Genomic DNA, 57,207 nt, shown 5'->3' with positions numbered 1-57,207 from the left:
TTCTACAAAATCCTGATTTTGTAGAAAAAGGAACAAAACTGAAACGTTAACAAAAAGGTGGCTATGTCACCTTTTTGTGTTAGTGTAGGTATTTGTGACGCGGTGGTGGAGCATCAATGGAACTTCTTGAAGGTAAAGTTCTTCCAGGACTTGCAGTCTTGACAGAAAAATAAGATTTTATAAATGAATCAAAGAAGAGAGGGATGAAATTTCCTCTTTTCTTTTTCTCAAAATAAAAACGTTTCCTCTTGGAAATCACTCATGAAATCACACTTTTTATGATAAAATAGAAGTAGAAAGTTGAGATTATGAGTTATTTTAAAAAATATAAATTTGATAAATCCCAGTTTAAACTTGGTATGCGTACTTTTAAAACGGGCATTGCTGTTTTTCTGGTTCTCTTAATTTTTGGTTTTTTTGGCTGGAAAGGTCTTCAAATCGGTGCTTTGACAGCCGTTTTTAGTCTGAGAGAGAATTTTGATAAAAGTGTTCATTTTGGAACATCACGTATTCTAGGTAATAGTATTGGTGGTTTTTATGCCCTTGTATTTTTTCTTTTGAATTCTTTGTTTCATGAAGCTTTTTGGGTGACCTTGATTGTTGTTCCAATTTGTACCATGTTAACCATTATGACAAATGTTTCTATGAACAACAAGGCTGGGGTTATTGGTGGAGTAGCAGCAATGTTAATCATTACCCTATCGATACCCAGCGGAGAAACAATTTTGTACGTGTTTGCGCGTGTATCTGAAACCTTTATGGGAGTTTTTGTAGCAATTCTTGTAAATTACGATATTGAACGATTGCGTCTTTATTTTACAGGGAAGAAAAAATAATGTTACATTTTATAACATTATCAATTGACGGATAGAATTTTTTAGACTATAATAGACAGAAAGAAGGGAATAGTAAATGAAGGAAAAAGAATTTCGCCGCAATATGGCAGTTTTTCCTATCGGCAGTGTTATGAAATTGACCGATCTCTCGGCGCGTCAGATTCGCTATTATGAAGATCAGGAATTGATAAAGCCTGATCGAAACGAAGGAAACCGTCGCATGTATTCTTTGAATGACATGGATCGTCTGCTTGAAATCAAGGATTATATCTCTGAAGGTTGTAATATCGCTGCGATTAAGAAAAAATATGCTGAACGTGAGGCGAAGTCCAAGAAGGCGGTTAGTCAGACTGAAGTACGTCGTGCACTTCACAATGAACTCCTCCAACAGGGGCGCTTTGCTTCAGTACGGTCACCTTTTGGTCGCGGTTAGGCAACCGCAAGTAGTCAATATAAAGGAGAAAACTCATGCCAACCACAGCTGCAGATATTCGTCGTGAAGTCAAGGAAAAAAATGTTACATTTATCCGTCTCATGTTTTCAGATATTTTGGGAACGATGAAAAACGTCGAAATTCCTGCTACAGATGAACAGTTAGATAAAGTTTTGTCAAACAAGGCTATGTTTGATGGATCTTCTATTGAAGGTTTTGTACGTATCAATGAGTCAGATATGTACTTGTACCCTGACTTGGATACATGGACAGTCTTCCCTTGGGGAGATGAAAACGGAAGTGTTGCCGGTTTGATCTGTGATGTTTATACAACGGAAGGTGTACCATTTGCAGGTGACCCTCGTGGCAATTTGAAACGTGCTCTTCGCCACATGGAAGAAGTTGGTTTCAAATCCTTCAACCTTGGTCCAGAACCAGAATTCTTCCTATTTAAACTCGATGAAAACGGAGATCCAACCCTTGAAGTGAATGACAAGGGTGGCTACTTTGACTTGGCACCTACCGACCTTGCGGACAATACCCGTCGTGAGATTGTGAATGTATTGACTAAAATGGGATTTGAAGTAGAAGCGAGTCACCATGAGGTTGCTGTTGGGCAACACGAGATTGACTTTAAGTACGATGAAGTTCTTCGTGCTTGTGATAAGATTCAAATCTTTAAACTGGTTGTTAAGACCATTGCTCGAAAACATGGGCTTTACGCAACCTTTATGGCCAAACCAAAATTTGGTATTGCTGGATCAGGTATGCACTGTAATATGTCCTTGTTTGATGCAGAAGGAAACAATGCCTTCTTTGATCCAAATGATCCAAAAGGAATGCAGTTGTCAGAAACGGCCTACCATTTCCTTGGTGGTTTGATCAAACATGCTTACAACTATACTGCTATCATGAATCCAACGGTTAACTCATACAAACGTTTGGTTCCAGGTTATGAAGCCCCTGTTTACATTGCTTGGGCTGGTCGTAACCGTTCGCCACTTGTGCGCGTACCTGCTTCACGCGGTATGGGAACTCGTCTTGAGTTGCGTTCAGTGGATCCAATGGCGAACCCTTACATTGCTATGGCTGTTCTATTGGAAGTTGGTTTGCATGGTATCGAAAATAAAATTGAAGCACCAGCTCCTATTGAAGAAAATATCTACATCATGACAGCGGAAGAGCGTAAGGAAGCTGGAATTACAGACCTTCCATCAACTCTTCACAACGCTTTGAAAGCTTTGACAGAAGATGAGGTTGTCAGAGCAGCTCTTGGAGATCACATCTACACTAGTTTCCTTGAAGCTAAACGAATCGAATGGGCAAGTTATGCAACCTTCGTTTCACAATGGGAAATTGATAATTATTTAGATCTTTACTAATATAGAAGAAAGATTGCCTGTGGGTGATCTTTTTTCTTGTATTTCATATCGAGGTGTGATATATTTTATATAACGAAGTGCGATATATCGAACTTGATAGGAGGTGAATGAAAATGGAATTAACGGATAAGATTCGTCGAGTTTATCTTCCGATGACGGAAACGGGTTTTTATATCTTGTTCTGCCTGCAAAAGGAAGGTCATGGTTATAGTATTACGCAAAAGGTCAAGGAGATAACGGATTCGCAAGTTTCGATTAGTCCTGGAACTATGTATGGAACCTTGTCAAAGATGGAAAAGGATGGTTTGATTTCCTTTGTCCGTGAAGAGGAGAAGCGTAAAATATATCAGATGACAGACTTGGGACGCAAAGTCTTAGATATTGAATTGAAACGTATTGAACGGCTCTATAGAAACAGTCTGGAGGGAAGATGATGGAAAAGAAGGTTGTTTATAGGATTGCTACCATTGCGGATTATGATAGAGAGGCTTTGTACCTTGCGGAAATGCATACTGAGGGCTGGAAGCTCAAGGAAGTAACCTACTCTAACTTAGTAGTTGCGGTTAAGTATACTTTTGAAAAGTGCCAACCGGAGCAGGTGTCTTATCAGTTGGACTTTTATCCCATGAAAAAATCAGAGAGAGCCTCCTATTTACAACTATTTAAAGATTGTGGTTGGGAGCATATTACAGACTTTAATGGTTTTTCCTACTTTAGAAAAGCACATTCTGAAATTGAGTCGGATGCGGAGTTTGAAATTTATAATGATGTGGCTGGCAAGTTAGATATGGTTAAACGTATTTTAATAATGCGGATGCTTCCTATTTTGCTTCTCTTTTCAGCGCTACTACCGGTTTTCTTACAGTCTGTCAGTGGAGGTAGTTCCTTCAGTTGGGAAAAGTTTTTAATTGTCATAATACATAGTGTTTTATTGATAGTTTATGCGATTCAGATTTCTTATATTTTTTGGAGATTGAGTCAAAAGTGGAAAGAATTATCTGATAAATAACACCAGGCATGTTTTCTAATTTTGGGGTAAGACAATGAATAGCAGAGTAGAATTTCGGATTTTCACCATTGTTGATTTGGACAAGGAAGAAGAATATTTACATGAGATGCATTTGAAAGGTTGGAGGTATAGAACGAGTCGTTTTGGTTTTTTCTATTTTGAAGAGTGTCAACCGGGCGATGTACTTTACCGTGTATTTGATAAAAAGTTGGGTAAAAAGTATCATCATCAACTAGGAAATCTGAAAGACGGTGATTGGGAACTTGTAGAAACTGGCTCGTCTCTGGTGTTTCGTAAAGCAGTTTCTGATTTACTTCCTGATGATGAGGTTTTCTGCAAGGATCTTAAGTTTAGATGGGTGATGGTGAACCTTAGGCTTCGTGCTAGTATAGCAGCTCTTTTAGGAGGATTCCTTGCTTGTTTGGTTCTATATCGAGAAAGTCTTTCTCAATCCTTCTTTGTAATCTTTATGCTATATGTGCTTATGTTTTCTTATTTAATCTATGGTTATTTCAGATTAAAAAGGAAATACCGAGTAGATGAACGGTAAGGTTCTAGGTCTTTAGACTGATTTTTAGCACTCTTAATAAAAGAGTGCTAAAATTTTGAGTTTTTGTCTTGACATTCTCTTTTAAGGGTGTATAATAGAATCATAAGTTAGCACTTGAGTGTATCGAGTGCTAATCGATCAGACAGAGAGGAGTGATGAGATGGTTACAGAGCGTCAGCAGGATATTTTAAATCTGATTATTGACATCTTTACCAAAACGCACGAACCTGTCGGATCCAAAGCCTTGCAAGAGTCTATTAACTCTAGCAGTGCTACCATTCGTAATGACATGGCGGCTCTAGAAAAGCAAGGATTGCTTGAGAAGGCTCACACTTCAAGTGGTCGGATGCCAAGTGTTGCTGGTTTTCAGTACTATGTAAAACACTCACTGGATTTTGACAGACTGGCTGAAAATGAGGTATATGAGATTGTCAAAGCCTTTGATCAGGAATTCTTCAAATTGGAGGATATTCTGCAAGAGGCTGCTAATCTACTGACAGACTTGAGTGGCTGTACGGTAGTAGCACTGGATGTTGAGCCGAGCAGGCAACGTTTGACAGCCTTTGATATCGTTGTTTTGGGGCAACATACAGCCTTGGCGGTATTTACCCTAGACGAGTCTCGAACGGTTACTAGTCAGTTTCTGATTCCAAGGAACTTCTTGCAGGAGGATTTGCTGAAACTGAAGAGCATCATTCAGGAACGTTTCCTCGGTCACACTGTTCTAGATATTCACTACAAGATTCGGACGGAGATTCCGCAGATTATCCAGCGTTACTTTACAACGACGGATAATGTTATCGATCTCTTTGAACATATTTTTAAAGAAATGTTCAACGAAAACATTGTGGTGGCGGGTAAGGTCAATCTCTTGAATTTTGCCAATCTAGCAGCTTATCAGTTCTTTGACCAGCCGCAAAAGGTGGCTCTGGAGATTCGTGAGGGGTTGCGTGAAGATCAGATGCAAAACGTCCGTGTTGCAGACAGTCAAGAGTCCTGTCTAGCTGACCTAGCGGTGATTAGTAGCAAGTTCCTCATTCCTTATCGGGGAGTTGGAATTCTAGCGATTATCGGTCCAGTCAATCTGGATTACCAACAGCTAATCAACCAAGTCAATGTGGTCAACCGTGTTTTGACCATGAAGTTGACAGATTTTTACCGCTACCTCAGCAGTAATCATTACGAAGTACATTAAGATTGAAATCATTAAAGGAGGCGAAAATGGCCCAAGATATAAAAAATGAAGAAGTAGAAGAAGTTCAAGAAGAGGAAGTTGTGGAAACGGTAGAAGAAACGACTCCTGAGAAGTCTGAGTTGGACTTGGCAAATGAACGTGCAGATGAGTTCGAAAACAAATACCTTCGCGCTCATGCAGAAATGCAAAATATCCAACGACGTGCCAATGAAGAGCGTCAAAACTTGCAACGTTATCGTAGCCAGGATTTAGCCAAATCGATTCTCCCTTCTTTGGACAACCTTGAGCGTGCACTCGCGGTTGAAGGTTTGACAGATGATGTGAAGAAGGGCTTGGAAATGGTGCAAGAAAGCTTGATTCACGCTTTGAAAGAAGAAGGAATCGAAGAAATTACAGCTGACGGTGAATTTGACCATAACTACCATATGGCCATCCAAACTCTCCCAGCAGACGATGAACACCCAGCAGATACCATCGCCCAAGTGTTCCAAAAAGGATACAAACTCCATGACCGCATCCTACGCCCAGCAATGGTAGTAGTGTACAACTAGTTTAGAAAACTTGACAAAATTTGTCCGAAACGACACTAAACTATGAAGAAAGTTAAAATATGTTTGGCTTTGCAATAGTGAGCGAAGCGAATCAAAGACGATACTCTTCGCCGTGGCGCTATTTGCGCAAACTTTGAGACCTTAGGCTCAAAGTTTAGTCAAAGAGATTGACGAAGTCAAGCTCTGACGGCGCCGTCACCTAAGAAGAGTATCAAAAAGAAAAATAGAAAATTAACAAACAAGGAGAAAAACACATGTCTAAAATTATCGGTATTGACTTAGGTACAACAAACTCAGCAGTTGCAGTTCTTGAAGGAACTGAAAGCAAAATCATCGCAAACCCAGAAGGTAACCGCACAACTCCATCTGTAGTATCATTCAAAAACGGAGAAATCATTGTTGGTGATGCTGCAAAACGTCAAGCAGTTACAAACCCAGATACAGTCATCTCTATCAAATCTAAAATGGGAACTTCTGAAAAAGTTTCTGCTAACGGCAAAGAATACACTCCACAAGAAATCTCAGCTATGATTCTTCAATACTTGAAAGGTTATGCTGAAGACTACCTTGGCGAAAAAGTAACTAAAGCAGTTATCACAGTTCCAGCTTACTTCAACGATGCTCAACGTCAAGCAACAAAAGACGCTGGTAAAATCGCTGGTCTTGAAGTAGAACGTATTGTCAACGAACCAACTGCAGCAGCCCTTGCTTACGGTTTGGACAAGACTGATAAAGAAGAAAAAATCTTGGTATTTGACCTTGGTGGTGGTACATTCGACGTCTCTATCCTTGAATTGGGTGACGGTGTCTTCGATGTATTGTCAACTGCAGGTGACAACAAACTTGGTGGTGACGACTTTGACCAAAAAATTATCGACCACTTGGTAGCAGAATTCAAGAAAGAAAACGGTATTGACTTGTCTACTGACAAGATGGCAATGCAACGTTTGAAAGATGCAGCTGAAAAAGCGAAGAAAGACCTTTCTGGTGTAACTTCAACTCAAATCAGCTTGCCATTTATTACTGCTGGTGAGGCTGGACCTCTTCACTTGGAAATGACTTTGACTCGTGCGAAATTTGATGACTTGACTCGTGACCTTGTAGAACGTACAAAAGTTCCAGTTCGCCAAGCCCTTTCAGATGCAGGTTTGAGCTTGTCAGAAATCGATGAAGTTATCCTTGTTGGTGGTTCAACTCGTATCCCAGCCGTTGTAGAAGCTGTTAAGGCTGAAACTGGTAAAGAACCAAACAAATCAGTAAACCCTGATGAAGTAGTTGCTATGGGTGCTGCCATTCAAGGTGGTGTCATTACTGGTGATGTCAAAGACGTTGTCCTTCTTGACGTAACACCATTGTCACTTGGTATCGAAACAATGGGTGGTGTCTTCACAAAACTCATCGATCGTAACACAACTATTCCAACATCTAAATCACAAGTCTTCTCAACAGCAGCAGACAACCAACCAGCCGTTGATATTCACGTTCTTCAAGGGGAACGCCCAATGGCAGCAGATAACAAGACTCTTGGACGTTTCCAATTGACAGATATCCCAGCTGCACCTCGTGGAATTCCTCAAATCGAAGTAACATTTGACATCGACAAGAACGGTATCGTTTCTGTTAAGGCTAAAGACCTTGGAACTCAAAAAGAACAAACTATCGTGATCCAATCTAACTCAGGTTTGACTGACGAAGAAATCGACCGCATGATGAAAGATGCAGAAGCAAACGCTGAAGCAGATAAGAAACGTAAAGAAGAAGTTGACCTTCGTAATGAAGTAGACCAAGCAATCTTTGCGACTGAAAAGACAATCAAGGAAACTGAAGGAAAAGGTTTCGACGCAGAACGTGACGCTGCCCAAGCTGCCCTTGATGACCTTAAGAAAGCTCAAGAAGACAACAACTTGGACGACATGAAAGCAAAACTTGAAGCATTGAACGAAAAAGCTCAAGGACTTGCTGTTAAACTCTATGAACAAGCCGCAGCAGCCCAACAAGCTCAAGCAGGAGCAGAAGGCGCACAAGCAACAGGAAACGCAGGCGATGACGTCGTAGACGGAGAGTTTACTGAAAAGTAAGATGCAAAGCCCGTTAAAACCTCACAGTGAAAATAGGAAATCTGACGCAGAAACTTTAGTTTCTAGGAAGATTTGTCTTTTTCACCAAGAGGTTAGGGCGTGCTCAATTCAGCTTAACAACTAAATGATAGGAAGAAATCCAGAGGTTGCAACCCAGCCTCTGTTTTTCGATAAAATAGAGGATGTTGCGTATGAAAAAAGTACTTTGTATCATTTATCCTAATTTTTCTCTTTATGAGATAACCGCTTTAACAAGTACTTTAGCTCTATCTTTTTACATCACGATTGATTATGTCGCCTCTGAGAATTCGATGGTGGTCTCTGAGGATGGTTTGTCCTGTCAACCGACGAAAACATTGGATCAGATCCGTATAGAAGATTATTCTTGTGTGATTTTGCCAGGAATGGTAAATATAGGTCCTGCTCTACAAGATGAGAAATTGATTTCGTTTTTGAGAAGTCTTAATGAGCAAGATATCCTAATTGCAGCCATTTCTTCAGCGCCCCTTTTATTGGCGAAATCAGGCTTGTTGAACAACACGAAATTTACAGGTGGAATTTGGCAAAACTTCTTTGACTATTTTGAATTTCTTCCACGTGAGAATTTCCAACCGAAAGTTCTTGTCCAAGATAAACAAATCATTACGGCTATCGGTTTTGCACATCAAGAGTTTGCAAGAAAAGTGATTTTCGGTTTAGGGTTGGCAGAGAATACGGACAACTATTTTAAAGAACAGAACAATTATGCTGAAGAGGATTTGATATTTACTCTATCAGATGAAGATTTTAATCAAGTGAAGCAGAGCATAGAAAACAGCTTCTAAAGATTTACATAAAAATTATAGAAAGGAACAAGGGTGTTCGTAACTGAACACGGGTTCCAGAATTTCTTACTAAATATAAAAGAAAGGAATTGAACCCGACCTAAATTCTCGGAAAAAAGAGAAATCTGCCTAGGAGCATCGCTCCAGCGTCAGATTTCCTATTTTTCAGTCGAATTTTACGGTCTTGGTATCTTGTATGAACAATACTGAATTTTATGATCGTCTGGGGGTGTCAAAAAACGCTTCGGCAGACGAGATCAAAAAGGCTTATCGTAAGCTTTCGAAAAAATACCACCCAGATATCAACAAGGAGCCTGGTGCTGAGGACAAGTACAAGGAAGTTCAAGAAGCCTATGAGACTTTGAGTGACGACCAAAAACGTGCAGCCTACGACCAATATGGTGCGGCTGGAGCCAACGGTGGCTTTGGTGGTTTCGGTGGTGGAGCTGGCGGTTTCAACGGGGCAGGAGGCTTCGGTGGTTTTGAAGACATTTTCTCAAGTTTCTTCGGCGGAGGTGGCGCTTCCCGCAATCCAAACGCTCCTCGTCAAGGGGATGACCTCCAGTATCGTGTTAACTTGACCTTTGAAGAAGCTATTTTTGGAGCTGAAAAAGAAGTTAAATACAACCGTGAAGCAAGCTGTCGTACATGTAATGGCTCTGGTGCTAAGCCAGGAACAAGTCCAGTCACTTGTGGACGCTGTCATGGCTCTGGTGTCATTAACGTTGATACGCAGACTCCGCTTGGTATGATGCGTCGCCAAGTAACCTGTGATGTCTGTCATGGACGCGGAAAAGAAATCAAAGATCCATGTACCACTTGTCACGGAACAGGTCATGAAAAACAAGCCCATAGCGTACATGTGAAAATCCCTGCTGGTGTGGAAACTGGTCAACAAATTCGCCTAGCGGGTCAAGGTGAAGCAGGATTTAACGGTGGACCTTATGGTGACTTGTATGTAGTGGTTTCTGTGGAAGCCAGCGATAAGTTTGAACGTGAAGGAACCACTATTTTCTATAATCTGAACCTCAACTTTGTCCAAGCAGCTCTTGGTGATACAGTAGATATTCCAACTGTTCACGGTGATGTTGAATTGGTTATTCCAGAGGGTACTCAGACTGGTAAGAAATTCCGTCTACGTGGCAAGGGAGCACCGAGCCTTCGTGGCGGTGCAGTTGGTGACCAATACGTTACCGTCAATGTTGTAACACCGACAGGCTTGAATGACCGCCAAAAAGCAGCCTTGAAAGAATTCGCAGCTGCAGGTGATTTAAAAGTCAATCCAAAGAAAAAGGGCTTCTTTGACCATATTAAAGATGCCTTTGAAGGAGAATAAACAAAAAGAGCCGATGGGCTCTTTTTACTTTATTCTTTGTAATGTTAGCATTGGAACAATCACTCATCGGCTGATTTTCTATCAGACCTTTGCTTGAGCAAGCCAGCTGCATCCATAGCTTGGATGAGTTGCTTGAATTCTGCTTCCTTACCAGGCTTAATGGTAACGGTATCAATATGGTTGATTGCAGAGTTATCCTGAATATCCACTAAAGTCAAGGCTTTTTCATAGAAAGTAATTCCCTTTTTTAGACTTTCCTGATCCTTCCAATATAGAACTGAGTAATCAGGATTTGGTTTCTTTCCGATTTCTTGTAAATAATTCCTACTTTCCTTCTCTAAAGATTGCAATAAACCATGATTGAACAAGTTATCCCCTACTTTATAGTATGAAATATCTCCAGTCTGTAGGACATAGACTTCGAGCTGGTTTTTGGTGAGATTTGGACTTTCTTTTAAGACGGGATGGCTATTGATGACCTCATCTGAGAAAGTAACATAAAAAGTTAAGCCCCCACCCTCGTATTTATATCTTCCATTTGATTTTACTTTCTTAGGAGGCATGTCAAGGGAGGTAAAGATTTGTTTTAAGTCTTCGTTCCCTTTTCGGATGTCGCTCGGTGAGGCCCTGAAAGTAAAGAATAGTAGTAGAAATGTTAGGGCGGCAAGAAGGGTAAGGCAACCACAAGGGATCAGGATGATCTTAGCCAGATCTTTTAAGAAGTTTTTCATGATTATTCCCTTTCTATTCTGTTAGGATTTAGTAATCCCAAATGGAGCTAAGGGGATTTCAGTAAAGTTGGAGACTTTCATTTCCTTGCTTTTTCTTCTTGGAGAAGCGCCATTCGAGTCTGGATATCTTTTTCCAAGACTTTGAACTTGTAAGTAAGATCTGTTTGGTATTCCTTAATCAGTTCTTTTTGTTGGTTAATAACCTGTAGGCTGTTTTGGATAATATCCACATCGTCCTTGATAGCTTGAACACGGCCAGTCGTATCTAAGACTTCATCTGTGATGGTTTGACGATTTTTTGTGACCAGATAACTTCCGGCTGCAGCTCCTGCAAATAGCAATAGGTTGGATAATTTCATGGCAACTCCTTAGGCATTTTTGATAGTTTCAGCAACTTGAGCAAGTTTGTCAAAGTCTGGTTCGTGGGCGATAAAATCAATCTTGAGGTCATCGTCAGCACTGTAGCGAGGTACGAGGTGAACGTGGGTATGAAAGACTGTTTGGCCTGCGATTTCTTCACAGTTGGAAATGATATTCATACCAGCAGCCTTAGTGGCTTTCATGACTTTTTGAGCTACCTGTGGGACTTGGGCAAAAAGTTGGCTAGCACTTGTCGCATCCATTTCTAAAAGATTGCGATAGTGTTTTTTGGGTACTACCAAGGTGTGTCCTGGCGTCACTTGAGAAATATCCATAAAGGCAAGAACCTGCTCATCTTCGTATATTTTTGAAGCAGGGATTTCTCCTGCGATGATTTTACAAAAAATGCAATCTAACATAAAATCTACCTCTACTGTCTTGAATTTTGATATAATATAGCTACATTATACCAGATTTGGAGAAAATATGTTAGAAATTAAAAATCTGACAGGTGGCTATGTCCATGTCCCTGTCTTGAAAGATGTATCCTTTACCGTTGAAAGTGGGCAGTTGGTCGGTTTGATTGGACTAAACGGTGCTGGAAAATCAACGACGATCAATGAGATTATCGGTTTGTTGACACCTTATAGCGGCTCTATCAATATCAATGGCCTGACCCTGCAAGGAGATGCGACCAACTATCGTAAGCAGATTGGCTACATTCCAGAAACACCTAGTCTATATGAGGAATTGACCCTTAGAGAGCATATTGAAACAGTGGCTATGGCTTATGGAATAGAGCAGAAAATGGCTTTTGAGCGAGTAGAACCTTTGTTGAAAATGTTCCGTCTGGACCAGAAATTAGACTGGTTCCCTGTTCATTTTTCCAAAGGGATGAAGCAGAAGGTCATAATTATTTGTGCTTTTGTGGTGGATCCGAGTCTCTTTATCGTGGATGAACCTTTCCTTGGTCTTGATCCGTTGGCTATTGCGGACTTGATTCAGCTTTTGGAAGTGGAAAAGCAAAAAGGTAAGTCCATTCTCATGAGTACCCACGTGCTGGATTCGGCTGAGAAGATGTGTGATGCCTTTGTCATTCTCCACAAAGGAGAGGTGCGTGCCAAGGGGAATTTAGCGCAACTGCGCGAAGCCTTTGATATGCCTGAGGCTAGTTTGAATGATATTTACTTGGCTCTGACCAAAGAGGAGGAGCTATGAAAGACTTGTTTTTAAAGAGAAAGCAGGCTTTTCGTAAGGAGTGTCTTGGTTATCTGCGCTATGTTCTCAATGATCACTTTGTCTTGTTCCTGCTTGTCCTGTTGGGCTTTCTAGCCTACCAGTACAGTCAACTCTTACAACATTTTCCTGAAAATCATTGGCCTATTCTTTTGTTTGTAGGGATTACCTCTATTTTACTTTTGCTTTGGGGTGGAATTGCCACCTATATGGAGGCTCCAGATAAGCTCTTTCTCTTGGTCGGAGAAGAGGAAATCAAGCTCCATCTCAAGCATCAAACTGGCATTTCCCTAGTCTTTTGGCTCTTTGTACAGACCCTTTTCTTGCTTTTGTTTGCGCCCCTATTTTTAGCCATGGGTTATGGCTTGCCAGTTTTTCTGGTCTATGTGCTTTTATTAGGGGTAGGGAAATATTTCCTCTTTCGTCAAAAGGCCAGCAAGTTTTTTACTGAAACTGGACTAGACTGGGATTATGTCATTTCCCAAGAAAGCAAGCGTAAGCAAGTCTTGCTTCGTTTCTTTGCCCTCTTTACGCAGGTCAAGGGAATTTCAAACAGCGTCAAGCGTCGTGCCTATCTGGACTTTATCCTAAAGGCTGTTCAGAAGGCGCCTGGGAAGATTTGGCAAAATCTCTATCTGCGTTCTTATTTGCGAAATGGAGACCTCTTTGCCCTCAGTCTCCGTCTGCTCTTGCTTTCTTTGCTGGCGCAGGTCTTTATCGAGCAAGCTTGGATTGCGACAGCAGTGGTGGTTCTCTTTAACTACCTCTTGCTCTTCCAGTTGCTGGCTCTCTATCATGCCTTTGACTACCAGTATTTGACCCAACTTTTTCCACTAGATAAGGGGCAAAAGGAAAAAGGTTTACAGGCGGTAGTCCGAGGATTGACCAGTTTTGTTTTACTTGTGGAATTAGTTGTTGGATTGATTACCTTCCAAGAAAAACTAGCCCTTCTAGCCTTGCTGGGAGCCGGTTTGGTTTTACTAGTCTTGTATTTGCCTTATCAGGTCAAACGTCAGATGCAGGACTAACATTGCTTATATGACATTAAAAAAGAAGTTGAGTTCAGTTTATCTCAACTTCTTTTATTTTCTACAAGATAATGGTTGGTCCGTAGAGACTCAACTTGGTCTTGACTTGGTCAAAGTGGAAGCGGTCATAGGCCCGCCAAGCGGCGCGAGTAGGAGCATCTGGATTGAGAGCACTGAGTCCCATGAGAAGACTGGAAGTCTGGTAAAATTTTTCCAGTTCAATCAAGACTCGATTATCCACTGTCTCAGCTTTGGCTAGAAAGCCAAGAATAGAGTTTAATTGCTCCTGAAAGCGGATGTCGTCAGCGGTTGCCTTTTTGCATGCTTGATAGGCTTTGTTTAAGTCAGTAATCAAAGTCTGAGCTCTTTTGATAGGGTCTGTATCTGTCATGAGAATTCCTCCCTTAATCTGGGTGCCAGTCTTGTTTCTAGCAACTGTGTTTTGATACTGTCAGTCTATCACTTTTATCTCCTTTTTCGCCTTCAAATCTTTAATTGTCCTTGAAATTTCCTGAATGGTACTGTTAAGATTTTATGATAAAATAGTGGTAATATTATCATTCTTATTTGAGGGACAGGCTACCCTTCAGGAGCGTTGAAGGCCTGTTTAGGATTTGGTGGGCTTGTATCATGGTATTTTTGCTATTCTCTTTTTAGGAAGAAATCGAAACAAGGAGAGTAAAAAGATGAGAATATTTGTTTTAGAAGATGATTTTTCCCAACAGACTAGGATTGAAACGACGATTGAGAAACTCTTGAAGGAACATCATATCACTCCGAGTTCTTTTAAAGTTTTTGGTAAGCCAGACCAACTGTTGGCTGAAGTACATGAGAAGGGAGCCCATCAGCTATTCTTTTTGGATATTGAGATTCGAAATGAGGAGATGAAGGGTCTGGAAGTGGCTAGAAAAATTCGGGATCGAGATCCTTATGCTCTCATCGTCTTTGTGACGACTCACTCGGAGTTTATGCCCCTGTCCTTTCGCTACCAAGTGTCTGCTTTGGACTATGTTGATAAGGCCTTGTCAGCAGAGGAGTTTGAATCTCGGATCGAGACAGCCCTCCTCTATGCCAATAGTCAAGATAGTAAAAGTCTGGCGGAAGATTGCTTTTACTTCAAATCAAAATTTGCCCAATTCCAGTATCCTTTTAAAGAGGTTTACTATCTTGAAACGTCGCCCAGAGCCCATCGTGTTATTCTCTATACCAAGACAGACAGGCTGGAATTTACATCGAGTTTAGAGGAGGTTTTCAAGCAGGAGCCCCGTCTCTTGCAGTGCCACCGCTCTTTTCTCATCAATCCTGCCAATGTAGTTCGTTTGGATAAGAAAGAAAAACTTCTTTACTTTCCCAATGGTGGAAGCTGTATGATAGCGCGTTATAAGGTCAGGGAAGTGTCTGAGGTTATCAATAACTTGCACTGAGCTAGGAGAGTTTATGAATATTGCTTGGATATTATTGTATACACTTGTTATTAATGGACTAGAAATTGTCGTCTTCTTTAAGGTAGATGAAATTGGTATCACTTTCGAGAGGGTTTTTAAGTCCTTTCTTCTGAAATTTCTCCTAGGAGCTATTTTTGCGACTTTTCAATTTTTAGCTGTGAGTGAATACTTATCATATTTTTTGGAACCTTTGTTCGGCATAGGTTTGTCTTTCTTATTGTTAAGAGGGCTTCCTAAAAAACTCCTTTTCTTTTATGGTCTCTTTCCAATAATATTGGTGAATCTCTTTTACAGAGGAATTTCCTATTTTGTACTTCCATTTTTGGGGCAAGGGATTGTAGATGGAGATGGCAATCCTCTCTTTTTGTTGATTATGATATTCGTTTGCTTCATGGTTTTAGTCTTTTTGAAGTGGTTAGACTATGATTTCACTAGATTGAGAAGGGAGATTCTAGATAAAGATTTTCAAAAGTACCTGACTACGATTAACTGGATAATGGGGGCTTACTTTCTAGTCATGGAAAGTCTGTCTTACTTTGAATATGCATACGATATCCAATCAAAGACTGCTCGCCATCTCATCCTAGTGTTTTACTTGCTCTTTTTTATGGGGATTATCAAGAAATTGGATACCTATTTGAAGGACAAACTCCATGAGAGATTGGACCAAGAGCAGGCCTTGCGCTACAGAGATATGGAACGATATAGTCGGCATATAGAGGAACTTTACAAGGAAGTCCGGAGCTTTCGTCATGATTATAGCAACCTCTTGACTAGCTTACGTCTGGGCATTGAAGAGGAGGATATAGAGCAGATAAAAGAGGTCTACGACTCGGTCTTAAAGGATTCTAGTGAAAAATTGCAGGACAACAAATATGACCTGGGCAGATTGGTAAATATTCGTGACCGTGCCCTCAAAAGTCTTCTAGCTGGGAAATTTCTAAAAGCCAGAGATAAGAACATAGTCTTTAATGTCGAAGTTCCTGAGGAGATTCAGGTTGAGGGGATGAGCCTACTTGATTTTCTAACCATTGTGTCTATCCTTTGTGACAATGCTATTGAAGCTAGTGTAGAGGCCAGTCAACCTCACGTTTCAATCGCCTTTTTAAAAAATGGGGCACAGGAGACTTTTATCATTGAAAACTCCATCAAAGAAGAGGGCATCGATATTTCTGAAATCTTCTCCTTTGGAGCCAGTTCTAAAGGGGAGGAGAGAGGAGTTGGTCTCTATACCGTCATGAAAATTGTGGAAAGCCATCCCAATACCAGTCTCAATACCACCTGCCAAAATCAAGTCTTTCGTCAGGTTTTAACAGTTCACTCGATGTCAGTTGATGATTAGAAGACTTGTGGAAAGAAGTACTGCCTGCAGTCATCAATTAAAATGCCATAGTATATGAGGTACCCTATATGAATAAGAAATCATTTTTTATCATCTGTTCTACGTTGATCATAGCATCGAATCTTCTCATGATTTCCGTGGTGAACAAGGGAGAAGAAACAGGGAGCAATCTGTTTGTGATTGCTATAGCTTGTGTTTTGCTACCAGCCTTTTTATATGCAGTTGAAAACAGACTTACTTCAATGGTAAGAGTAGAATCAATACTCCTGATTCAGTTGACAGTTATATCCTTACTCCGTCTTATCAACAGAATAGGGAGTACGCCTGAAATCCTCAATATTATCATTACCCTTATCGCTTTGGCAAGTGGGACAGCTGCTATTCTTGTTGCAATCATGAGAATATATGAGAACAGACGGAAGTAAGGCTGAATAGCTTTCGATGAATTTTCACATTGTTAAATTCCCCTAGGGCAAGTATGTTTTTCACGCTTGCTTTTTAAATTTTTTAACAATTCAAGATGTTTTGATGACCATTTATGATTTGGATGGAAAATTTTAAAAAATAGTAGTATACTAACCTTGTTAAGGTTGCAATAAGACGAAAGTAAAAAAAGGTATTCCTCGTGAATGCAAAAACAATGTTACAATTGGTTATTATGGTTGCTTAAAGACTTGAGTTTGTGTACTTGGAGGTAATTATGGATTTCAAAAGTTTTCTTATTGTTTTTGTTGTTAGTATGCTTATTTCTTTTATTACTTATTTAATTAGGGAAAAATTTTTAAAATCTCCAAAGAAGAATAAAGATAGATCTAATTAGATAAAAAGATTTTTTATCGCTAGTTTAATCTACAGTGGAGTTTCTTTAATATTGTTTCGCCTGTCAAAATGATATGTGATAGCAGGATAAAAAATCTACAAATTAAGTTGGTATCAATACGGTGTAAAGGGCAAGTATGTTTTTCATGCTTGCTTTTTGAATTTTTTACAATTCAAGATGTTTTGATGACCATTTGTGATTTGGGTGTTCCAAGGTCAAAATGAGTGCTATACTAGCAGTGTAAAGATTGTAGCTCAACAAACATTCAGGAGGAAATCTTATGAAGAAAAAAATACTTGTCATTTTCATCTTGTATCTGATCATGTCCATCTTTCTATATCCGCTTAGGGAGAGTACTTGGTATCATCTATTCTATACAATAGCCTATGTGATTGCAGTTATGATTTATTTTGCTATCATAAAAAAGAAAGGAGCAAAGAAATGAAAACTTTTCTTGCTAAAAAACGGAACATCTTCCTTGCGAGATTGTTCTTAGGTCAGTTGCCTTTACTTGTCTCTACTTATCTGTTTCTATCTCGTCAGTTTTTAAATTTTTCCTTGATTTTCCAATTTCTTTTAGTGGTTATTAACTTGGCTTCTATTTTGGTCACTGTTTACCTCACTAGGGAAATGAGGATAAGAGAGTTTGAAGATGATGATTTGGTTAGTCCTAGAACCAATCAACTTATGTATATCGGCTTGACAGGTTTTATGTCTATTATATGTTTGTATAGGGGTATCACAGCAGGAGAATTCTACCAACAATTAATTGCCTATATTGGCGCTATTCTCTGCTTGCTTATCATGCTTCTACTCATTTGGGGCTTAAAGTATTATAAAAAGTAGGGAAGTTTGTTGAGGAGGATAGTTTTATGGCCATTTTCAATAAGTGTCATGCCTTATTTTTGGGATTTTTAGTATTTGCAATCGTTGGTGCAGCGGGATATTCCATCAATCAAGGAGATTATTTTCAACACCAGTACACATTCATTGTTGTAAAGAGTCTCTTGCTTTTCCTTAGTATTGGCTATGCGAGATGGTTTGATATGATTTCTTTTGGGGTTTTAAGTAAGAAGCAACTCTTGCTCTTCATTGAAATCTTTCTTCTCACGGTGCTGGTAAATATAGGCTATCATGCCTTTTTCTCAGTTGTTTCTGGTGCTTCGGCTCAACATCTTGAGGAAACGAGTAAAGGACTTTCGCTTTCCTTTATTGTTAGTGCTATAGTTTTGGCACCTATCCAGGAGGAACTCCTGTTTAGAGGACTTCTTCAGGGTGCGGTTTTTGACAATTCTTGGTTAGGGCTTGTACTGATTTCCTCTCTCTTTTCTTTCATGCATGAACCTTATGATATCCCTTCGTTTTTCTATTATCTACTTGGTGGTTTGTTGCTGGGCTTTGCTTATAAAAAGTGCCAAAACCTATGGGTTTCTACTTTAGTTCATATGTTTTATAACAGTTTGCCACTTTTAAATTATTTATAAAAATCATGAAAAGGTAAGTAGAAGAAGTCACTTGCCTTTTTCAAGTTATACGATAGCCCAAGCCAATCCAGAGGCTTTTCTTTGAGAATCAGGTGTGGAGCGGTTGACGAATAGACCAAAAACTAGTAGAATAGTAAGGAAACTTTATACGGAGGAAAGAAATGGATTTGGGTGATAATGAGCTAACACTGACTCCCATACCTGGGAAAAGTGGCAAAGCTTATATGGGTAGCTATCCTGATGGAAAGCGTATCTTTGTAAAAATGAACACCTCTCCAATCCTACCTGGTCTAGCTAGAGAACAAATTGCACCACAACTATTATGGAGTCGCCGTTTGGCAGATGGGCGTGATATGTGTGCTCAAGAATGGTTGACTGGCAAAATATTGACCCCTTATGATATGAATAGTAAACAAATTGTCAATATTTTAACCCGTCTTCATCGTTCACGTCCTTTGATGACACAGCTGAGTCGCTTGGGATATGCCATGGAAACACCTGTAGATTTACTACAGTCTTGGCAAGGAGCTGCTCCAGATGCCTTGCGTAAAAATCAGTATCTTAATCAAGTAGTGTCTGATTTGCGCCAGACTGTTCCAGGATTTAAAGAGGATCATGCGACGATTGTCCATGGAGATGTACGTCATAGTAATTGGGTTGAGACAGATAGCGGCTTGATTTATTTGGTAGATTGGGATTCGGTTCGTTTGACGGATCGCATGTTTGATGTGGCCCATATACTCTGCCATTACATTCCAGAACATCAGTGGAAGGAATGGCTGACTTACTATGGTTACAAGTACAATCAAACAGTGCTAACTAAATTGTATTGGTATGGCCAATTTTCTTATTTGAGCCAGATTTCCAAGTATTATATGAGTCAAGATTTAGAAAATGTCAATCGGGAGATCCATGGTTTGCGCCACTTCCGAGATAAGTATGGAAAGAGAAAATGAGAGTTAGAAATCGTAAAGGGGCAACAGAATTACTAGAGGCAAATCCCCAATATGTGGTCCTCAATCCCTTGGAAGCCAAGGGAAAGTGGCGATCTTTGTTTGGGAATGACAATCCTATCCATGTGGAAGTAGGAAGTGGTAAGGGCGCCTTTGTTTCAGGTATGGCCAAACAAAACCCTGATATCAACTATATCGGGATTGATATTCAAAAGTCTGTTTTGAGTTACGCTTTGGACAAGGTCTTGGAGGTTGGAGTTCCAAACATCAAGCTATTGTGGGTAGATGGTTCTGACTTGACTGACTACTTTGAAGATGGTGAGATTGATCGCTTGTATCTGAATTTTTCAGATCCTTGGCCAAAAAAACGCCATGAAAAGCGTCGCTTGACTTACAAGAGTTTCTTAGATACCTTCAAGCGTATCTTGCCTGAAAATGGAGAAATTCATTTCAAGACGGACAACCGTGGTTTGTTTGAGTATAGCCTAGTGAGCTTTTCTCAGTATGGCATGAAGCTCAACGGTGTCTGGCTAGACTTACACGCTAGTGGTTTTGAAGGCAATGTCATGACAGAATACGAGCAAAAATTTTCCAATAAGGGACAAGTTATCTACCGAGTTGAGGCAGAATTTTAAGAAATAGCCTGAAATCAGGCAGCATGAGTGCTTTTGCTTTACATAAGTTGGCAAACGTGCTATAATTAAGAATAAGAATATGAGAAAGTGAGGCGGGGAAATATCTTCGCCTCTTGCTTATGAGGAGGTGGACGCAATCGCAACAATCGTAGAATTAGTCAGAGAAGTTGTAGAACCAGTTATTGAAGCACCATTCGAACTCGTGGATATCGAGTATGGAAAGATTGGCAGTGACATGATTCTCAGTATTTTTGTAGATAAACCTGAAGGAATTACCTTGAACGACACGGCAGACTTGACAGAAATTATCAGTCCTGTCCTAGACACCATCAAGCCAGATCCCTTCCCAGAACAATATTTCCTAGAAATCACCAGTCCAGGCTTGGAACGTCCTTTGAAAACCAAGGATGCAGTTGCTGGAGCGGTTGGGAAATACATCCATGTCGGGCTCTACCAAGCCATCGATAAGCAAAAGGTCTTTGAAGGAACCTTGATAGCCTTTGAAGAGGATCAATTGACCATGGAATATATGGACAAGACTCGTAAGAAAACAGTCCAAATTCCATACAGTTTAGTATCAAAAGCACGTTTAGCAGTTAAATTATAGAAAAAGAAAGGATAGCTTTTGAGGATTCAAAAGTGAAGAAAACATGAGTAAAGAAATGCTAGAGGCCTTCCGCATTTTGGAAGAAGACAAGGGAATCAAAAAAGAAGACATCATCGACGCAGTCGTAGAATCACTTCGTTCAGCCTACCGTAGACGCTATGGACAGTCTGATAGTGTAGCTATTGATTTCAATGAAAAAACAGGTGATTTCACAGTCTATACTGTTCGTGAAGTTGTGGATGAAGTCTTTGATAGCCGTTTGGAAATCAGCTTGAAAGATGCTCTTGCTATTAATTCAGCCTATGAGCTTGGCGATAAGATCAAGTTTGAAGAAGCACCAGTTGAGTTTGGTCGTGTAGCAGCCCAATCTGCCAAACAAACCATCATGGAAAAAATGCGCAAGCAAACACGTGCCATTACCTATAACACATACAAAGAGCATGAACAAGAAATTATGTCTGGTACTGTAGAACGCTTTGACAACCGCTTCATCTATGTCAACCTTGGTAGCATTGAAGCCCAATTGTCAAAACAAGACCAAATCCCTGGGGAAGTTTTTGCTTCTCATGATCGTATCGAAGTTTATGTCTACAAGGTTGAAGATAACCCACGCGGTGTGAATGTCTTTGTTAGCCGTAGCCATCCAGAGATGATTAAACGTTTGATGGAGCAAGAAATTCCTGAAGTTTATGACGGAACTGTTGAAATTATGAGCGTGGCTCGTGAAGCTGGTGACCGTACTAAGGTTGCCGTTCGTAGTCACAATCCAAACGTTGACGCTATTGGTACAATCGTTGGACGTGGTGGTGCTAATATCAAGAAGATTACCAGCAAATTCCACCCAGCTCGTTATGATGCCAAGAGTGACCGTATGGTGCCAATCGAAGAAAATATCGACGTTATCGAGTGGGTAGCAGATCCGGCTGAATTTATCTACAATGCCATCGCTCCTGCGGAGGTTGACCAAGTTATCTTTGATGAAAACGACAGCAAACGTGCCTTGGTAGTTGTTCCTGATAACAAGCTTTCTCTTGCCATTGGTCGTCGTGGACAAAACGTTCGCTTGGCAGCTCACTTGACTGGTTACCGTATCGATATCAAGTCTGCTAGCGAATTTGAAGCCATGGAAGAAGCTGGTTCGATAGATTTGGAAGCAGAAAACGATACTGTAGAAGAATAAAAGCTGCTAGAGGAGGGAAAGATGAAAACGAGAAAAATCCCTTTGCGCAAGTCTGTTGTGTCTAACGAAGTGATTGATAAGCGTGATCTGCTCCGTATTGTCAAAAACAAGGAAGGACAGGTCTTTATCGATCCGACAGGCAAGGCCAATGGTCGCGGCGCTTATATCAAACTAGACAATGCAGAAGCCTTAGAGGCTAAAAAGAAGAAAGTCTTTAACCGTAGCTTTGACATGGAAGTGGAAGAAAGCTTTTATGATGAGTTGATCGCTTATGTGGATCACAAAGTGAAAAGAAGAGAGTTAGGACTTGAATAAGCAAAAGATAAGCAATCTCTTGGGACTCGCTCAACGAGCAGGGCGGATTATATCGGGTGAAGAATTGGTGGTCAAGGCCATTCAAGATGGCAAGGCCAAGTTGGTCTTTCTAGCCCATGATGCTGGACCTAATCTGACCAAGAAGATTCAAGATAAAAGTCATTATTATCAAGTAGAAATTGTAACCGTGTTTTCAACACTGGAATTAAGCATAGCAGTCGGAAAATCGAGAAAGGTTTTGGCTGTAACAGATGCTGGATTTACAAAGAAAATGAGGTCTCTTATGGAATAGAAGAGGAGGACATGATTTGTCTAAGAAAAGATTGTACGAAATCGCAAAAGAACTTGGAAAAGAAAGTAAAGAAGTTGTAGCGCGTGCAAAAGAGTTGGGCTTGGATGTGAAAAGCCACTCATCAAGTGTGGAAGAAGCTGTCGCTGCAAAAATCGCTGCCAGCTTTAAGTCTGCTGCTCCAAAAGCAGAAGCAAAACCTGTAGCACCAAAAGAAAGTACAGAAAAGAAAGCCGAGAAATCTGAGTCAGCTAAACCAGCTGTAGCCAAGGAAGAGGCAAAAACGGCTGAACCAGTTGCTCCGAAAACAGAAAAAGTAGCAGCTAAACCGCAAAGCCGTAATTTTAAGGCTGAGCGTGAAGCCCGTGCCAAAGAGCAGGCAGAACGACGCAAGCAAAATAAGGGCAATAACCGTGACCAACAACAAAACGGAAACCGTCAGAAAAACGATGGCCGAAATAGTGGAAAACAAGGTCAAGGAAACCGCGACAATCGCCGTTTTAACGATCAAGCTAAGAAACAGCAAGGTCAACAAAATCGTGGCAACGAGCGCCGTCAACAAGAGGACAAACGTCCACATCAAGCGGCTCCACGTGTTGACTTTAAAGCCCGTGCAGCAGCCCTGAAAGCAGAGCAAAATGCAGAATATGCCCGTTCAAGTGAGGAACGTTTCAAGCAGACTCAGGCTGCCAAAGAAGCCTTGGCCCAAGCTAACAAACGCAAGGAGCCAGAGGAAATCTTTGAAGAAGTGGCTAAGTTAGCTGAACAAGCGCAACAAGAACAGCAAGTTCAAGCAGTGGTTGAAGTCGTCCCTGAGAAAAAAGAAGCTGCAGTGGATACACGTCGTAAAAAACAAGCTCGACCAGACAAAAATCGTGACGATTATGATCACGAAGAAGATGGTCCTAGAAAACAACAAAAGAATCGAAGTAGTCAGAATCAAGTGAGAAATCAAAAGAATAGTAACTGGAATAACAACAAAAAGAACAAAAAAGGCAATAACAAGAACAACCGTAATCAGGCTCCAAAACCTGTTACAGAGCGCAAGTTCCATGAATTGCCAACAGAATTTGAATATACAGATGGTATGACCGTTGCGGAAATCGCAAAACGTATCAAACGTGAACCAGCTGAAATTGTTAAGAAACTTTTCATGATGGGTGTCATGGCCACACAAAACCAATCCTTGGATGGGGAAACAATTGAACTCCTCATGGTGGATTATGGTATCGAAGCCAAACAAAAAGTTGAAGTGGATAATGCCGACATCGAACGTTTCTTTGTCGAAGATGGTTATCTCAATGAAGATGAATTGGTTGAGCGTCCACCAGTTGTAACTATCATGGGACACGTTGACCATGGTAAAACAACACTTTTGGATACTCTTCGTAACTCACGTGTTGCGACAGGTGAAGCAGGTGGTATTACTCAGCATATCGGTGCCTATCAAATTGTAGAAAATGGCAAGAAGATTACCTTCCTTGATACACCAGGACACGCGGCCTTTACATCAATGCGTGCGCGAGGTGCATCTGTTACCGATATTACTATCTTGGTTGTAGCGGCAGATGACGGGGTTATGCCTCAAACTATCGAAGCCATTAACCACTCAAAAGCAGCCAACGTTCCAATCATCGTAGCCATTAACAAGATTGACAAACCAGGTGCCAACCCAGAACGCGTTATCGGTGAATTGGCAGAGCATGGTGTTATGTCAACTGCTTGGGGTGGAGATTCTGAATTTGTTGAAATCTCAGCTAAATTCAACCAAAACATCGAAGAATTGTTGGAAACAGTCCTTCTTGTGGCTGAAATCCAAGAACTTAAGGCAGACCCAACAGTGCGTGCTATCGGTACAGTTATCGAAGCGCGCTTGGATAAAGGAAAAGGTGCGGTTGCAACCCTTCTTGTTCAACAAGGTACCTTGAATGTCCAAGACCCAATCGTTGTCGGAAACACCTTTGGTCGTGTTCGTGCTATGACCAACGACCTTGGTCGTCGTGTTAAGGTTGCAGGGCCATCAACACCAGTTTCAATCACAGGTTTGAACGAAGCACCGATGGCGGGTGACCACTTTGCTGTATACGAAGATGAAAAATCTGCGCGTGCAGCAGGTGAAGAACGTGCGAAACGTGCCCTCATGAAACAACGTCAAGCTACCCAACGTGTTAGCCTTGAAAACCTCTTTGATACGCTTAAAGCTGGTGAACTCAAATCAGTTAACGTTATTATCAAGGCCGATGTACAAGGTTCTGTTGAAGCCCTTTCTGCCTCACTTCAAAAGATCGACGTAGAAGGTGTCAAAGTTACTATCGTCCACTCTGCGGTTGGTGCTATCAATGAATCTGACGTGACCCTTGCTGAGGCTTCAAATGCCTTTATCGTTGGTTTCAACGTACGCCCTACACCACAAGCTCGTCAACAAGCAGAAGCTGACGATGTTGAAATCCGTCTCCACAGTATTATCTACAAGGTTATTGAAGAGATGGAAGAAGCCATGAAAGGGATGCTTGATCCAGAATTTGAAGAAAAAGTTATCGGTGAAGCAGTTATTCGTGAAACCTTCAAGGTGTCTAAAGTGGGAACTATCGGTGGATTCATGGTTATCAACGGTAAGGTTACCCGTGACTCTAAAGTCCGTGTTATCCGTGACGGTGTTGTTATCTATGATGGTGAACTCGCAAGCTTGAAACACTACAAAGACGACGTTAAGGAAGTTACAAACGGTCGTGAAGGTGGATTGATGATCGACGGCTACAATGATATCAAGATGGATGATGTGATTGAGGCTTATGTCATGGAAGAAATCAAGAGATAATAGAGAAACGATAGCTCATTTGACTCGTCGTCAACAGCGCCTTGATGAACTTCAGTTCTATCTAAGGCTTGTTTCCTAGATTCAAATGGCTCTAGTTCCTCTATCTAATAGAAATAGCTAGGTCTGCTGGCCTAGCTTTTGGTTCAAAGTAGAGAAAGGAATATCATGGCAAATCATTTCCGTACGGATCGTGTAGGCATGGAAATCAAGCGTGAAGTCAATGAGATTTTGCAAAAGAAAGTCCGTGATCCGCGTGTCCAAGGTGTGACCATCACAGATGTTCAGATGCTAGGTGATTTGTCTGTAGCCAAGGTTTACTACACCATTTTGAGTAACCTTGCTTCAGATAATCAAAAAGCCCAAATCGGGCTTGAAAAAGCAACTGGTACCATCAAACGTGAACTTGGTCGCAATTTGAAATTGTACAAAATCCCAGATTTGACCTTTGTCAAAGACGAATCCATCGAGTATGGAAACAAGATTGATGAAATGCTACGCAATCTGGATAAGAACTAAGAAGGAGGGGCAACCCTCTTTTTTGGTGTTTGAACTCTTCTAGCTATTAATAGCTGTATTTGCAAAAAAACAGTTTAAAAAATTTGTAAATACCTCATAGTATGATATGATAAAGTTTAATACGAATGATAAATGGAGATAGAGATGGGCAAACAAGAGTTAGCGATGCAAGTGCTGCAACAAGTGGTGAAATTACCCATGGTCAAAGTTGAACGAGAAAAATTTTTAGTTGAAAAATTTTCTAAAGAGTTAGATCGAAAGGATATTGCAACCTTATTGGAAAAAGGTCCAACCTCTTTGTTAACAAAGGAAAGCTTGGATCGAGTTGCTAAGACCTGTATTAAGGACAATGTTCTACGAGCAAGCGGGACTTCGATTTTGGCAGGTTTACCTGGTGGTATTGCCATGGCAATCACTATTCCAACAGATGTGATTCAGTTTTATGCTTTTTCATTAAAGTTGGCCCAAGAACTAGGCTATATTTATGGATTTGATGATCTTTGGGGATCTCGTGATGAATTGAGCGAGGATGCTCAAAATACACTCTTGCTTTATCTCGGTGTCATGCTAGGGGTAAATGGAGCAGGGGCTTTGCTTCGCTCTGGAGGTGTAACAGTTGCTAAGCATGTGATGAAGACGATTCCGCAGAAAGCTTTGACAAAGACACTTTGGTATCCTATTCTGGAGAAAGTTTTGAAAATTTTTGGAGTCAGCTTGACAAAGGGAGGCTTGGCTAAGGGAATGGGAAAAGTGATTCCTATTTTAGGGGGTGTCCTTTCTGGTGGCTTAACCTTTGCGACTATGAAGCCGATGGGGGAAAGACTGCAAAAGGAATTATCCAAATTAGTTAACTATAATGAAGGGCAGTATCAAATAGATATTGATACTATACGAAAAGAAGCTGAAATCATCGAAGGTGAGTAAAATGGGACTCATAAAAACTCTAGCTAAAACTTACGGGAATTACTTTTTGACCATGCAAGGTGTAAAAGTCATGAAAACGATAAAGAAAGATGACCATGCCGTTGTTGGTTTTGGGAAACTCTTTATTGCAGACAAGTTAATGGATACGGCTCGGTGGCTTATCAAGCCAGAGGATAAAAAATGAAATTTTTCTGGGGACTTCTTGCCATTATTTTTATCAAACCGATTATTGGAATTATGAAATTCCTGTGGATGATCATCTCATTTGCAATCCAATTACTGTTTTACAAGATAGTATTTAAGATATTGGATTGGCTCTTTAAGCTTATTTAGATACTAATCCAAGTCGCAGAGAACTGGCAGGAACTCCACTGCTAGTTTTTTAATCTCTCTCCATATGGTATAATATAAGCAGTAAAATCATTTTATACTCTTCGAAAATCAAATTCAAACCACGTCAGCTTCACCTTGCCGTAGGTATGGTTACTGACTTCGTCAGTTCTATCCACAACCTCAAAACACTGTTTTGAGCAGCCTGCGGCCAGCTTCCTAGTTTGCTCTTTGATTTTCATTGAGTATTAGAACATACAATGGAGGTCGTCATGGACAATATCATCGATGTGTCAATTCCTGTTGCAGAAGTAGTGGACAAGCATCCAGAAGTCTTGGAAATTCTAGTGGAGCTAGGTTTTAAACCACTTGCTAATCCCTTGATGCGCAATACTATTGGGCGCAAAGTATCGCTCAAACAGGGCTCTAAGCTTGAAGGAACTCCTATGGAGAAGATTGTCCGTACACTGGAAGCAAATGGTTATGAAGTGATTGGATTAGACGAATGACAGATGAACGGATTCATATCCTACGGGATATTTTGTTAGAATTGCATAATGGCGCCTCTCCTGAGTCGGTTCAAGAGCGCTTTGATGCGACCTTCGCAGGTGTCTCAGCCATAGAGATTTCCCTCATGGAACACGAGCTGATGAACTCAGACTCAGGTGTCACCTTTGAAGATGTCATGGAACTCTGTGATGTCCATGCCAATCTTTTTAAAAATGCTATTAAAGGTGTCGAAGTAGAAGATACCGAGCATCCAGGTCATCCAGTTCGGGTCTTTAAGGAAGAAAATCTGGCTCTCCGTGCGGCCTTGATTCGCATTCGTAGATTGTTAGATACTTATGAGTCTATGGAAGACGAGGAAATGCTGGCGGAGATGCGCAAGGGTTTGGTCCGTCAGATGGGACTTTTGGGGCAATTTGACATCCACTACCAGCGTAAGGAAGAGCTCTTTTTCCCCATCATGGAGCGTTATGGTCACGATTCGCCTCCAAAAGTTATGTGGGGAGTGGATGATCAGATCAGGGAACTCTTTCAAACAGCTTTAGCGACAGCCAAGTCACTACCAGAAGTGTCGATTTCCACTGTAAAAGAAGATTTTGAAGCCTTTGCGACAGAGTTTGAAAGTATGATTTTCAAGGAAGAGTCCATCCTTCTCATGATTCTCCTTGAGTCATTTACTCAGGATGACTGGCTTCAGATTGCAGAGGAGAGCGACGCTTATGGTTATGCCATCATCCGTCCATCTGAGAAATGGGTGCCAGAACGCCAGAGTTTTGTTGAGGAAAAGAGTGAAGAGGAGCCTGTACAGCTAGATACGGCAGAGGGGCAAGTTCAGCAGGTTATTGATACGCCAGAAGGACAGTTTACCATTACCTTTACCCCTAAGGAAAAGGAAGCAGTGCTGGACCGCCATAGTCAACAGGCTTTTGGCAATGGCTATCTCTCGGTCGAGCAGGCCAATCTCATCCTCAATCACCTCCCTATGGAGATTACCTTTGTCAATAAAGACGATATTTTCCAGTATTACAATGATAATACGCCAGCTGATGAGATGATTTTCAAACGGACGCCGTCCCAAGTTGGGCGCAATGTCGAACTCTGCCATCCACCTAAGTACTTGGACAAGGTCAAGACCATCATGAAGGGGCTTCGTGAGGGAACCAAGGACAAGTATGAAATGTGGTTTAAGTCTGAGTCGCGAGGTAAGTTTGTTCATATCACCTATGCTGCAGTCCATGATGAGAATGGAGAATTCCAAGGAGTGCTGGAGTATGTTCAGGATATTCAGCCCTACCGTGAGATTGACACGGACTATTTTCGTGGATTAGAATAAGGAGAAAAAATGAGTTACGAACAAGAATTTATGAAGGAATTTGAAGCCTGGGTCAATACCCAAATCATGATCAACGACATGGCGCACAAGGAAAGTCAAAAAGTCTACGAAGAAGACCAAAACGAGCGTGCCAAAGATGCTATAATTCGCTACGAAAGTCGTTTGGATGCTTATCAGTTTTTGCTTGGTAAGTTTGAAAACTTCAAAGCAGGCAAGGGATTCCATGATTTGCCAGATGGCTTGTTTGGTGAGCGAAATTATTAAACGAGATAGATTCTTGATTTTTTACTAAAATCTTGATAGAATATTTATATTAAATCCTTGTCAAAACAGGGATTTTTTATTGAAAGGATTTTATCATGTCAAAGAAACTCAATCGTAAAAAACAATTACGAAATAGCCTCCGTCGCGCAGGTGTTTTTTCAAGTACTGTGACTAAGGTTGTAGAAGAGACAAAAAAAGTCGTGAAACGTGCAGAACAGTCAGCAAGCCAAGCTAGTAAGGCTGTTTCTAAAAAAGTTGAACAAGCAGTAGAAGCTACCAAAGAGCAAGCTCAAAAAGTAGCCAATTCTGTAGAAGATTTTGCAGCAAACTTGGGTGGACTTCCACTTGACCGTGCCAAAACCTTTTATGATGAAGGAATCAAGTCTGCGTCAGATTTCAAAAATTGGACCGAAAAAGAACTCCTTGCCTTGAAAGGAATCGGCCCAGCTACCATCAAGAAATTGAAAGAAAATGGCATCAAGTTCAAGTAATTTTTCTTGTTCCTTGCATTTCCGAGAAAAACTTGCTACAATAAAGCCATCAGAGGTGTTTTGAATCCCACATTTTACAGAAAGTGGCGGAGCTGAGAAGTCCACAAATGTGTCAAAACTGGTTGCTGATGGATGAAAAATTGAAATATTACTGTCTTTTATTTTAAAGACGAGAGATGCGGGCGTTGCCCGAATTTGGGTGGTACCGCGGATAAATACATTCGTCCCTGTCATTTTCATGACAGGGGCGATTTTTTTGTAGAAAGCGAGGTAGCAGGATGACAAGAACAGAGTTACCAGAACGATTAGAAACAGAACGGCTAGTCTTACGAGTCCGCACCGTGGCTGATGCTGAGGATATCCATACCTACGCTAGTCTCCCAGAGGTCTCTTACCCAGCCGGATTTCTACCTGTCAAGACATTGGAAGATGAGATTCACTATCTAGAGCATATCCTTCCCGAACGCAATCAAAAGGAAAAACTCCCAGCTGGTTATGGGATTGTCGTCAAAGGAACCGATAAAGTCATTGGTTCTGTTGACTTCAACCATCGCCATGCGGATGATGTGCTAGAGCTTGGCTATACCTTGCATCCAGACTATTGGGGACGCGGTTATGTGCCAGAAGCAGCGCTTGCCTTGATCGACTTAGGCTTTAAAGATTTGGGTCTTCACAAGATTGAACTAACTTGTTTTGGTTATAATGCCCAAAGTCAACGAGTCGCAGAAAAACTTGGATTTACCCTCGAAGCTCGAATAAGAGATAGAAAGGATGCCCAAGGCAACCGTTGTGACAGTCTGATATATGGCTTGCTGAAGAGTGAGTGGGAGGTGGATTGATGCATCTTTTCATTATCGGTGCTCCAGCTTCAGGAAAAATGACCATTGGTCAAGAATTATCTCGACTGACGAATGCTACCCTATTTTATAACCATCAAGTCATTGATTTTGCACTAGAAATCTATCAGGACTTTACAGAGGAAATGTGGGAATTTGTTCGTGGGATCACCTTTTCTTTTCTTGGAACAAGTGCAAGAAATCAGCGATCAGTAATTTTAACAGACGCAATTGATTTTTCAAATCAGTACCAGCTGCTGTATTTGAAGCGAATTCAGGATTTGTTGGATGACTATCATCAAGAGATTCTTTTTGTGGAGTTGGAAACAAGTCTTGAGGAGCGCTTACATCGAAATCGAACGGAGAATCGATTAAAGCACAAACCCTTAAAACGACATATTGAGGTATCTGAAAGAGAAATTTTAGAGACCGCTAAAACACTTCAATTAAATTCCCAACATCAACCAAATGAGTTGCACCACTACCTTAAAATAAATAATACGAATTTGTCTGCAGAAGAAGTTGCTAAGCAAATTCAAAATAAAATGAACAAAATAGAGAAAGGACAAACACATGTCTAAAGAACTTTCACCTAAATACAATCCAGCCGAGGTTGAGGCTGGTCGTTACCAAAAATGGCTTGATGCTGATGTTTTCAAGCCTTCAGGCGATCAAAAGGCTAAGCCTTATTCAATCGTGATTCCACCACCAAATGTAACTGGTAAGCTTCACCTTGGTCACGCTTGGGATACGACTTTGCAGGATATCATTATCCGTCAAAAACGTATGCAAGGTTTTGATACCCTTTGGCTTCCAGGGATGGACCACGCGGGGATTGCCACTCAGGCTAAGGTTGAGGAGCGCTTGCGTGGAGAGGGCATTACACGTTATGACCTAGGTCGTGAAAAATTCCTCGATAAGGTCTGGGAATGGAAAGACGAATATGCCACTACTATCAAGGAACAATGGGGCAAGATGGGGCTCTCTGTAGACTACTCTCGTGAGCGTTTCACTCTTGATGAAGGTTTGTCAAAAGCCGTTCGCAAGGTCTTTGTGGACCTTTACAAGAAAGGCTGGATCTACCGTGGTGAGTTTATCATCAACTGGGACCCAGCAGCTCGCACAGCCCTTTCTGATATCGAAGTTATCCACAAGGACGTTGAAGGTGCCTTCTACCACATGAACTACATGTTGGAAGACGGCTCACGCGCCCTTGAAGTTGCCACAACTCGTCCTGAGACCATGTTTGGGGACGTTGCCGTTGCGGTCAACCCAGAAGACCCACGCTACAAGGACTTGATCGGTAAAAACGTCATCCTTCCAATTGCTAATAAATTAATCCCAATCGTTGGAGATGAGCACGCAGATCCTGAGTTTGGTACAGGTGTCGTGAAAATCACACCTGCCCACGATCCAAATGATTTCTTAGTTGGTCAACGCCACAACTTGCCACAAGTCAACGTCATGAACGACGACGGAACTATGAACGAGCTTGCCTTCGAATTTGCAGGCATGGACCGTTTTGAAGCTCGTAAGGCAGTCGTTGCTAAGTTGGAAGAAATCGGTGCCCTCGTTAAAATCGAAAAACGTGTCCACAGTGTTGGTCACTCAGAGCGTACAGGTGTTGTGGTTGAACCACGCTTGTCTACTCAATGGTTCGTCAAGATGGACCAATTGGCTAAGAATGCCATTGCCAACCAAGACACAGAGGACAAGGTAGAATTCTACCCACCTCGTTTCAACGATACCTTCCTCCAATGGATGGAAAATGTCCACGACTGGGTTATCTCTCGTCAGCTTTGGTGGGGTCACCAAATCCCTGCTTGGTACAATGCTGAGGGTGAAATGTATGTCGGCGAAGAAGCTCCAGAAGGTGACGGATGGACTCAGGACGAAGATGTCTTGGATACTTGGTTCAGTTCTGCTCTTTGGCCATTCTCAACTATGGGCTGGCCTGATGTTGACTCAGAAGATTTCAAGCGCTACTTCCCAACTTCAACCTTGGTAACAGGTTACGACATCATCTTCTTCTGGGTGTCTCGTATGATCTTCCAATCCTTGGAATTCACTGGCCGTCAGCCATTCCAAAACGTTCTAATCCACGGTCTCATTCGTGACGAGCAAGGACGCAAGATGTCTAAGTCTCTCGGAAACGGGATTGACCCTATGGATGTCATCGAGAAATACGGCGCCGATGCCCTTCGTTGGTTCCTTTCAAACGGTTCTGCACCAGGTCAAGACGTGCGCTTCTCTTACGAGAAAATGGACGCTTCTTGGAACTTCATTAACAAAATCTGGAACATCTCTCGCTACATCCTCATGAATAATGAAGGCTTGACCCTTGAGCAAGCAACTGCCAATGTGGAAAAAGTTGTTAACAAGGAAGCTGGAAATGTCACAGACCGTTGGATTCTCCACAACCTCAATGAAACGATCGGCAAAGCAACGGCCAACTTTGACAAGTTTGAATTTGGTGTGGCTGGCCACATCCTCTACAACTTCATCTGGGATGAATTTGCGGACTGGTACGTTGAGTTGACTAAGGAAGTCCTTTATAGCGACAACGAAGAAGAGAAAGTCATCACACGCTCTGTTCTCCTTTACACTCTGGACAAGATCCTTCGTCTCCTCCACCCAATCATGCCATTCGTGACAGAGGAAATCTTTGGCCAAATCTCAGAAGGTTCTATCGTTACAGCTGCATACCCAACTGTTAACCCAGCCTTTGAAGACCTTGCTGCTCACACTGGCGTGGAAAGCCTCAAAGACTTGATCCGTGCCGTTCGTAATGCGCGTGCGGAAGTAAACGTAGCTCCAAGCAAGCCAATCACTATTCTTGTTAAGACAAGCGATAGTGGCTTGGAAGCCTTCTTTAACAACAATGTCAACTACATCAAACGCTTCACAAATCCAGAACACTTGGAAATCGCATCAACCATCCCTGCACCCGAACTGGCTATGTCAAGTGTCATCACAGGAGCAGAAATCTACTTGCCACTGGCAGATCTCCTCAATGTCGAAGAAGAACTGGCCCGTCTCGACAAGGAACTGGCTAAATGGCAAAAAGAACTGGACATGGTCGGCAAGAAGCTCTCTAACGAACGCTTCGTAGCCAATGCCAAACCAGAAGTCGTCCAAAAAGAACGCGACAAACAAGCCGACTACCAAGCTAAATACGATGCGACCGTCGCACGTATTGATGAGATGAAGAAGTTGGTGAAATAAGATCTGAATCATAAACCTAAATTTTAATATTTAGGTTTATTTCTCAACATTTGTTGGTAACGCTTTCTTTATGAAAAGGAGAATTCTTATGAGAATTGATAAAATTACTATTGAGGGATATAGACGCTTTAATAAGAGTACAATAAATTTAAATCATGGAAATTTTGCTATTTTAGCAGGAGCTAATAATAGTGGAAAAACTTCGCTTATTCAGCTGTTAGACATTGTTTTCAATAATAAATCAAGAAAGTCAGTGGATTTTAATGATTTTTCTATCTCATTAAAGTCTTTGTTGGATAAAAAAGTTAAGGAATTAGATCTTTCCTCAGATTTTAATGATGAGAAGTTCATTGAATTTATAAATTATATTAATGAACATATAAAAATAAAACTTCAAATTGTATTGTCCTATGATGTGGAGGAATCCATAGGTCTATTTGCAAACTACCTAATGGATCTAGAAGATGATATGCGGAACTTTTATTTTGAATACAATTATAAACTCAATACAGAGGTAATAAAAGAAGAATTTATTAAACAAGATATCAAATCAGCTACAATACTTCAAGAAATCATAGAACAAAATACAGAAAGTATTTATTTTTATGCTGATAAAGATTTCAATAATAAGAAAATTATTGAATATAAAGATTTTAAAAAATTATTCCATTTTGAATATATATCTGCTGATAGAGAACTAGATGATGAAAATCTTAAAAATAAAAAGATAACTACATCAATTATTTCATCATCCGATTCCACTAATCGTGATTCTGTATGGGATAGTAAATTTGATGAATTAAAAAATAAAATAGCTAATGATTTGGCTGAATCAGAAATTGATTATAGTTTTCAAAAAGAAACACAAAAAATTTTATCTGACTTAAAAGGTAGTCTAGATAATGTATCAAAAAATGAAATTGAAGCTTTAGAAGCGAAATTTCATTTTAACGAAAAGAATTTATTGAACTTGATTAAGGATAGTTTATTAATAAATTATTCACACAGTACTGATGAATTTTTGTTTAGTTTAACTGAAGAATCCCAGGGTCTGGGTATTAGTAATTTAATTTATATGAGTCTTCAAATTGATAGATTTAGTAGAACTATTCAACCAACTACTGTTAATTTATTTGTTATAGAAGAACCTGAAGCACATATGCATATACAGATGCAGAAAGTGCTAGTTAGTTATATTGAAACGATTTTTAGTAGCAAAAAAAATCTACAGGGAATTATTACAACTCATTCCACTGAAATTGTGAAAAATGTAGATGTTAATGATATAAAGGTAATTCGTTCAGAAAATAACTTTATGAATCGTATTGTTGATTTACATCAATTTATTAACGATAATGGAGAAAAAGAATTTTATGAAACATTCTTTAAGTTGAATTTCGCAGACTTAATTTTTTCAGATGCTGTTATTTTTTATGAAGGAGATGCAGAGCGAATGTATTTTGAAAGTTTGATTAATAGGAAGGATTCAAAGTACAGTAATTTAGCCCGACAATATTTAAGTTATTGTCAATGTGGTGGTGCTTATGCACATAAATATTTTCCACTATTAAATGAATTGGAAATTATGGCCTGTGTTTTTACCGATATTGATTATGATAAAGAAAGAGAGGAGTTAGATGGAATATGCAGAGATAAATCTTCTAATACGACTTTAAATTCAATATTATCTGCTGACAATAAAGATGTTGCTGATATTTATCAACAGCAGCGTCAAGATAGAGAAAAGAATATAGAAATTTTTACCCAAACATATAGAGATGGATATGCTAGAACATTAGAAGATGCTTTATTATATAAAATTATTTCTCCAACAGGGGAAATGAAAAGTGTGTTTGAAAAATTTAACAAATCGGAGTGGGACAAATTTAATGAATCTTTTGAATTGACACTACCTAATATTACTTCTGGCAAAGAGTGTAGTATGAAAAGAGAGGAAATATATAATAGATTAGATATATCAAAAGAAAATAGGAAAATTGACTATCTGAGAGATAACCATCCTGAAGAGTATGCTGAGTATGAGAAATTCAAAGAAACATGTGAACCAAAACGTTCAATAAGAGATATAGTTTCAATTATTGATAAAACAAATTTTATGTACTCAATTATTTTTAAAGATAAAGTAAATGAAGTGTTACCTAATTATATCGAGGAGGGATTATCGTGGCTCAACAACAAAATAACTTCTACAAAATAAATGCTCCTGCTGGAAGTGGCAAGACTTACTTTATTAGTAAGACTATTAACGATATTCTTAATAATGAACCATTTGTTAAAATTTTGTGTATTACCTATACTAATAGAGCCTCCCAAGTAATGCAGGAAAGAATTGTTTCTCCAAACGTTGAAATATCAACTATTCATAGTTTCTTAAATAAGTTTTTAAAGCCATTCTTTAGAAATGAGAAAGTTATAGACTATTATCTTGAAATTTATAAAGAAGAAATTGAGACTACACTCAAAGAAGAAACAAAATTAAATAGATATAAAGAAAGATTTCAAGTAGAGGGTGAAGTTTCTGAGGAGACAATAAAATCAAATTTATATGAAATTTATTATAATGAACGACAATACTCATCCGTGTTAAATGGTGGTTTATCTCATGATGATTTATTGAACTTTTCATTTAAATTAATAGATAGATTTCCTAAAATTGGGTTTAAGTTACGTGAGATGTATGATTATATTTTCATTGATGAGGTTCAAGATACAAATGCAGATATTTTGAGATTTTTTTATAATTCGGCTAAAGATAGTTCAACAAATGTTTATTTTCTTGGAGACAAGATGCAAGAAATTTATAATAAATATGATGGTTCGTTTGAAACTGAATTTAGAGAATTTGATGGTAATCTCTCAAAAACCTTTACCACCAATTACCGATCCTCTGAAGAAATAGTTGATTTATTAAATAATTTATACCAATCTTCTTCTAGAGTAAAACAAGTCGCTTACAAAGGCAAAAAAGGTCAATTCCCTCAATTAGTCTTCACAGATAACATTGAAAAATATTTATTTGATAATAGAGAGGCTTACGAAAAGTTTTATAAATTAAGAACAATTAATAAAAAAAGGTTTCAAAACATCAATAATAGTGGAAAGTCTGCTGAAGAAATCTATAAAATATATCAGAAAATATACCCTAATAATGGTCGTGTTAGTGTAATGGATGTTCTGGTTAACAGTAACTATGATGAAAATCCTGATGTGCTAATGTCTTTTTTAGGTTTGCTATTTCAGGTATTGAGTGAATATCATAGTAAAAATTATGGTGAAATGATACGACTCTTAAAAAATAGCAAAAATAACTTATCTTTTGGTAAATCTGTTCCAGTTTTTGACAGCAACATTTTGAAAATTGAATTTCATCAGGATAAGGTAAAGATGAAAGAAAAAATGGATCTCTTTGTTAAGCTATTGGAATCTAAGGATCTTTTAGGAATTGTAATCCAAGAATTGGTAGCTAATAAAGTTATTAGTGATGACTTTTATAAATTTATATTTTTATATGACAAAAACGGAGATTTTCTTTATACTGATTTATTTTGCTCTTCAATTGAATTATTTAAATTGATAGATGAATATAATAGAACTCCCATGGTGTCAACACAACATGGGGTTAAAGGAGAAGGGCATAAAAAGATACTATTTGTAGCAGAAAATTCAAGTACCCCAGGTATTAAGATATATGAATTTCTAAATCTATTTTCAAGTTTTTATACTCAAAATATTGTATTTAATTTCGATAGTTTTCAACAGTTTTATTATGATTTTAATCATGATATTTTATCACTAGAAGAAAAATTAGGAAAAAAAATAAGAAAAATTGATGTAGGTGATAGAGAACGATACTTTAGTGATTTTCAAGAGATTTTTAATAAGTACCTAGATAATGATTATTTTAAATTTATTTGTTTAAAAGAAAATAAACTTAACTTTCAAAAGAAAACAGCAATAAAGAAGATACAAGAAAATATTTTTAATAATAATTTAGTTAGATCAGTCTTAACAGCTTACAAACTTTTTTATGTTGGATGTTCTCGAGCAGAGGAAGAATTAGTTGTATTGATTGATGCAAATCAAATTGACAATATGGAGGAATTTAAAAATTGTTTCAACCAAATTGGTTTTCAGATATAGATATATAAAGTCTAAAGTATCTAATCCGTGCTGTTCGTAATGCGCGTGCGGAAGTAAACGTAGGAGCAAGTATGATACGACCGTAGCACGAATTGATGAGATGAAGAAGTTTGTGAAATAAGCGCAGAAGAGTCTGGGACAAAAGTCTAGCCTTAAATATAAAAAGCGAACAAAACGAGTTATCTGACACTCAGAATTCTGTCTTGTTCGCTTTTTTGTCTAATCTATCGATTTTTAAAATTTATAATAAAGAATTCCTAAAATCAAAATCTTTTTGTCCCAGACTCTTTTTGGTATAATGAAAAATGAAAGAATATATAGTGGATTGAATTTGGAGTAGTACATTGAGATTTCTAAAACATTGTTAGAAATTGGTTTGGATTTCCTAATTAATTTGTTCATTTTTTATGTCATTTCACTGTAAATTAACTTTTAACAATGATTTAGAATTCGTGTTGTACTATTCTACCTGCAATTAACTATAATTGGAGAAAAATATTGAAACAAACTTTAAAAGAAATCGTATATTCAATGTATATTGAAAGATGCAAGATGGAGAGACTACGGAATACGAAGGTTTTTAAAAATATAAATATCCCAGGAAAACTTATTGAACATTCACTTGATCTTTATGTTGAATTTACTCAGATGAATAATATAGAAATAATTGTCATTAAGATAATCGAGGGTAGCATAGTAACAGAAAAGGATATTTGGGACTTTACAAATGTTATAAACGATTTAAAGTTTTTTCCAAGGGCAGTTATTTATTTTGATCAATATATTTCTACAAAAGCTATTGAAATGGCTCAGAAATGTAATATACAGACTAGGAAATTTAATTTTGCAAAAGAAGTGGAAAGGAAAGTATTTTCAACTCTACAAGTATTGCTTCCCAATAACGAAGTTATTGGCGATCCTTTTTGGACTTTGATGGAAATTGATTTAAATGGGAATGTTAATGGAAATTATTTTACATTCGAAAACACCATTCTTTTATTTTTATCTAAAAAGCAGGCAAAGATATGGGCAGAAAAACAAAATTCTGTAAATAGTAGCAATTATTCAGTTTTTGGTTTATCTCAAGAACATCTCAGAATTTTAATGAATCTAGTAGAAAAAACTAATTCAGATAACAAATTTGGAATAGTTTTAAGTCAATACGAACAGTGCAGTTTAAATGAGTTTAAAGTTTATAGTATTGATTCTAAATATTTACGAGAATATTATTTGAGGAAATAATCTATGGCAAATTCAAAAAGCAAAATAAAGAGCACTACTAAGGGAATGGAATTCGAAAAAGTCATACAAAAAATCTATCTACTAATAGGAATGAAAGATAGAATAAGTGCAAAGGTTGACAGAGATGTTACGTTGATAGGTAGTGATGGTAGTACAAACCAATTTGATGTTATATATGAATACGAACATTTAGGTTCAATTTTTAGAGTTGCTATCGAGTGTAAGGACTGGAATAAGCCTGTCAATGTTGCAAGTTTAAGAGATTTTTATTATAAACTGCGCAATGTTGGTGGTCTAAACGGTATATTTATTTCCAAAGATAGTTATTTTCAGGACGGAGCTAAAAAAGTCGCTATTTTTAACGGAATTAAGATTATGCAGTTTAAAGAATTCAATAAATTCATTTCTTTTGATAATGAGTATTGTTTAACACCATCACAAGATACTGTAGGAGATCCTTTTTGGACATTAATGATGATAAATGGTAAGAATCTGTTTGAACAATTACAAGTTAATGGTACTATATTACTGTTTGATAGTAAATTTTTTGCTGATTATTTCTTTAAAAAACAACTATTAAGTAGTTCGGAATACAAAGTAGTTGGTTTAAGCCAAAGTCATTTAAAGTCAATAAAAAAAATATATAATAACCACAAAGGAATTAATATCAAAATATTTAATCCCGTAAAAAGTAGCTTAAGTATCCTTGATTTTCACTTTAACGAAAATATTAACAGCAATGATTTGGATTGGTTTATAAGAGAATAGATTATTTATTATTTGTAACAATTTATTTATGTTATACTAGAAAAGTCAATATTTTAGAAAGCAGGTTACTACATGACAAATTCTGTAAGTTCGAACCGACCTGAGAAGTACAACATTGCAGCTTTCTTCTCAGGTGTTGGGGGAATTGAGTTGGGATTTGAACAGACCAACGAGTTCAGAGTGGTGTATGCCAATGAATTTGATAAGTATGCGCGTCAGACTTATCAGTTAAACCATCCAGATACCTATTTGGATGGTCGTGATATTCACGATGTTCAGCCAGAGGACATTCCAGCTGAGCGTGTGGATGTGATTATGGGAGGTTTCCCTTGTCAGGCCTTTAGTATTGCGGGTTATCGCAAGGGCTTTGATGATGATCGTGGCGATCTTTTCTTTGAGTTGCTTCGCATGATTGAGGGGCGTAAACCTCGTGCTATTTTCATCGAAAACGTCAAGAACATGGTCGGCCATGACCATGGCAATACTTTCAAGGTTATTCGTGAAGCCTTGACCGAGAACAACTACTTTATCAAGTGGAAGGTTCTCAACGGAAAAGACTACGGAAATATCCCTCAAAACCGTGAAAGGATCTACATTGTTGGTTTTGATAGCAAGGAAGCTTATGACTTGTTTGAATTCCCAGAGGAAATCAAGCTGACTACGAGTCTTCAGGATGTGATTAACTTCGACGATCAGCTAGACGAGATCTACTACTACCGTGAAGGCAAGCAGAATTTCTACGACCAGTTGAAATTTGAAGTCACTAGTCAAGATACGGTTTACCAGTGGCGCCGTCAGTATGTCCGTGAAAATAAAAACGGTGTTGTCCCAACTCTAACAGCAAATATGGGAACAGGTGGACACAATGTTCCATTGATTTTGACGGACAGTGGCGAGATTCGGAAGTTGACTCCCAAAGAAACCTTTAATGTCCAAGGATATCCTAAATCCTTTAAAATCCCAGAAGGGGTTTCTAATGGTCAGCTATACAAGCAAGCTGGAAACAGCGTGGTTGTTCCTGTGATTAAACGCATCGCAGAGAATGTTGCCAAGGCTTTGAACGAAAGTCAAGGGAAATCTCAACTTAATCGCTCAGGAAAAATTGCCATTATCTACACCAAAATGAATGGTCAGTTTGAAGGTCAGTCCTATGTCAAGGATTTTGTAGATAGCTATGATCAGGCTCTTGAAAAAATCAAGGCTTATGATGATGGTTTAGCCCTTCTGTCAGATGAAGAGTATTTGAGACTTGTTAAAAAACAAGGCAAACTCGAATTTTACAGTATTAATTAACGAATATATAAGAGGATTAGTGAAAAACTAATCTTCTTTTGATATACTGAAAATAGAAAAGAGGGCGCTTATGTGGGAACATCTAAAGTCTGAACAAAAAGACAAATACAAAACCTTAATTACCAACTTCGCTAGCTTGAGCCAAGCTTTCTCTCAAAAGGCAGAATCCGAAGATGAGGGACAAACAGAGAATTATGTTGCTCCGATTGTTAATTCTAAATTTCAAGAAACAGTCTTCCAGAAGGCTTTTAATGCGGTTGGGGAAGATATTGCCAATACCTCCTATGATGCCTCTGTCGTTGTGGATGAAAATCATAAATACCTAGTAGGTATCAAATCTTTTGGGATTAATTCAGGAGACCAAAAAATTGCCCAGTTCAAGAAAGATTCTCAATCTTGGACGGACTTATTGGGTGATATCAAGTTTCATGCGGATATTGCTGCTGATAAAGAAGCTGCAGACAAGGAAAACTACCAACGCTATGAAGAGTTGGCGCGAAAGATTGCGATCCTTAGGAATCAGAGAATCGAATCATCTAAGGCACAAATCAAGGGATTCAACTCAGATTCGGTCAATGTTGAAGCTGTTTATCACGTTTTGATGCCGACACCAAAGGGAGAAAATCCTAAGATTTTTGTTGGTGAAACATCTTATTTACCAGTCGATATTGATAACCTGGTCATTGAAGGTTCTACCACCAAAAACAATCCAACCAATTTTCGATTTACGGATGGGCAACACCACTACAAGTATACAGCGGCTGACAGCCAGCTCCACATGACTTTTAACAATAAAGACATTGTGGTAGATACTTGGGACGTTCATTATATTGAAGATCCTTTTTCTCTCTTTGAAAACCTTCATTTACTGACAGCTAAAAAGGATAAAACCGATATCTTAGAAACAGTGTCTTGGGTTATTACAGATAAACATGGAAATGTGGAAGAAAACTCTGGTTTCAATGCTTTTAACGGAGGATCAAAACTAGCTAAGAAAGATCGTCTGCCACGGATTCTAAAGATTCAGGAAAAATTCAAAGACAGTCTGGCTCCAGAAGAACTAGCCTTTGTGACTTTTTCTTTAGAAGAAATCCTCTTGAAAAAGTGGACTGGCAAGGAAGAAAAAGTTCAGATGAAGGTTATTCGTGAGGACTTGATTCACTTTGTTCATAATACTGGCAATGAAAAACTTATTAAAGAAATTGAACAACTTGTATATCGTCCAGTTAGTGAAGTTTACATTCCCCTGCCTGACTCTAAGAACTTCCATGACGAAAGGCCAGACTTCTTTGGCTCTGGATTTGGGACTTTTGAACCTGGAACTAAAAAATTAGCTCTATCTAAAGAAGAAAGAACTTTTAAACTACGCTTTTTATCTTCTGGTGATGCTATTAACGCCTATATAAATCAAGAAGCTGGAAAGGCAATTCAGTCAACTGATAAGCAAGAAATTCTTGGCAACTGGATTTTACGAGGAGTCTTCCAGTTGAAAAAACGAGAAGTCTTGACAGGTCAACGACTCAATGAACTTGAAATCAATGGTCTTCGTTTGACTAAGTTTAAAAATGGGGAAATTGGTATTGAATTCATCTGGATTGATACAGAAAATCCACCAAGCGATGCCATCGGCTGGGTAGCAAAGAAATAAAAAGTTCGCTGTCTTTTTGTTTTGTGTTTTACAGTTTTTTCTTGACAAGTCTTTCTTTTTTATGGTATTCTTTATGCAACAATCGTTGCGCAACTAATGTTGCGCGAAAGGAGTCTTATGCCACCAAAGGTTAAATTTAGTAAAGAGGCTATCATTGGGACAGCTTTACAATTGGTGAGAGAAGAGGGCATGGCTAGTTTGACGGCTCGAGCATTAGCGAAGCAACTGGGAGCCACACCAAGAGTCATTTTTGGGCAATTTGCCAATATGGCCGAGTTACAAGCAGAGGTTATAAGTGCTGCGGAAATGGTCGTGGTGGAGTATATTCGTAAGGCCTTAGAAGATGAGAAGCCTTTTCGATCCGTCGGGGTTGCTTATATCCTTTTCGCCTCAAAAGAACCCCAACTCTTTCAATTGCTTTTCCAAAATCCCAGCAAAGATCCGATTCGTCGCTTTCAAGATTTTCTTCCCGTGAAGGATCATAGTTACCAATTGGTTCTGGATTCGATCGTCGCAGACTATCCTTTGACTGTAGAGGAGGCTGGTCGCTTGTATCAGCATCTATTTATCTACTCACACGGGATGGCCTCAATGGTTGCTTTTGGCCTTTATCAATTCAGCATGGAAGAAGTGATTGGATTACTGACAGAGGTTTGTCAATCTCTCATCAAAGAAATGGTAGGAAAGAAATGATTCAACTAGAAAATGTGCACAAAAGTTACGGCCAAACCAAGGTTTTAAAAGGGATTGATTTGCAGATTCAAGATCAGGATGATGTGGTTATCCTCGGTCCTTCTGGATCAGGCAAGTCAACTCTCTTAAACGTTCTGTCAGGTTTAGAAAAGGTAGACGAGGGACATATCCTCATTCAAGGACAGGATTTGGCTCAACTCACAGATACTCAATTGACAGCCTTTAGACGTGAGAAGATTGCCTTTATTTTTCAGCAATATTATTTATTGCCTAATCTAACAGTCAGACAGAATGTAAAGATGGGGGCAGACCTGGCAAACAATCATAATTTTTTGCAGATTATCGAGGATTTGGGCCTTGGCGATAAGCTGGACAAGTATCCGAGTGAATTGTCAGGTGGGGAACAGCAGAGAGTCTCCATTGCTCGGGCCTTGGCCAAAAAGCCAGAGATTCTTTTCTTAGATGAGCCGACGGGAGCCCTGGATGAAGAAACAGGACGCAAGATTCTCGACTATATCTGGGAGTTAAAGGAAAAGCTGGGCTTTACCCTCATCATGGTGACGCACAACCAAAATATTGCGAATATGGCAAGAACTATTATTCGTGTCAATAGTGGCAAGATTACCGAAGTTGTGACCAATGATCGGCCTCAGACTGCTTATGAGATTGGATGGTAAGCCATGTTTTCAGTAAAAGATATTCGAAAATTAGTTGTCGTCAGTATAATTGGGGCTTGTGCGGTCTTTGTGGCCAATCTCTTCTTGAATTTTTACCTTGATATCGAGCAGTTGGAGATTTCTAAAACTAATCCCATGATTCAGACCTACTATGACGCTCAGGTTTCGCTTTCCTGGATGGTGGCTATGGTCAGTGGAGTCGTCTTGTCCTTGACGTCGGTCCTTCTCATGTGTTTTTATATCAAACAATTTGTCGATGATCACAAGGAACAATTAGGAATTTTAAAGGCTTTGGGCTATAGCAATGGCCAGTTGGCTAAACGATTTTGGGCATTCGGGCTCAGTTTTGGTGCCGGAGCGCTTCTTGGCTATTTCGCTTCTTTTCTTATGATGGGGCATTTTTATGACTTCCGGAATGAAAAGGGGATCCTGCCAGAAATCACCATTCATTTTCATTGGCAGCTCTTGCTTGCTTTTGTGGTCCTTCCAACGGCATTTTTTATGCTTATCGCGGTTGGTTATGCTAGAAGACAACTACAAACGCCGGCTCTTCGCTTATTGAAAAAGTCCCCAACACCAATCAAGGTCAAAAGGAGAAAGAGGGCTCCTAAGAAAGAGAAAGACTTCCTAAAAGAGCTGTCTTCGTCACTAATTTGGGGGAGAAAATCTATCCTGTTTTTTGTAGTCTTTGGCTCTATGTGTTTTGCGGCCATGGTTCAATTGTCCTTTGGTCTAAGGGACTACACAGATGACATCATCCAAACCATGATGATCATGATTGGCTTGATCCTTTCTTTCTCTATTCTCTTTTTGTCGTTGGGGATTGTCGTCTCAGAAAGTCGCGAAACCCTGGCTCTTATGAAGGCTTTTGGCTACACAGATCGTGAATGCCAAGGCCATATCCTATCTCCCTATCGTTTCTGGGCCTATCTAGGATTTGTTCTTGGGACTGCTTATCAGTACGCTATCATGGAAATCTTGATTGGTGTGATCAAAGATACGGTTCCTGAAAAGATTGAGCATCACTTTGATGGGAATGTTTGCTTCTGGACTTTGATCGGTTTTGCTGTGGTTTATGAAAGCCTCTTTTATCTATCCAACAGAAAACTCCAAAAGCAAACCATCAAAGAAGTACTCTTAGCTGAATAAATAGAGAAGGTTGGATTCTCCAGCCTTTTTCTTATGAAACTCGTTAACAAGAGAAGGATTTTTCACTATTCTAGGGGAAATGAAATAAAGGAAAGAAAACGAAGTTACTGGCAGGACCTGAAATGATCTTTTTACTTGATTTGACGCAACAAATAATCCTTTATCTCTGTAGGAATCCTATTGCAGTTTGTGGTTGGTATTGGAGTTGCAGTCTTGAGTTATAAATAAATCAATATACCTGTGGTCATGTTACACAGGTCTTTCAATTAGCTGAAATATTTCACCTTTATTTTTTCTTAACCTTTGACTATTCTGCAAAATTATCGTACAATAAAGAGTAAATGATAAAATGAGGTCAGAGTCTGTTTGCTCTGACGATAGTAGTATAAATGAGGAGAAACGCTTTGGAATTAGAAGTATTTGCTGGGCAAGAAAAAAGTGAACTATCTATGATTGAGGTAGCGCGTGCTATCTTGGAACTTCGTGGTCGCGATCATGAGATGCATTTTAGCGATCTTGTAAACGAGATTCAAAACTACCTTGGAACATCAAACAGCGATATCCGCGAAGCTTTGCCTTTGTTCTACACAGAGTTGAACTTTGACGGTAGCTTCATCTCACTTGGAGACAACAAATGGGGTCTTCGTTCATGGTATGGTGTGGACGAAATCGACGAAGAAATCATCGCTCTTGAAGAAAATGACGACGATGAAGTAGCACCAAAAGCTAAGAAAAAACGTGTCAATGCCTTCATGGATGGTGATTCAGATGCTATTGACTACAATGCAGATGACCCAGAAGACGAAGATGCATATGAAGCAGATCCAGCTCTTTCATACGATGATGAAAATCCAGATGATGAGAAAAACGAAGTGGAAGCTTATGATGCAGAAATCAACGAGATTGCTCCTGATGACTTGGGTGAAGACGTGGATCTCAACGAAGAAGATGACGAGTTTTCAGATGATGATGCTGAAACGAGTGAAGAAGAGTAAAAGACTTCACGGAGGAGATCACCTGATCTCCTTTTTTCTTACTTGAGCGGAGTAGTTGAGTGAGTTATTCGTTGTGATGCTGCCCTATTTTTGGTTTTCTGAAAATAATCTCTCTTTTTTCATATTTTACCAATTCGGGTTGACAAATAATCTGCTTTAAGGTATCATATTGTTCGGGCACCTCTTTTAGAGGTCGGGGCTCCCTAGTTACTAGGGAGCTATTTTTGTTTTTCAGGAAGTTATCTTCTTGTATTTTGGTTGTGAATCTGGTGCAGTCGTTCCAGATTATTCTTATTAGTAGGATCTTGTTTTCTATGTCCCCTCGTAGTTAACAAGACCTTGAGCATTTTAGAAAGAGGAATCTATGTCTACGAAATATATTTTTGTAACTGGTGGTGTGGTATCGTCTATTGGGAAAGGGATTGTGGCAGCAAGTCTGGGCCGTCTTTTGAAAAATCGTGGTCTCAAAGTAACCATTCAAAAATTTGATCCTTATATCAATATCGATCCAGGAACTATGAGTCCTTATCAGCACGGGGAAGTTTTTGTGACAGATGACGGAGCTGAGACAGATTTGGACTTGGGTCACTATGAACGTTTCATCGATATCAATCTCAACAAATATTCCAACGTGACAACTGGTAAAATTTACAGTGAAGTTCTTCGTAAGGAACGTCGTGGAGAATACCTTGGGGCAACTGTTCAAGTCATTCCTCATATCACAGATGCTTTGAAAGAAAAAATCAAGCGTGCCGCTCTAACGACCGACTCTGATGTCATTATCACAGAGGTTGGAGGAACAGTAGGAGATATCGAGTCCTTGCCATTTCTAGAGGCCCTTCGTCAGATGAAGGCAGATGTGGGTGCGGATAATGTCATGTATATCCATACAACCTTGCTTCCTTACCTCAAGGCTGCTGGTGAAATGAAGACAAAACCAACTCAACACTCTGTAAAAGAATTGCGTGGATTGGGAATCCAACCAAATATGTTAGTTATTCGTACAGAAGAGCCAGCTGGCCAAGGAATTAAAAACAAACTGGCCCAGTTCTGTGATGTGGCACCAGAAGCCGTTATCGAGTCTTTAGATGTTGAACATCTTTACCAAATTCCATTGAACTTGCAGGCACAAGGTATGGATCAAATTGTTTGTGACCACTTGAAATTAGACGCACCAGCAGCAGATATGACAGAATGGTCAGCTATGGTGGACAAGGTCATGAACCTGAAAAAACAAGTTAAAATTTCTCTTGTCGGTAAGTATGTTGAGTTGCAAGATGCCTATATCTCAGTAGTTGAAGCCTTGAAACACTCTGGTTATGCCAACGACGCTGAAGTAAAAATCAATTGGATCAATGCCAATGATGTGACAGTAGAGAATGTGGAAGAGCTTTTGTCTGATGCGGACGGAATCATCGTACCAGGTGGTTTTGGTCAACGTGGTACTGAAGGGAAAATCCAAGCTATCCGCTATGCGCGTGAAAATGATGTTCCCATGCTGGGTGTCTGCTTGGGAATGCAGTTGACTTGTATCGAGTTTGCTCGTCACGTTTTAGGTCTTGAAGGTGCTAATTCTGCAGAGCTTGCACCAGAAACAAAATATCCTATCATTGATATCATGCGTGATCAGATTGATGTTGAGGATATGGGTGGAACCCTTCGTTTGGGGCTTTATCCATCGAAGTTGAAACGTGGCTCTAAGGCAGCCGCTGCTTATCACAATCAAGAAGTGGTGCAACGCCGTCACCGTCACCGTTATGAGTTTAATAATGCCTTTCGTGAGCAGTTTGAGGCGGCGGGATTTGTCTTCTCAGGAGTTTCTCCAGATAATCGTTTGGTAGAAATCGTAGAAATCCCTGAAAATAAATTCTTTGTAGCGTGTCAGTATCACCCTGAACTGTCAAGCCGTCCAAATCGCCCAGAAGAACTCTACACTGCCTTTGTCACTGCAGCGGTTGAGAATAGTAATTAGCAAAATAGTAACTTTTAAAAACTAATAGTCTCTTTTTTATAATAAGAAAGGAGCTTGTGTTTTACTTGTTTTTCTGTTGCTTCCTCATTTGTCCTAAAACCTTTTTTGTGTTAAAATGAATGGTATGAAAGCTAAAAAAATGTGGATGGCAGGCCTGGCACTGCTTGGTATTGGGAGCCTTGCCCTTGCTACGAAAAAAGTTACAGATGACCGTAAGCTCATGAAGACTCAAGAGGAGTTAACCGCTATTGTGCGAGACCATTTTTCATACATGGGGGAAATTATGACCCTCTATGTTCAAGTTTATGAAAGCAGTCTAGAGAGCTTGGTTGGTGGCGTCATTTTTGAGGATGGTCGTCATTATACCTTTGTCTATGAAAATGAAGACCTAGTCTATGAGGAGGAAGTCTTATGATACAACCAGCAAGTTTAGAAGAATTGGCATCTTTAGTAGAAAAAGATGGCAAGAAAGTCTTCCTTTTTGTGGCGGACTGGTGTGGGGATTGTCGTTATATCTATCCTGCCTTGCCAGAGATTGAGGAGACTAATCCAGAGTTCACCTTTATTCGAGTGGACCGAGACCAGTATATGGATTTGGCCAAACTCTGGGATGTATATGGAATCCCTAGCCTTGTTGTTCTAGAAAAAGACAAGGAAATCGGTCGTTTTGTTAATCGCGACCGTAAAAGCAAGCAACAAATCAATGACTTTTTAGCAGGCCTGAAATAGGAGAAAATGGAAACAATGATTTTTACATATAACAAAGAACATGTCGGTGATGTCCTTATGGTCATCGTGAAAAATAGCGGAGATGCCAAACTGGATGTGGAGCGCCAAGGCAATGTAGCCCGTGTTTTTCTCAAAGATAATGGGGAAACAGTGGCTTGGAATATTTTCGAAGTTTCAAGTTTATTTGAAATTGCAGAGCGCGGTCAAGTCTTTTTGACAGATGAGCAAGTCGCTCGTTTGAACCAAGAATTGCAGGCGGAAGGTTTTACAGAAGAAATTGTTAATGATAAGGAACCTAAGTTTGTTGTCGGTGAAATTGTTGAGATGGTAGCTCATCCAGATAGTGACCACCTTAACATCTGCCAAGTTGCAGTCGAAAGTGACAAGACAGTGCAAATCGTTGCAGGGGCTCCTAATGCGCGTCTTGGATTGAAAACCATTGTAGCTCTTCCTGGAGCTATGATGCCAAAAGGCAATCTCATTTTCCCAGGCGAGCTTCGTGGCGAAAAGAGTTTTGGAATGATGTGCAGTCCTCGTGAATTGCATCTGCCAAACGCTCCACAAAAACGAGGGGTTATTGAATTGTCAGAAGATCAAGTTGTCGGAACTCCCTTTGACCCAGTGAAGCACTGGATTGTCTAGGAACTTGTCAGTATCTGATAGACCAGATAGAAGGAAATAAGATGGCAAAAAATGTTGTGATTACAGGAGCGACATCAGGAATCGGTGAAGCGATTGCGCGTGCTTATCTGGAGCAGGGTGAGAATGTCGTTCTAACCGGACGACGGACAGACAGACTAGAAGCCCTTAAGTCGGAGTTTACAGAAACTTTTCCAAATCAAACAGTTTGGACCTTTCCACTGGATGTGACGGATATGACCATGGTCAAGACTGTCTGCTCCGATATTTTGGAAACGATAGGGCAGATTGATATTTTGGTCAATAATGCCGGACTTGCTCTAGGATTAGCACCCTATCAGGACTATGAAGAGCTGGATATGCTGACTATGCTTGATACCAATATCAAAGGTTTGATGGCAGTTACTCGCTGTTTCTTGCCTTCTATGGTAGCAACCAATCAAGGTCATATTATCAATATGGGTTCAACTGCAGGAATATATGCCTATGCAGGTGCCGCTGTTTATTCAGCCACCAAGGCTGCGGTTAAAACTTTTTCAGATGGTCTGAGAATCGATACGATTGCAACAGATATCAAGGTGACGACCATTCAGCCTGGAATTGTCGAAACTGACTTTTCTACAGTGCGTTTTCATGGTGACACAGAGCGAGCAGTAACGGTCTATCAGGGAATTGAAGCTCTTCAAGCCCATGATATTGCAGATACGGTTGTTTATGTGACCAGCCAACCTCGTCGTGTGCAGATTACAGATATGACCATAATGGCCAATCAACAAGCGACAGGTTTCATGGTTCATAAAAACTAAAAAATTTCCTCGAAAAGTTACAAATTTCTGTAACTTTTTTTGATTTCCTACGAATAGATAAGTAGGAGGAAGAAAATATGTATAATAAAGTTATCATGATTGGACGTTTAACGTCTACACCAGAATTGCACAAAACTAACAATGACAAGTCAGTAGCTCGAGCAACGATTGCTGTGAACCGTCGTTACAAAGATCAAAACGGAGAACGTGAAGCTGATTTTGTAAACATCGTCCTTTGGGGTAGACTAGCAGAAAGCTTGGCAAGCTACGCAACCAAAGGTAGTCTTGTTTCAGTGGATGGAGAGCTTCGTACCCGTCGCTTTGAGAAAAATGGTCAAATGACCTATGTGACGGAGGTTCTCTGCACTGGTTTCCAACTTCTAGAAAGTCGTGCCCAACGAGCCATGCGAGAAAACAATGCAGGTCAGGATTTGGCCGACTTAGTCTTGGAAGAGGAGGAGTTACCGTTTTAATACTCTTTGAAAATCTCTTCAAACCACGTCAGATTCATCCACAACCTCAAATCTGTGCTTTGAGTAGCCTGGGGCTAGCTTCCTAGTTTGCTCTTTGATTTTCATTGAATATAAACATTGAAAAGTCTGAGTTGGTCTCAGGCTTTTTTATGCGTAGTAAATCAGACTTTTTCCTTGACTATTTCTGACCAAGTGATACAATAGAATTATGGATTAGCACTCAGGTGTAAAGAGTGCTAATTATATCTATCTCATTATGGAGGAAATCAGATGTTGAAACCGTTAGGAGACCGTGTGGTCTTGAAAATCGAAGAAAAAGAACAAACTGTTGGAGGATTTGTCCTTGCAGGTTCAGCTCAAGAAAAAACAAAAACAGCCCAAGTTGTGGCTACTGGACAAGGTGTTCGTACCTTGAACGGTGACTTGGTTGCTCCAAGTGTTAAAGCTGGAGACCGTGTCTTAGTTGAAGCTCACGCAGGTCTTGATATCAAAGATGGCGATGAAAAGTACATCATCGTAGGCGAAGCTAACATATTGGCTATCATTGAAGAATAGAAGGAGAAAGTAAGTATGTCAAAAGAAATTAAATTTTCATCTGATGCTCGTTCAGCTATGGTTCGTGGTGTCGATATCCTTGCAGATACTGTTAAAGTAACCTTGGGACCAAAAGGTCGTAACGTTGTTCTTGAAAAATCATTTGGTTCACCCTTGATTACCAATGACGGTGTGACCATTGCCAAAGAAATCGAGTTGGAAGACCATTTTGAAAATATGGGTGCCAAATTGGTATCAGAAGTAGCTTCAAAAACAAATGATATCGCAGGTGACGGGACTACAACTGCAACTGTTTTGACACAAGCTATCGTCCGCGAAGGAATCAAGAACGTCACAGCAGGCGCAAATCCAATCGGCATTCGTCGTGGGATTGAAACAGCAGTTGCTGCAGCTGTAGAAGCTTTGAAAAATAACGCTATCCCAGTTGCCAATAAAGAAGCCATCGCTCAGGTTGCTGCCGTGTCTTCTCGTTCTGAAAAAGTCGGCGAATACATTTCTGAAGCTATGGAAAAAGTTGGCAAAGACGGTGTCATCACTATCGAAGAGTCACGTGGTATGGAAACAGAACTTGAAGTTGTAGAGGGTATGCAGTTCGACCGCGGTTACCTTTCACAGTACATGGTGACAGATAGCGAAAAAATGGTGGCTGACCTTGAAAATCCATATATCTTGATCACCGACAAGAAGATTTCAAATATCCAAGAAATCTTGCCACTTCTAGAAAGCATTCTCCAAAGTAATCGTCCACTCTTAATTATTGCGGATGATGTGGACGGCGAGGCTCTTCCAACCCTTGTTTTGAACAAGATTCGTGGAACCTTCAACGTGGTAGCAGTTAAGGCGCCTGGATTTGGTGATCGTCGCAAAGCTATGCTAGAAGATATCGCTATCTTAACAGGCGGAACAGTTATCACAGAAGACCTTGGTCTTGAGTTGAAAGATGCGACAATTGAAGCTCTTGGTCAAGCAGCGAGAGTAACTGTGGACAAAGATAGCACTGTTATCGTAGAAGGTGCTGGAAATCCTGAAGCGATTTCTCACCGTGTTGCAGTTATCAAGTCTCAAATCGAAACCACAACTTCTGAATTTGACCGTGAAAAATTGCAAGAACGCTTGGCAAAATTGTCAGGTGGTGTTGCAGTCATCAAGGTTGGAGCCGCAACTGAAACTGAGTTGAAAGAAATGAAGCTCCGCATTGAAGATGCCCTTAATGCTACTCGTGCAGCTGTTGAAGAAGGTATCGTTGCAGGTGGTGGAACAGCTCTTGCCAATGTCATTCCAGATGTTGCTACCTTGGAATTAACAGGAGACGAATCAACAGGTCGCAATATTGTTCTCCGTGCCTTGGAAGAACCAGTCCGTCAAATTGCACATAATGCAGGATTTGAAGGTTCTATCGTTATCGACCGCTTGAAGAATGCTGAAGTTGGGATCGGCTTCAACGCAGCAACTGGCGAATGGGTCAACATGATTGAAGAGGGAATCATCGACCCAGTTAAAGTGAGCCGTTCAGCCCTACAAAATGCAGCATCTGTAGCCAGCTTGATTTTGACAACAGAAGCAGTCGTAGCCAATAAACCAGAACCAGCAGCCCCAGCTCCAGCCATGGATCCAAGCATGATGGGCGGCATGATGTAAAAGTAACTTATAAAAACACAGAAGGAGGGATGCGTATTCCCTCCTTTAATGGTTTTCTATTCTAAAGAGAATTGAGCTCTCCTAATTTATATGATAAAATAAGACTAGAAAAAGGAGAAGAATATGATCGATGTAGAAGAAATTCTGAGCAAGATGAACCCCAATCAGAAAATTAATTATGACCGTGTTATGCAGAAAATGGTCCAAGTTTGGGAGAAAAATGAGGAACGTCCAACCATTCTCATGCATGTTTGTTGTGCTCCTTGTAGTACCTATACTCTAGAATATTTGACCAAGTATGCAGATGTGACCATCTATTTTGCCAATTCCAACATCCATCCCAAGGCAGAATATCACAAACGGGCCTATGTTACTAAGAAATTTGTCAGTGATTTCAATGAGCGAACAGGTAACACGGTCCAATATTTAGAAGCGCCCTATGAACCAAATGAGTATCGTAAGTTAGTCAGAGGACTGGAAGAAGAGCCAGAAGGTGGCGACCGTTGCAAGGTTTGCTTTGACTACCGACTGGATAAGACAGCACAAGTAGCGATGGACTTAGGTTTTGATTATTTTGGATCAGCTCTGACGATTAGTCCTCACAAGAATTCCCAAACCATCAATAGCATTGGAATTGATGTTCAAAAAATCTACACGACTCATTATCTTCCTAGTGACTTCAAGAAAAATCAAGGCTACAAACGTTCGGTTGAAATGTGTGATGAATATGATATCTATCGTCAATGCTACTGCGGTTGTGTCTATGCAGCTAAGGGGCAGAATATTGACCTAGTTCAGGTCAAAAAAGATGCAACAGCCTTTTTGTTGGATAAGGATATCGAAAAAGATTACTCTCACATTAAGTTTACCGTTACAAAGTTAGAAAATTAGAAAACAAACCAGTTTAAAAGCTGGTTTTTATATTGCAAGAATGACTTACTAAAGTAAGGTGTTAATCAAGACGATCTGTTAATGTATTGGTAAAATTAGAAGTGAGATGTCGTTTTAAACGTTCTATATCAGAGTACACTTTTTTTAAAATTAAGCAAAAAAACCAGAGTTTCCACCCTGGTTTGACAACTTTACCGATTCTTTAGTTCTATGTAGCGTTTGTACCAAATGTTGACATAGGCTTCTGAGAAAGGACCACGTTCATTATTAATCCAATCAACAAGAATTTTGACATGTTCTTTCAAAATATAGTCTAAATCATCTGAATAATGCATTTTGCGTTTGTGGCGCTCATACTCTTCCACATCTAAAAGACGCTTTTCCCCATCTGTGAAAATTTTGACATCCAAATCATAATCAATGTATTTCAGTGCTTCTTCATCTAGATAGTAGGGACTAGCCATGTTGCAATAGTAGGAAATTCCATTATCACGAATCATGGCAATGATATTAAACCAATATTTCTTGTGAAAGTAAACAATAGCAGGCTCTCTAGTCACCCAACGACGACCATCACTTTCGGTAACCAGTGTATGATCGTTAACACCAATAATGGCGTTCTCTGTTGTTTTTAGTACCATGGTGTCTCGCCAAGTACGGTGGAGACTCCCATCATGCTTATAACTTTGAATTGTAATAAAGTCGCCTTCTTTTGGAAGCTTCATAACTAACCAACTTTCTACAATTTATAAGTTTATCGCTTACTATTGTACCATAAAATAGCCCAAAACATATGAATTTTATCTTAAAAATTAAAGATATTCTCTGAGGGCACTAGCTATATCCGAAAAATCATAGCCTTTTCGTGCTAAAACTTGAGTTAAACGCTGTTTAAGTTCGTATCCTTCATATTTGCGAGCATACTTAGCATATTGCTTATCAAGTTCCTTGAAGATGAGTTCCTGAGTCGTTTCTTGGTCAACTTGACAATCCAAGTCGTCAAAGGCACTTTTAGCATCAGAATAGGAAAAGCCCTTGTTGGTCAGATTTTGGATAATCTTATCCTGTAAAGCACGAGATGGAAGTTTTCCCTCATATTTTTTTAATAGTTTATTAGCTACACGTTGAGCAACTTCCGAAAAATCAAATTCTTTTAAAATCTTTTCTGTAGTAGATTTTGAAACCCCTTTTTGTGCTAGCTTCTGAGTCAGTACATAAGGCCCCTTGTCTCCTGAAAGTTGATTGGCATTGATGATAGCATAAGCATACTGGCCATCATTAATCCAATTATCTTCTTTAAGATTAATAATGACTTGAGAAACGATGTTTTCATCGATATCGTATTTTTTCAGATATTCTCTGACTTCTTTTTCAGTGCGAGATTTAAAGGATAGGTGGTAGAGAGCTAGATTCTTACCGTAAGAAAATTGAGCAAAGTCCTTAATCTCCTTCAATTCCTCTTGGCTTATCACCTTATCTCTTGATAACATAAAACGAACAATCGTATCTTCAGTAATGTAGCATTTGTCGCCATTATCAAGTTCCATCAGATAGAGTCTTTTTTTCTTTTCAAGTTTTGTGATTTTCATGTTTCTATTATAGCGTAATTTGTGATAAGATAGGGATATGAATCTGAAAGTGAAACAAAAAATACCATTAAAAATAAAACGAATGGGAATCAATGGAGAAGGGATTGGTTTTTACCAAAAAACCTTAGTTTTTGTACCAGGAGCCCTCAAAGGTGAAGACATCTATTGTGAAATTACTTCTATTAAACGTAATTTTGCTGAAGCAAGATTACTAAAGGTTAATAAAAAATCCAAATTTCGAGTGGTGCCCGCTTGTACCATCTATAATGAATGTGGTGGTTGTCAAATCATGCACCTCCACTATGATAAACAACTAGAGTTCAAAACAGACTTACTTCATCAAGCTCTTAAAAAATTTGCCCCTGAAGGTTATGAAAACTATGAGGTTCGTCCAACTATTGGTATGAAAGAGCCAAAATACTATCGAGCGAAGTTGCAATTTCAAACTCGAAAATTTAAAAATCGAGTCAAGGCAGGTTTGTATGCACAAAACTCTCATTACTTGGTTGAATTAAAAGATTGCTTAGTTCAAGATAAGGAAACACAGGTTATTGCAAACCGCCTAGCAGAGTTACTAACCTATTACCAAATACCAATTACGGATGAAAGAAAAAATTTAGGTGTCCGTACAATTATGGTGCGCAGAGCCAGAAAGACTGGGCAGGTTCAAATTATTATTGTTACAAATCGTCAGTTGAATTTAAACCTGTTAGTAAAAGATTTAGTAAAAGATTTTCCAGAAATAGTCACAGTTGCGGTTAATACCAATACTGCAAAAACAAGTGAAATATATGGAGATGAAACAGAAATTATTTGGGGTCAAGAAAGTATCCAAGAAGGTGTATTGGATTATGAGTTTGCTTTATCTCCTAGAGCTTTCTACCAACTAAATCCGGAGCAAACTGAAATTCTATACGGGGAAGCAGGCAAAGCTTTAGATGTCAAACAAGAAGACAATTTGATTGATGCTTATTGTGGAGTAGGTACTATCGGATTTGCATTTGCTAGAAAAGTGAAAACACTAAGAGGGATGGATATCATTCCAGAAGCTATTGAAGATGCCAAACGAAATGCTAAAAGAATGGGATTTGACAATACCTATTACGAAGCAGGAATGGCAGAAGAGATTATTCCACGCTGGTATAATGAAGGTTATCAAGCAAATGCCTTGATTGTGGACCCGCCACGCACAGGGTTAGATAATCAATTAATAGAAACAATTGTAAAACATACCCCAGAAAAGATGGTATATATTTCCTGCAACGTTTCAACATTAGCCCGAGATCTAGTCCAATTAGTAAAAGTATATAATGTCGAGTACATCCAGTCAGTAGACATGTTCCCACATACAGCTAGGACCGAGGCTGTAGTCAAATTAAGGAAAAAACTTTAAAAATAAATATTCGTTATATAGCACGGTCATACT

The 57,207-nt window shown here is 39.5% G+C and carries 62 protein-coding genes; 56 read left to right on the top strand and 6 right to left on the bottom strand.

The window, feature by feature from the left end:
- The first annotated feature begins 308 nt into the window (after window positions 1-308).
- The 11 genes from HMPREF1117_RS08425 to dnaJ all read left to right on the top strand — a co-directional run bounded on the left by HMPREF1117_RS08425 (window position 309) and on the right by dnaJ (window position 10,194).
- On the top strand, window positions 309-836 hold the full coding sequence (locus HMPREF1117_RS08425) for an FUSC family protein (protein WP_000119892.1): 528 nt from the start codon (window positions 309-311) through the stop codon (window positions 834-836).
- Window positions 837-912: 76 nt separating this feature from the next.
- Entirely contained in the window at window positions 913-1,269 is a 357-nt protein-coding gene (gene glnR / locus HMPREF1117_RS08420; RefSeq protein WP_000659540.1) for a transcriptional repressor GlnR, read from the top strand.
- 35 nt (window positions 1,270-1,304) lie between these two features.
- Window positions 1,305-2,651, top strand: coding sequence for a type I glutamate--ammonia ligase (gene glnA, locus HMPREF1117_RS08415; protein WP_001143302.1), 1,347 nt, complete (start codon window positions 1,305-1,307; stop codon window positions 2,649-2,651).
- A gap of 113 nt (window positions 2,652-2,764) precedes the next feature.
- A complete protein-coding gene (locus tag HMPREF1117_RS08410) occupies window positions 2,765-3,085 on the top strand; it encodes a PadR family transcriptional regulator (RefSeq protein WP_007557131.1) in 321 nt (106 codons plus the stop codon).
- A complete protein-coding gene (locus HMPREF1117_RS08405; RefSeq protein WP_025171596.1) occupies window positions 3,085-3,660 on the top strand; it encodes a DUF2812 domain-containing protein in 576 nt (191 codons plus the stop codon). The genes HMPREF1117_RS08410 and HMPREF1117_RS08405 overlap by 1 nt, the downstream gene beginning before the upstream one ends.
- A gap of 34 nt (window positions 3,661-3,694) precedes the next feature.
- Window positions 3,695-4,210 carry a DUF2812 domain-containing protein gene (locus HMPREF1117_RS08400; protein ID WP_001088683.1) on the top strand — a complete coding sequence of 172 codons (516 nt, stop codon included), beginning with the start codon at window positions 3,695-3,697 and terminating at the stop codon, window positions 4,208-4,210.
- Window positions 4,211-4,370: 160 nt separating this feature from the next.
- Window positions 4,371-5,405: a heat-inducible transcriptional repressor HrcA gene (gene hrcA / locus HMPREF1117_RS08395; protein WP_000255759.1), complete on the top strand. Its 1,035-nt coding sequence runs from the start codon at window positions 4,371-4,373 to the stop codon at window positions 5,403-5,405.
- Between the two features lie 26 nt (window positions 5,406-5,431).
- On the top strand, window positions 5,432-5,956 hold the full coding sequence (grpE, locus tag HMPREF1117_RS08390) for a nucleotide exchange factor GrpE (protein WP_000046043.1): 525 nt from the start codon (window positions 5,432-5,434) through the stop codon (window positions 5,954-5,956).
- A gap of 254 nt (window positions 5,957-6,210) precedes the next feature.
- Window positions 6,211-8,034: a molecular chaperone DnaK gene (gene dnaK, locus HMPREF1117_RS08385; RefSeq protein ID WP_000034661.1), complete on the top strand. Its 1,824-nt coding sequence runs from the start codon at window positions 6,211-6,213 to the stop codon at window positions 8,032-8,034.
- 191 nt (window positions 8,035-8,225) lie between these two features.
- Window positions 8,226-8,858 (top strand): DJ-1/PfpI family protein, encoded by a 633-nt coding sequence (locus tag HMPREF1117_RS08380; RefSeq protein WP_000756343.1) that lies wholly within the window; start codon window positions 8,226-8,228, stop codon window positions 8,856-8,858.
- Window positions 8,859-9,054: 196 nt separating this feature from the next.
- Window positions 9,055-10,194: a molecular chaperone DnaJ gene (gene dnaJ / locus HMPREF1117_RS08375; protein ID WP_007557102.1), complete on the top strand. Its 1,140-nt coding sequence runs from the start codon at window positions 9,055-9,057 to the stop codon at window positions 10,192-10,194.
- Between the two features lie 59 nt (window positions 10,195-10,253).
- On the opposite strand, the gene HMPREF1117_RS0102260 is transcribed toward dnaJ, so the two are convergent.
- The 3 genes from HMPREF1117_RS0102260 to HMPREF1117_RS08365 form a co-directional block, all read right to left on the bottom strand.
- Complete coding sequence (locus tag HMPREF1117_RS0102260) at window positions 10,254-10,925, bottom strand: hypothetical protein (protein ID WP_000787860.1); 672 nt, start codon at window positions 10,923-10,925, stop codon at window positions 10,254-10,256.
- Between the two features lie 77 nt (window positions 10,926-11,002).
- Window positions 11,003-11,284: a hypothetical protein gene (locus tag HMPREF1117_RS08370; protein WP_000777750.1), complete on the bottom strand. Its 282-nt coding sequence runs from the start codon at window positions 11,282-11,284 to the stop codon at window positions 11,003-11,005.
- A gap of 9 nt (window positions 11,285-11,293) precedes the next feature.
- Window positions 11,294-11,704 (bottom strand): HIT family protein, encoded by a 411-nt coding sequence (locus HMPREF1117_RS08365; RefSeq protein ID WP_000883179.1) that lies wholly within the window; start codon window positions 11,702-11,704, stop codon window positions 11,294-11,296.
- 67 nt (window positions 11,705-11,771) lie between these two features.
- On the opposite strand from HMPREF1117_RS08365, the gene HMPREF1117_RS08360 reads away from it, so the two are divergent.
- On the top strand, window positions 11,772-12,503 hold the full coding sequence (locus HMPREF1117_RS08360) for an ABC transporter ATP-binding protein (RefSeq protein WP_000889959.1): 732 nt from the start codon (window positions 11,772-11,774) through the stop codon (window positions 12,501-12,503).
- Window positions 12,500-13,549, top strand: coding sequence for an ABC transporter permease (locus HMPREF1117_RS08355; RefSeq protein WP_000653759.1), 1,050 nt, complete (start codon window positions 12,500-12,502; stop codon window positions 13,547-13,549). Before HMPREF1117_RS08360 ends, HMPREF1117_RS08355 begins: the two co-directional genes overlap by 4 nt.
- 61 nt (window positions 13,550-13,610) lie before the next feature.
- Here HMPREF1117_RS08355 and HMPREF1117_RS0102255 read toward each other — a convergent pair whose 3' ends face one another.
- A complete protein-coding gene (locus HMPREF1117_RS0102255; protein ID WP_000132579.1) occupies window positions 13,611-13,940 on the bottom strand; it encodes a hypothetical protein in 330 nt (109 codons plus the stop codon).
- Between the two features lie 295 nt (window positions 13,941-14,235).
- On the opposite strand from HMPREF1117_RS0102255, the gene HMPREF1117_RS08350 reads away from it, so the two are divergent.
- From HMPREF1117_RS08350 to HMPREF1117_RS08155, 42 genes are all read left to right on the top strand, one after another.
- Window positions 14,236-14,973, top strand: coding sequence for a response regulator transcription factor (locus HMPREF1117_RS08350; RefSeq protein WP_001219151.1), 738 nt, complete (start codon window positions 14,236-14,238; stop codon window positions 14,971-14,973).
- A 13-nt stretch (window positions 14,974-14,986) separates the two neighbouring features.
- A complete protein-coding gene (locus HMPREF1117_RS08345; RefSeq protein ID WP_001017634.1) occupies window positions 14,987-16,336 on the top strand; it encodes a sensor histidine kinase in 1,350 nt (449 codons plus the stop codon).
- 68 nt (window positions 16,337-16,404) lie between these two features.
- Complete coding sequence (locus HMPREF1117_RS0102250; RefSeq protein WP_001036307.1) at window positions 16,405-16,761, top strand: hypothetical protein; 357 nt, start codon at window positions 16,405-16,407, stop codon at window positions 16,759-16,761.
- 675 nt (window positions 16,762-17,436) lie between these two features.
- Window positions 17,437-17,601: a hypothetical protein gene (locus HMPREF1117_RS11675; protein WP_000727159.1), complete on the top strand. Its 165-nt coding sequence runs from the start codon at window positions 17,437-17,439 to the stop codon at window positions 17,599-17,601.
- A complete protein-coding gene (locus HMPREF1117_RS08340) occupies window positions 17,598-18,002 on the top strand; it encodes a hypothetical protein (protein ID WP_000846940.1) in 405 nt (134 codons plus the stop codon). The genes HMPREF1117_RS11675 and HMPREF1117_RS08340 overlap by 4 nt, the downstream gene beginning before the upstream one ends.
- A gap of 26 nt (window positions 18,003-18,028) precedes the next feature.
- A complete protein-coding gene (locus HMPREF1117_RS08335) occupies window positions 18,029-18,640 on the top strand; it encodes a CPBP family intramembrane glutamic endopeptidase (protein WP_000974183.1) in 612 nt (203 codons plus the stop codon).
- Between the two features lie 161 nt (window positions 18,641-18,801).
- Window positions 18,802-19,596, top strand: a complete 795-nt coding sequence (ccrZ, locus tag HMPREF1117_RS08330; protein WP_000363011.1) for a cell cycle regulator CcrZ — start codon at window positions 18,802-18,804, stop codon at window positions 19,594-19,596.
- Window positions 19,593-20,228: a tRNA (guanosine(46)-N7)-methyltransferase TrmB gene (trmB, locus tag HMPREF1117_RS08325; RefSeq protein WP_001266104.1), complete on the top strand. Its 636-nt coding sequence runs from the start codon at window positions 19,593-19,595 to the stop codon at window positions 20,226-20,228. The genes ccrZ and trmB overlap by 4 nt, the downstream gene beginning before the upstream one ends.
- A gap of 127 nt (window positions 20,229-20,355) precedes the next feature.
- Window positions 20,356-20,835 (top strand): ribosome maturation factor RimP, encoded by a 480-nt coding sequence (gene rimP, locus HMPREF1117_RS08320; protein WP_000338686.1) that lies wholly within the window; start codon window positions 20,356-20,358, stop codon window positions 20,833-20,835.
- Between the two features lie 43 nt (window positions 20,836-20,878).
- Window positions 20,879-22,015 (top strand): transcription termination factor NusA, encoded by a 1,137-nt coding sequence (gene nusA / locus HMPREF1117_RS08315; RefSeq protein ID WP_000032291.1) that lies wholly within the window; start codon window positions 20,879-20,881, stop codon window positions 22,013-22,015.
- A gap of 21 nt (window positions 22,016-22,036) precedes the next feature.
- Window positions 22,037-22,330, top strand: a complete 294-nt coding sequence (gene rnpM / locus HMPREF1117_RS08310; RefSeq protein WP_000857557.1) for an RNase P modulator RnpM — start codon at window positions 22,037-22,039, stop codon at window positions 22,328-22,330.
- Window positions 22,323-22,622, top strand: coding sequence for a YlxQ-related RNA-binding protein (locus HMPREF1117_RS08305; RefSeq protein ID WP_001041390.1), 300 nt, complete (start codon window positions 22,323-22,325; stop codon window positions 22,620-22,622). Before rnpM ends, HMPREF1117_RS08305 begins: the two co-directional genes overlap by 8 nt.
- A gap of 16 nt (window positions 22,623-22,638) precedes the next feature.
- On the top strand, window positions 22,639-25,437 hold the full coding sequence (gene infB / locus HMPREF1117_RS08300) for a translation initiation factor IF-2 (RefSeq protein ID WP_000039229.1): 2,799 nt from the start codon (window positions 22,639-22,641) through the stop codon (window positions 25,435-25,437).
- 165 nt (window positions 25,438-25,602) lie between these two features.
- Complete coding sequence (gene rbfA, locus HMPREF1117_RS08295) at window positions 25,603-25,953, top strand: 30S ribosome-binding factor RbfA (RefSeq protein ID WP_001273601.1); 351 nt, start codon at window positions 25,603-25,605, stop codon at window positions 25,951-25,953.
- 144 nt (window positions 25,954-26,097) lie between these two features.
- A complete protein-coding gene (locus HMPREF1117_RS08290) occupies window positions 26,098-26,877 on the top strand; it encodes a hypothetical protein (protein ID WP_000517913.1) in 780 nt (259 codons plus the stop codon).
- Between the two features lies 1 nt (window position 26,878).
- Window positions 26,879-27,061 carry a hypothetical protein gene (locus tag HMPREF1117_RS08285; protein WP_000522944.1) on the top strand — a complete coding sequence of 61 codons (183 nt, stop codon included), beginning with the start codon at window positions 26,879-26,881 and terminating at the stop codon, window positions 27,059-27,061.
- A 418-nt stretch (window positions 27,062-27,479) separates the two neighbouring features.
- Window positions 27,480-27,716, top strand: a complete 237-nt coding sequence (locus HMPREF1117_RS08280) for a DUF1858 domain-containing protein (RefSeq protein WP_000368735.1) — start codon at window positions 27,480-27,482, stop codon at window positions 27,714-27,716.
- Window positions 27,713-29,047: a DUF438 domain-containing protein gene (locus HMPREF1117_RS08275; protein WP_000129094.1), complete on the top strand. Its 1,335-nt coding sequence runs from the start codon at window positions 27,713-27,715 to the stop codon at window positions 29,045-29,047. The genes HMPREF1117_RS08280 and HMPREF1117_RS08275 overlap by 4 nt, the downstream gene beginning before the upstream one ends.
- A 9-nt stretch (window positions 29,048-29,056) precedes the next feature.
- Window positions 29,057-29,311: a DUF1912 family protein gene (locus HMPREF1117_RS08270; protein ID WP_000119713.1), complete on the top strand. Its 255-nt coding sequence runs from the start codon at window positions 29,057-29,059 to the stop codon at window positions 29,309-29,311.
- Window positions 29,312-29,406: 95 nt separating this feature from the next.
- Window positions 29,407-29,802 carry a helix-hairpin-helix domain-containing protein gene (locus tag HMPREF1117_RS08265; protein WP_000038638.1) on the top strand — a complete coding sequence of 132 codons (396 nt, stop codon included), beginning with the start codon at window positions 29,407-29,409 and terminating at the stop codon, window positions 29,800-29,802.
- Between the two features lie 278 nt (window positions 29,803-30,080).
- Window positions 30,081-30,641 (top strand): GNAT family N-acetyltransferase, encoded by a 561-nt coding sequence (locus HMPREF1117_RS08260; RefSeq protein WP_000198669.1) that lies wholly within the window; start codon window positions 30,081-30,083, stop codon window positions 30,639-30,641.
- Window positions 30,641-31,219, top strand: coding sequence for an AAA family ATPase (locus tag HMPREF1117_RS08255; RefSeq protein ID WP_000550039.1), 579 nt, complete (start codon window positions 30,641-30,643; stop codon window positions 31,217-31,219). The genes HMPREF1117_RS08260 and HMPREF1117_RS08255 overlap by 1 nt, the downstream gene beginning before the upstream one ends.
- The gene (locus HMPREF1117_RS08250) at window positions 31,212-33,863 is read left to right on the top strand and encodes a valine--tRNA ligase (protein ID WP_000032170.1); all 2,652 of its coding nucleotides are present in this window, start codon (window positions 31,212-31,214) and stop codon (window positions 33,861-33,863) included. The genes HMPREF1117_RS08255 and HMPREF1117_RS08250 overlap by 8 nt, the downstream gene beginning before the upstream one ends.
- Before the next feature lie 88 nt (window positions 33,864-33,951).
- Window positions 33,952-36,081: an ATP-dependent nuclease gene (locus HMPREF1117_RS08245; RefSeq protein ID WP_001217197.1), complete on the top strand. Its 2,130-nt coding sequence runs from the start codon at window positions 33,952-33,954 to the stop codon at window positions 36,079-36,081.
- The gene (locus HMPREF1117_RS08240) at window positions 36,048-38,024 is read left to right on the top strand and encodes a UvrD-helicase domain-containing protein (RefSeq protein ID WP_000068633.1); all 1,977 of its coding nucleotides are present in this window, start codon (window positions 36,048-36,050) and stop codon (window positions 38,022-38,024) included. Before HMPREF1117_RS08245 ends, HMPREF1117_RS08240 begins: the two co-directional genes overlap by 34 nt.
- A gap of 498 nt (window positions 38,025-38,522) precedes the next feature.
- Window positions 38,523-39,266 carry a hypothetical protein gene (locus HMPREF1117_RS08235; protein ID WP_000815016.1) on the top strand — a complete coding sequence of 248 codons (744 nt, stop codon included), beginning with the start codon at window positions 38,523-38,525 and terminating at the stop codon, window positions 39,264-39,266.
- 3 nt (window positions 39,267-39,269) lie between these two features.
- Window positions 39,270-40,034: a restriction endonuclease gene (locus tag HMPREF1117_RS08230; protein WP_000013832.1), complete on the top strand. Its 765-nt coding sequence runs from the start codon at window positions 39,270-39,272 to the stop codon at window positions 40,032-40,034.
- 72 nt (window positions 40,035-40,106) lie between these two features.
- Complete coding sequence (locus tag HMPREF1117_RS08225) at window positions 40,107-41,327, top strand: DNA cytosine methyltransferase (RefSeq protein ID WP_000185416.1); 1,221 nt, start codon at window positions 40,107-40,109, stop codon at window positions 41,325-41,327.
- A 70-nt stretch (window positions 41,328-41,397) separates the two neighbouring features.
- Entirely contained in the window at window positions 41,398-42,975 is a 1,578-nt protein-coding gene (locus HMPREF1117_RS11910; RefSeq protein ID WP_000263671.1) for a hypothetical protein, read from the top strand.
- A gap of 117 nt (window positions 42,976-43,092) precedes the next feature.
- Window positions 43,093-43,668 (top strand): TetR/AcrR family transcriptional regulator, encoded by a 576-nt coding sequence (locus tag HMPREF1117_RS08215; RefSeq protein WP_001134796.1) that lies wholly within the window; start codon window positions 43,093-43,095, stop codon window positions 43,666-43,668.
- On the top strand, window positions 43,665-44,345 hold the full coding sequence (locus tag HMPREF1117_RS08210) for an ABC transporter ATP-binding protein (protein ID WP_000615313.1): 681 nt from the start codon (window positions 43,665-43,667) through the stop codon (window positions 44,343-44,345). The genes HMPREF1117_RS08215 and HMPREF1117_RS08210 overlap by 4 nt, the downstream gene beginning before the upstream one ends.
- A 3-nt stretch (window positions 44,346-44,348) precedes the next feature.
- The gene (locus HMPREF1117_RS08205) at window positions 44,349-45,494 is read left to right on the top strand and encodes an FtsX-like permease family protein (protein ID WP_000493180.1); all 1,146 of its coding nucleotides are present in this window, start codon (window positions 44,349-44,351) and stop codon (window positions 45,492-45,494) included.
- A gap of 404 nt (window positions 45,495-45,898) precedes the next feature.
- Window positions 45,899-46,489, top strand: coding sequence for a DNA-directed RNA polymerase subunit delta (gene rpoE, locus HMPREF1117_RS08200; RefSeq protein WP_000418407.1), 591 nt, complete (start codon window positions 45,899-45,901; stop codon window positions 46,487-46,489).
- 364 nt (window positions 46,490-46,853) lie between these two features.
- Window positions 46,854-48,461 carry a CTP synthase gene (locus HMPREF1117_RS08195; RefSeq protein WP_000105238.1) on the top strand — a complete coding sequence of 536 codons (1,608 nt, stop codon included), beginning with the start codon at window positions 46,854-46,856 and terminating at the stop codon, window positions 48,459-48,461.
- A gap of 115 nt (window positions 48,462-48,576) precedes the next feature.
- Window positions 48,577-48,876, top strand: coding sequence for a DUF4651 domain-containing protein (locus HMPREF1117_RS08190; RefSeq protein WP_007557129.1), 300 nt, complete (start codon window positions 48,577-48,579; stop codon window positions 48,874-48,876).
- Complete coding sequence (locus HMPREF1117_RS08185) at window positions 48,873-49,190, top strand: thioredoxin family protein (RefSeq protein WP_000615777.1); 318 nt, start codon at window positions 48,873-48,875, stop codon at window positions 49,188-49,190. The genes HMPREF1117_RS08190 and HMPREF1117_RS08185 overlap by 4 nt, the downstream gene beginning before the upstream one ends.
- 15 nt (window positions 49,191-49,205) lie before the next feature.
- Window positions 49,206-49,832 (top strand): YtpR family tRNA-binding protein, encoded by a 627-nt coding sequence (gene ytpR / locus HMPREF1117_RS08180; protein ID WP_007557121.1) that lies wholly within the window; start codon window positions 49,206-49,208, stop codon window positions 49,830-49,832.
- Window positions 49,833-49,873: 41 nt separating this feature from the next.
- On the top strand, window positions 49,874-50,635 hold the full coding sequence (locus HMPREF1117_RS08175) for an SDR family NAD(P)-dependent oxidoreductase (protein ID WP_001107791.1): 762 nt from the start codon (window positions 49,874-49,876) through the stop codon (window positions 50,633-50,635).
- Between the two features lie 77 nt (window positions 50,636-50,712).
- Window positions 50,713-51,108: a single-stranded DNA-binding protein gene (locus tag HMPREF1117_RS08170; RefSeq protein ID WP_000282456.1), complete on the top strand. Its 396-nt coding sequence runs from the start codon at window positions 50,713-50,715 to the stop codon at window positions 51,106-51,108.
- Between the two features lie 270 nt (window positions 51,109-51,378).
- A complete protein-coding gene (gene groES / locus HMPREF1117_RS08165; RefSeq protein WP_000917322.1) occupies window positions 51,379-51,663 on the top strand; it encodes a co-chaperone GroES in 285 nt (94 codons plus the stop codon).
- 15 nt (window positions 51,664-51,678) lie between these two features.
- Entirely contained in the window at window positions 51,679-53,301 is a 1,623-nt protein-coding gene (gene groL, locus HMPREF1117_RS08160) for a chaperonin GroEL (RefSeq protein WP_000031578.1), read from the top strand.
- A gap of 123 nt (window positions 53,302-53,424) precedes the next feature.
- Window positions 53,425-54,192 carry an epoxyqueuosine reductase QueH gene (locus HMPREF1117_RS08155; RefSeq protein ID WP_000567561.1) on the top strand — a complete coding sequence of 256 codons (768 nt, stop codon included), beginning with the start codon at window positions 53,425-53,427 and terminating at the stop codon, window positions 54,190-54,192.
- A gap of 191 nt (window positions 54,193-54,383) precedes the next feature.
- On the opposite strand, the gene ntdP is transcribed toward HMPREF1117_RS08155, so the two are convergent.
- Window positions 54,384-54,917, bottom strand: a complete 534-nt coding sequence (gene ntdP / locus HMPREF1117_RS08150) for a nucleoside tri-diphosphate phosphatase (RefSeq protein WP_000775315.1) — start codon at window positions 54,915-54,917, stop codon at window positions 54,384-54,386.
- Between the two features lie 87 nt (window positions 54,918-55,004).
- The gene (gene recX / locus HMPREF1117_RS08145) at window positions 55,005-55,781 is read right to left on the bottom strand and encodes a recombination regulator RecX (RefSeq protein WP_000705107.1); all 777 of its coding nucleotides are present in this window, start codon (window positions 55,779-55,781) and stop codon (window positions 55,005-55,007) included.
- Between the two features lie 37 nt (window positions 55,782-55,818).
- Between recX and rlmD the strand changes: the two genes are divergently transcribed.
- Entirely contained in the window at window positions 55,819-57,174 is a 1,356-nt protein-coding gene (gene rlmD / locus HMPREF1117_RS08140) for a 23S rRNA (uracil(1939)-C(5))-methyltransferase RlmD (RefSeq protein ID WP_007557133.1), read from the top strand.
- Window positions 57,175-57,207 lie beyond the last annotated feature (33 nt).

The organism is Streptococcus sp. SK643 (genome assembly GCF_000259505.1).
Classification (GTDB): domain Bacteria; phylum Bacillota; class Bacilli; order Lactobacillales; family Streptococcaceae; genus Streptococcus.
Note: the sequence above shows the minus strand (reverse complement) of the source record. Positions and strands in the feature narration are given on the sequence as shown.

Coding starts and splice junctions, on each gene's coding strand:
- hrcA (WP_000255759.1), top strand. CDS start 4,371: ATGGTTACAGAGCGTCAGCAGGATATTTTAAATCTGATTATTGACATC.
- dnaJ (WP_007557102.1), top strand. CDS start 9,055: ATGAACAATACTGAATTTTATGATCGTCTGGGGGTGTCAAAAAACGCT.
- glnA (WP_001143302.1), top strand. CDS start 1,305: ATGCCAACCACAGCTGCAGATATTCGTCGTGAAGTCAAGGAAAAAAAT.
- HMPREF1117_RS08410 (WP_007557131.1), top strand. CDS start 2,765: ATGGAATTAACGGATAAGATTCGTCGAGTTTATCTTCCGATGACGGAA.
- groES (WP_000917322.1), top strand. CDS start 51,379: ATGTTGAAACCGTTAGGAGACCGTGTGGTCTTGAAAATCGAAGAAAAA.
- HMPREF1117_RS08215 (WP_001134796.1), top strand. CDS start 43,093: ATGCCACCAAAGGTTAAATTTAGTAAAGAGGCTATCATTGGGACAGCT.
- HMPREF1117_RS08280 (WP_000368735.1), top strand. CDS start 27,480: ATGGACAATATCATCGATGTGTCAATTCCTGTTGCAGAAGTAGTGGAC.
- HMPREF1117_RS08255 (WP_000550039.1), top strand. CDS start 30,641: ATGCATCTTTTCATTATCGGTGCTCCAGCTTCAGGAAAAATGACCATT.
- HMPREF1117_RS08260 (WP_000198669.1), top strand. CDS start 30,081: ATGACAAGAACAGAGTTACCAGAACGATTAGAAACAGAACGGCTAGTC.
- HMPREF1117_RS08225 (WP_000185416.1), top strand. CDS start 40,107: ATGACAAATTCTGTAAGTTCGAACCGACCTGAGAAGTACAACATTGCA.
- HMPREF1117_RS08155 (WP_000567561.1), top strand. CDS start 53,425: ATGATCGATGTAGAAGAAATTCTGAGCAAGATGAACCCCAATCAGAAA.
- HMPREF1117_RS08350 (WP_001219151.1), top strand. CDS start 14,236: ATGAGAATATTTGTTTTAGAAGATGATTTTTCCCAACAGACTAGGATT.
- HMPREF1117_RS08380 (WP_000756343.1), top strand. CDS start 8,226: ATGAAAAAAGTACTTTGTATCATTTATCCTAATTTTTCTCTTTATGAG.
- ytpR (WP_007557121.1), top strand. CDS start 49,206: ATGATTTTTACATATAACAAAGAACATGTCGGTGATGTCCTTATGGTC.
- HMPREF1117_RS08175 (WP_001107791.1), top strand. CDS start 49,874: ATGGCAAAAAATGTTGTGATTACAGGAGCGACATCAGGAATCGGTGAA.
- HMPREF1117_RS08405 (WP_025171596.1), top strand. CDS start 3,085: ATGGAAAAGAAGGTTGTTTATAGGATTGCTACCATTGCGGATTATGAT.
- HMPREF1117_RS08250 (WP_000032170.1), top strand. CDS start 31,212: ATGTCTAAAGAACTTTCACCTAAATACAATCCAGCCGAGGTTGAGGCT.
- HMPREF1117_RS08195 (WP_000105238.1), top strand. CDS start 46,854: ATGTCTACGAAATATATTTTTGTAACTGGTGGTGTGGTATCGTCTATT.
- grpE (WP_000046043.1), top strand. CDS start 5,432: ATGGCCCAAGATATAAAAAATGAAGAAGTAGAAGAAGTTCAAGAAGAG.
- HMPREF1117_RS0102255 (WP_000132579.1), bottom strand. CDS start 13,940: ATGACAGATACAGACCCTATCAAAAGAGCTCAGACTTTGATTACTGAC.
- HMPREF1117_RS08340 (WP_000846940.1), top strand. CDS start 17,598: ATGAAAACTTTTCTTGCTAAAAAACGGAACATCTTCCTTGCGAGATTG.
- recX (WP_000705107.1), bottom strand. CDS start 55,781: ATGAAAATCACAAAACTTGAAAAGAAAAAAAGACTCTATCTGATGGAA.
- HMPREF1117_RS08205 (WP_000493180.1), top strand. CDS start 44,349: ATGTTTTCAGTAAAAGATATTCGAAAATTAGTTGTCGTCAGTATAATT.
- HMPREF1117_RS08265 (WP_000038638.1), top strand. CDS start 29,407: ATGTCAAAGAAACTCAATCGTAAAAAACAATTACGAAATAGCCTCCGT.
- dnaK (WP_000034661.1), top strand. CDS start 6,211: ATGTCTAAAATTATCGGTATTGACTTAGGTACAACAAACTCAGCAGTT.
- HMPREF1117_RS08360 (WP_000889959.1), top strand. CDS start 11,772: ATGTTAGAAATTAAAAATCTGACAGGTGGCTATGTCCATGTCCCTGTC.
- HMPREF1117_RS11675 (WP_000727159.1), top strand. CDS start 17,437: ATGAAGAAAAAAATACTTGTCATTTTCATCTTGTATCTGATCATGTCC.
- HMPREF1117_RS08365 (WP_000883179.1), bottom strand. CDS start 11,704: ATGTTAGATTGCATTTTTTGTAAAATCATCGCAGGAGAAATCCCTGCT.
- HMPREF1117_RS11910 (WP_000263671.1), top strand. CDS start 41,398: ATGTGGGAACATCTAAAGTCTGAACAAAAAGACAAATACAAAACCTTA.
- HMPREF1117_RS08270 (WP_000119713.1), top strand. CDS start 29,057: ATGAGTTACGAACAAGAATTTATGAAGGAATTTGAAGCCTGGGTCAAT.
- rlmD (WP_007557133.1), top strand. CDS start 55,819: ATGAATCTGAAAGTGAAACAAAAAATACCATTAAAAATAAAACGAATG.
- ccrZ (WP_000363011.1), top strand. CDS start 18,802: ATGGATTTGGGTGATAATGAGCTAACACTGACTCCCATACCTGGGAAA.
- HMPREF1117_RS08425 (WP_000119892.1), top strand. CDS start 309: ATGAGTTATTTTAAAAAATATAAATTTGATAAATCCCAGTTTAAACTT.
- HMPREF1117_RS08290 (WP_000517913.1), top strand. CDS start 26,098: ATGGGCAAACAAGAGTTAGCGATGCAAGTGCTGCAACAAGTGGTGAAA.
- groL (WP_000031578.1), top strand. CDS start 51,679: ATGTCAAAAGAAATTAAATTTTCATCTGATGCTCGTTCAGCTATGGTT.
- HMPREF1117_RS08355 (WP_000653759.1), top strand. CDS start 12,500: ATGAAAGACTTGTTTTTAAAGAGAAAGCAGGCTTTTCGTAAGGAGTGT.
- HMPREF1117_RS08370 (WP_000777750.1), bottom strand. CDS start 11,284: ATGAAATTATCCAACCTATTGCTATTTGCAGGAGCTGCAGCCGGAAGT.
- nusA (WP_000032291.1), top strand. CDS start 20,879: ATGAGTAAAGAAATGCTAGAGGCCTTCCGCATTTTGGAAGAAGACAAG.
- HMPREF1117_RS08245 (WP_001217197.1), top strand. CDS start 33,952: ATGAGAATTGATAAAATTACTATTGAGGGATATAGACGCTTTAATAAG.
- HMPREF1117_RS08170 (WP_000282456.1), top strand. CDS start 50,713: ATGTATAATAAAGTTATCATGATTGGACGTTTAACGTCTACACCAGAA.
- rbfA (WP_001273601.1), top strand. CDS start 25,603: ATGGCAAATCATTTCCGTACGGATCGTGTAGGCATGGAAATCAAGCGT.
- HMPREF1117_RS08335 (WP_000974183.1), top strand. CDS start 18,029: ATGGCCATTTTCAATAAGTGTCATGCCTTATTTTTGGGATTTTTAGTA.
- ntdP (WP_000775315.1), bottom strand. CDS start 54,917: ATGAAGCTTCCAAAAGAAGGCGACTTTATTACAATTCAAAGTTATAAG.
- rnpM (WP_000857557.1), top strand. CDS start 22,037: ATGAAAACGAGAAAAATCCCTTTGCGCAAGTCTGTTGTGTCTAACGAA.
- HMPREF1117_RS08230 (WP_000013832.1), top strand. CDS start 39,270: ATGGCAAATTCAAAAAGCAAAATAAAGAGCACTACTAAGGGAATGGAA.
- glnR (WP_000659540.1), top strand. CDS start 913: ATGAAGGAAAAAGAATTTCGCCGCAATATGGCAGTTTTTCCTATCGGC.
- HMPREF1117_RS08210 (WP_000615313.1), top strand. CDS start 43,665: ATGATTCAACTAGAAAATGTGCACAAAAGTTACGGCCAAACCAAGGTT.
- HMPREF1117_RS0102260 (WP_000787860.1), bottom strand. CDS start 10,925: ATGAAAAACTTCTTAAAAGATCTGGCTAAGATCATCCTGATCCCTTGT.
- HMPREF1117_RS08345 (WP_001017634.1), top strand. CDS start 14,987: ATGAATATTGCTTGGATATTATTGTATACACTTGTTATTAATGGACTA.
- HMPREF1117_RS08275 (WP_000129094.1), top strand. CDS start 27,713: ATGACAGATGAACGGATTCATATCCTACGGGATATTTTGTTAGAATTG.
- HMPREF1117_RS0102250 (WP_001036307.1), top strand. CDS start 16,405: ATGAATAAGAAATCATTTTTTATCATCTGTTCTACGTTGATCATAGCA.
- trmB (WP_001266104.1), top strand. CDS start 19,593: ATGAGAGTTAGAAATCGTAAAGGGGCAACAGAATTACTAGAGGCAAAT.
- HMPREF1117_RS08285 (WP_000522944.1), top strand. CDS start 26,879: ATGGGACTCATAAAAACTCTAGCTAAAACTTACGGGAATTACTTTTTG.
- HMPREF1117_RS08400 (WP_001088683.1), top strand. CDS start 3,695: ATGAATAGCAGAGTAGAATTTCGGATTTTCACCATTGTTGATTTGGAC.
- HMPREF1117_RS08190 (WP_007557129.1), top strand. CDS start 48,577: ATGAATGGTATGAAAGCTAAAAAAATGTGGATGGCAGGCCTGGCACTG.
- HMPREF1117_RS08185 (WP_000615777.1), top strand. CDS start 48,873: ATGATACAACCAGCAAGTTTAGAAGAATTGGCATCTTTAGTAGAAAAA.